The sequence below is a fragment of the Cellulomonas uda genome, from assembly GCF_006538705.1.
Lineage (GTDB): Bacteria > Actinomycetota > Actinomycetes > Actinomycetales > Cellulomonadaceae > Cellulomonas > Cellulomonas uda.
In genome coordinates, this window is sequence record NZ_BJLP01000005.1 from 1 (window position 1) to 57,000 (window position 57,000).

Consider the following 57,000-nt stretch of genomic DNA (forward strand, 5'->3'; position numbering starts at 1 on the left):
CGGAGCGGGGGCGGCGGGTGCCGCAGCGGCCGGACGTGCCGGCGCGGCGGGTCGGGACGGCGCGGGGCGCGCCGCGGGCTGCGCGGCGCCACCGCCGGCAGCGGGGTACGTGTCGCGCAGCTTGCGCACGACCGGCGGCTCGATCGTCGAGGACGCCGAGCGGACGAACTCACCCATCTCGGTGAGCTTCGTCATGATGGTCTTGCTGTCGACCCCGAGCTCCTTCGCGAGCTCGTAGACGCGAAGCTTGGCCACTTCTCTCCTGTCTCGGTCCGCCCGAGACAGGGTCGGACCGTCGTTAGTGCTGGGTGCGCGTGCGCATCTGCTGGGTGCTCATCGCGAGGCACTCATCGGTGCGTGCTCATCGGGTCGCCATCGGCTTCCAACCCGCTTCCTTCATCGACGGTCGACGTCGGTGCTCCCGACGCCGTGAGCTGGTGCTCGAGGTGCTCCCGCACCGCAGCCACGTCCGGCACGGCCTGCAGTCGCAGGGCCCTGCCGAACGCGCGTCGGCGCGTCGCGAGCTCGAGGCATCCAGGATCGAGGTGCAGCCAGGCACCCCGGCCCGGCATCCGGCGGGCGACGTCCACGACGAGCGCGGGTCGACCCGCGCCGTCCGGGACGGCGACCACCCTCAGCAGGGCGGACCTGAGGCCGGTGGCTCGGCACCCCACGCACGTGCGGACCGGCGCACCCGCGACCTTCCTCGTGAGACGGACGTCTCGGCGTGCTGAGGAGGCAACGGACTGCGTGCCGACGGTCGCGTCGGCGTGCGGGGACTGCCGGGCGTCCGGCCCAGCCACGGTGAGTCTACCCCCGCGGGTCACCCCGCGTCGTCCGGGTTGCGCGCGGCGGCGCGGTCCGCGGCCGGCGCGGCACCGGTCTCGTCACCCTCGGCGTCCGAGCGGATGTCGATGCGCCAGCCGGTGAGCTTGGCGGCCAGACGCGCGTTCTGGCCCTCCTTGCCGATCGCGAGCGACAGCTGGTAGTCCGGCACGACGACCCGTGCGGCCCGCGCGTCGGGGTCGACGACCGTGACCGAGATCACCCGCGCGGGCGACAGCGCGTGCGCGACCATCTCCGCCGGGTCGTCGCTGTGGTCGACGATGTCGATCTTCTCGCCGCGCAGCTCGGCCATCACCGCGCGCACGCGGCCGCCCATCGGACCGATGCACGCACCCTTGGCGTTGACGCCCGGCACGGTGGCCCGGACCGCCATCTTGGTGCGGTGCCCGGCCTCGCGCGCGAGCGCCGTGATCTCGACCGTGCCGTCCGCGACCTCGGGGACCTCGAGCTCGAACAGCTTGCGCACGAGGTTGGGGTGCGTGCGTGACAGCGTGACCTGCGGACCGCGCGTCCCGCGCGCGACCTCGAGCACGTAGCCGCGGATGCGCTCGCCGTGCACGTACGTCTCGGACGCGACCTGCTCGTGCGCGGGCAGGACGGCCTCGGTCCCGCCGACGTCCACGAGCACGACCCGCGGGTCGGGGCCCTGCTGGATGACACCGCCGAGGACCTCGCCCTCCTTGCCGCGGAACGTCCCGAGCACCTGGTCGTCCTCGGCGTCGCGCAGGCGCTGCACGATGACCTGGCGCGCAGTGGCGGTCGCGATGCGGCCGAACCCCGAGGGCGTGTCGTCGAACTCCGGCATCTCGGCCAGGACGTGCCCGTCGTCGTCGACCTGCGCGGCCTCGCGCGCCCACACCGTGACGTGACCCGTGCGGCGGTCCACCTCGACGCGGGCGCGCTGGTGCGCGCCCGGCGTGCGGTGGTAGGCGGAGAGCAGCGCCTGCTCGATCGCGGCGACCAGCACGTCGAGGCTGATCTCCCGCTCCCGCTCGAGGCTGCGCAGGGCCTGCATGTCGATGTCCATCAGCTCTCCCGTCCGGCGTCGTCCGCGCCGTCGTCGTCGGGGCCGAGCCCCGACAGGTCCACCTCGACGCGCGCGTCCGCGACGTCGTCGAGCGCGATCGTCAGCGGGGCGCCGATGCGCGGCGGCCGCCCCTTCAGCCCGGGGGTGACGGGGACGACGACGAGCGCGTCGTCGTCCTGGACGTCGGTGAGCCGACCCGTCAGGACCTCGCCGTCCCGGCGTCGCACCCGGACCGAGCGGCCCACCGCGTGCACGAAGTGCCGGCGGGCGGTCAGCGGGCTGTCCGCGCCGCGCGAGCCGACCTCGAGCGTGTACTCGCCGGCGACCGGGTCGGACGCGTCGAGCGCGTCGGACACGGCGCGCGTCACCTCGGCGACACGGTCCAGGTCGACGTCCCGCTCGTCGTGCTCGTCCGGGCCCACGAGGACCTCGACGACCTGCCGGCCGCCCGAGCGGCGCACGCGCACGTCCTCGAGCACGAGACCGGAGGCGGCGACCACGGGGTCGAGCACCTGCCTGACCCGCTGCGTGGATCCGGCTGCGGATGCGGCTGCGACCATGACCGCCTCCTTCGTGTGCACGGGGCCGGGGCCCTCGAGTTGTGGCACCCAGGGTAACGACTGTCGCGGGCACGCGACGGCCGGTACCCGGCCGCCGGGGGTCCGCGTGGCAGGATCGCCCGCGATGAGCACCGCGATCCCGCCCGTCCCGTCCACCTCCCGCGTGGCGAGGATCACGCGCGTCCGGGCGCGCCGGCACCCGCTCGCCACCCTCGCCGTGCTCGCTGTGCTCGCGCTGAGCGGGTGCGGGATCCGGCTCGAGACGCCCCCGCCCGTCGAGCCGTCGCCGGACGCGGTCGAGCAGGTCCGCGGCCGCACGGTCGCCGACGCGCTCGCGCTCGAGGCCGCGGCGGACGGCGCGCTCGCCGTGACGACGGACCAGGCCGTCGCGCCCCTGCTCGCGCAGGTCGCGGACGTGAGCACGCGGCACGCGGCCGCCCTGGGCGGCAAGTACGAGTCCGGGATCGTCGACGCGGACAGCGGGCCGAGCCCCACGCCGAGCCCGACGACCGCCACGACGACCGCGCAGGACGTGCTCGCGCTCCTGGGCACGACGACCGCCACCGCCCGGACCGACGCGAGCACCTCCGACGACGGTCCGCTCGCGCGCGTCGTCGGGTCCGTCGCCGTCGCGCGCGGGGACCTCGCGCTGCGGCTCGCGATCGCGCTCGGCGAGGACTCCCCCGCCCCCGGGGTACCCGACGAGCTCGTCGTGCCCGCCGAGGTCCCGCCCGTCGTCGGCGGCCCGCTCGCCCGCGCGCACGACGAGGCGGGCTTCGCGCTCGAGGTCGTCGCCGCGCGCGGCGCGAAGGACGCCCGCCCGACGGTCCTCGCGCAGGCGCGCGCGCAGCGGACGCGCGCCGAGCAGTGGGCTGGCGCCGCCGGGATATCGGGCACGCCCGACGAGACACGGCTCGCGCAGTACGCCCTGCCCGCCGACCTGGACGAGCCCGCCGCGCTGGCCGCGCTCGTGCGGGGCGTGCACGCCGGGATCGGGCAGGCCGCCGCGGCCGCGCTCGCGCAGGTCCCCGCCGGCGCGCGGGAGCCCTACCTCGACGAGCTCCGGGTCGCCGTGGAGCGCGCACGCGCGGCCGGCGCGCCCGTGCAGGCGTTCCCCGGCCTCCCCGAGCAGACGGACCCGACACCCGCAGCGACCCCGGATCCCGCAGCGACGTCCTGAGGCCGCAGCGATGTCCTGAGCCCGCAGCGACGTCCTGGGCCCCGGCGCTCGCGTCAGAGCAGAGCGGCGACCCGACCGGCGACGACCTCGACCGCGTCGGCGACCGGCACGTTCTCGCTGTCGCCCCCGGCGCGCGAGCGCACCTCGACGACACCGTCGGCCAGACCCCGGCCCACGACGACGACGAGCGGCACGCCGAACAGCTCGGCGTCGGCGAACTTCACGCCGGGCGAGACCTTCGGGCGGTCGTCGTACAGGACCTCGACGCCGCGCGCCTCGAGCTCGCGCGCGAGCTCGTCGGCGGCGTCGAACACGGCCTGGTCCTTGCCGGTCGCGACGAGGTGCACGTGCGCGGGCGCGACGTGCGCGGGCCACGCGAGGCCCTTGTCGTCGTGGTTGGCCTCGGCGAGCGCCGCGAGGACGCGCGTCACACCGATGCCGTAGGAGCCCATCGTGACGACCTGCGCCTTGCCGTTCTGGTCGAGCACGGTCAGGCCGAGCGCGGCGGCGTACTTGCGGCCGAGCTGGAAGATGTGGCCGATCTCGATGCCGCGCGCGAGCTCGAGCGGGCCCGAGCCGTCGGGCGCGGGGTCGCCCGCGCGGACCTCGGCGGCCTCGACCGTGCCGTCGGCCGTGAAGTCGCGGCCCGCGACGAGGTCGAACACGTGCCGGCCGGGCTCGTTCGCGCCGGTGATCCAGCGCGTGCCGGCGACGACGCGCGGGTCGAGCAGGTAGCGCACCGCGGTGCGCTCGGGGTCGTCGGCCGCGCGACCGTCCGCGTTGGGCCCGAGCACGGCGGGGCCGATGTACCCGCGCACGAGCTCGGGGTGAGCCGCGAAGTCCGCGTCGCCCGCCGCCTCGACCTCGGCCGGGGCGACCGCCGCCTCGAGCCGCTTGAGGTCGACCTCCCGGTCGCCGGGCAGGCCCACGACGACGAGCTCCCGCGCACCGTCCGGGTGCACGAGCGCGAGCACCACGTTCTTGAGCGTGTCCGCGGCCGTCCAGGCCCGGTCGGGGCGCGCGAAGCGCTCGTTCGCGAGCGCGACGAGCGTGTCGATCGTCGGGGTGTCCGGCGTGTCCTCGACGTGCGCCGCGGGCGCGTCGTCGAACGGCAGCGCCTCGGGCACGACGGTGGTGACCGCCTCGACGTTCGCGGCGTACCCGCCGGGCGAGCGCACGAACGTGTCCTCGCCGATCGCCGTCGGCGTGAGGAACTCCTCGGAGCGCGAGCCGCCCATCGCGCCGGACGTCGCCGCGACGATCACGTACTCGAGCCCGAGCCGGTCGAAGATCCGCTGGTACGCCAGGCGCTGCGCCTCGTAGGACGCCTCGAGGCCCGCGTCGTCGACGTCGAACGAGTACGCGTCCTTCATGACGAACTCGCGGCCGCGGATGAGGCCCGCGCGCGGGCGCGCCTCGTCGCGGTACTTCGTCTGGATCTGGTAGATCGACAGCGGCAGGTCCTTGTACGACGAGTACAGGTCCTTGACCAGGAGCGTGAACATCTCCTCGTGCGTGGGCGCGAGCAGGTAGTCGTTGCCCTTGCGGTCCTTGAGCCGGAAGATGTTCGGCCCGTACTCCGTCCAGCGACCGGTCGCCTCGTACGGCTCTCGCGGCAGCAGCGCCGGGAAGTGCACCTCCTGCGCGCCGGCGGCCGACATCTCCTCGCGCACGACCGCCTCGACCTTGGCGAGCACGCGCAGGCCGAGCGGAAGCCAGGTGTAGATGCCGGGGGCGGCGCGGCGGATGTACCCCGCGCGCACGAGGAGCTTGTGGCTCGCGACCTCGGCGTCGGCCGGGTCCTCGCGCAGCGTGCGGACGAACAGCGTGGACAGACGCAGGAGCATGAGCGGAAGCCTAGTTGCCCCGCGCGCGTTCCCCGGCACGCTCCGCCCCGACGTGGGCCACGATGGACCCGTGCCCGAGCTTCCCGAGGTCGAGGCGCTCGCCGCGTTCCTGCGCGAGCGCACCGTCGGCCGCACCGTGACGCAGATCGGCGTCGGCGACATCGCCGCGCTCAAGACGTTCCGCCCGCCGCCCGACGCGCTCGTCGGCGGGACGGTCGTCGACGCGGGCCGGCACGGCAAGTGGCTGGACCTGCTCGTCGCGACCTCGACCGGCGAGCCGCTGCACCTGGTGTGGCACCTGTCGCGCGCGGGGTGGGTGCGCTGGTCGGAGAAGCTCGCGACGACGCCCGTGCGGCCGGGGCGCTCGCCGCTCGCGCTGCGCGTGCGCCTCGACGACGGCTCGGGGTTCGACCTGACCGAGCAGGGCACGCGCAGGCGGCTCGCGGTGCACGTGGTCGAGGACCCCGCCGACGTGCCGCAGATCGCGTCGCTGGGCGTCGAGCCGCTCTCGCCGGAGTTCACGCGCGAACGGTTCGGCGCGCTGCTCGCCGCGCGCAACCAGCAGGTCAAGGGCCTCCTGCGCGACCAGGGCACGATCGCGGGCATCGGCAACGCGTACTCCGACGAGATCCTGCACGCGGCGCGCACGTCACCGTTCGCGCTCACCGGCAAGCTGTCCGACGAGCAGGCCGACGTGATCTACGCGGCCGTGCGGGAGGTGCTCGCGCAGGCCGTCGCCGAGGCCTCGGGCAAGCCCGCGGCCGAGCTCAAGGACGCCAAACGACGCGGCATGCGGGTGCACGGACGCACGGGCGAGGCGTGCCCGGGCTGGGACGGTGTGCCGTGCGGTGACACCGTGCACGAGGTGTCGTTCGCCGACTCGTCGCTGCAGTACTGCCCGACGTGCCAGACCGGCGGCAAGCCGCTGGCCGACCGGCGCCTGTCCCGGCTGCTGCGCTGAGCCACGCGCGGCGCGGGCGGGGACCGGCTAGAACAGCACCGTCGCGTACGAGCCGACCTGGCGGAAGCCCACCGCCGTGTACGCCGCGATGGCGCGGGCGTTGTAGTCGTTGACGTACAACGAGACCACCGGGGCGACGTGGTCGCGCGTCGCCTCGACGACGGCCGCCATCCCGTGCTCCGAGAGCCGCACACCGCGCCGCTCGGGCTCCCCCCACACGCCCTGGACCTGGGCGACCCCGCCGGCGACGGCCCCGAGCTCGGCCTTGAACGTGACGCGCGGCGCCCCGTCCGACCCCGGCTCCATACGCACGAACGACCGTCCCTGGTCGATGAGCGTGCGCACGCGCGTCTCGTACGGTCCGCGCGGGCCGCTCGCGGGCGAGTACCCGACCTCCTCGGTGAACATCGCGATGCACGCCGGGAGCACGAGGTCGAACTCGTCGGGGCGGGACAGGCGGACCTGCGGGTCGGCCGACACCGAGGGCGCGGTGTCGATCACCATGGACGGCTGGTCGGGCCGGACCTCGCGCACGCCGGGCCACACCGCGCGCAGGCGGTTCCACAGCCCCAGGACGGCGGGAGCGGGCCCGACGATCGACGAGCAGCGCCGACCCTGTCGGGCCGCGCTCGTCGCGAACGCGTCGAGTGCGTCGGACACGACCGCGGGGTCCTCGACGGGCACCACGGGCACCATGTTCGCGCCCGCCCAGCACACCGCGACCAGCGCGCCCCCGTGGTGGTAGCCCCACAGCGCGCCGCCGGCCCCGCCCAGCCGGGCGGACCGCGCCGCCTCGATCCGGGCCGTCGCCAGCACCGAGCCGACGGGGTCGAGCGCGCACACCTCGAGCGCCGCCCCGAGGTCGACGTCGTCCAGGACTCGTGCCCCGGGCCGGCGGTCGAGCAACATCGCACGCCGCGGGCCCATGAGCCGATTGTGCCTCACGCCCCCGGGATGCGCCGTCAGCCGACGGTGACGACCGGGCTCGTGCCCTCCTCGCTCGGCTCCATCGTCTCGGCGATGCGCATGGCCTCCTCGATGAGGGTCTCGACGATCTGCGACTCGGGGACGGTCTTGACGACCTCGCCCTTGACGAAGATCTGGCCCTTGCCGTTGCCCGACGCGACACCCAGGTCCGCCTCGCGCGCCTCGCCGGGCCCGTTGACGACGCACCCCATGACGGCGACCCGCAGCGGCACCTCGAGACCTTCCAGGCCGGCGGTCACCCGCTCGGCGAGCGAGTACACGTCGACCTGCGCGCGCCCGCAGGACGGGCACGAGACGATCTCCAGCTTGCGGGGCCGCAGGTTGAGCGACTGCAGGATCTGGATCCCGACCTTGACCTCCTCGACCGGCGGCGCGGACAGCGAGACGCGGATCGTGTCGCCGATGCCCTTGCTCAGCAGCGCGCCGAACGCGGTCGCGGACTTGATCGTCCCCTGGAACGCGGGGCCGGCCTCGGTGACGCCGAGGTGCAGCGGCCAGTCGCCCCGCTCCGAGAGCAGCTCGTAGGCGCGCACCATGACGACCGGGTCGTTGTGCTTGACCGAGATCTTGAAGTCGTGGAAGTCGTGCTCCTCGAACAGCGACGCCTCCCACACGGCGGACTCGACGAGCGCCTCGGGCGTCGCCTTGCCGTACTTCGCGAGCAGGCGCGGGTCGAGCGAGCCGGCGTTGACGCCGATGCGCAGGCTCACGCCCGCGTCCGCGGCGGCACGTGCGATCGCGCCGACCTGGTCGTCGAACTTGCGGATGTTGCCCGGGTTCACGCGGACCGCGGCGCACCCGGCCTCGATCGCGGCGAACACGTACTTCGGCTGGAAGTGGATGTCCGCGATCACCGGGATCTGCGACTTGCGCGCGATCGCGGGCAGCGCGTCGGCGTCGTCCTGGCTCGGCACGGCGACGCGCACGATGTCGCACCCCGCGGCCGTCAGCTCGGCGATCTGCTGCAGCGTCGCGTTGACGTCGGTCGTCGGCGTGGTCGTCATCGACTGCACGCTCACCGGCGCGTCACCGCCGACCTCGACCTTGCCGACCCGGATCTTGCGGGTGGGACGTCGCGGCGCCAGCACGGGCGCGGGGGCCTCGGGCATGCCCAGGGAGATCGGTACGCTCACGCGCCCATCATCCCACCTGCGCGGCGAGGTGTCGGCGTGCGGGCGCGCGTGCACCGGGTACCCGCACGCGATCACCACACGACCGGCGGGTCGGTGCGGGTCAGCGGGACCGGATCTCCGCGACGCGGGCGCGCACGAGCCGGTCGAGGACGTCGTCCGGCACGGGCCGTTGCGCCGAGAAGCGCAACGTCCCCTTGGACGACGAGAAGCCCGCGAGGTCGTCCCGGACGGTGTCGAGCGCCGCCGGGCTGAACGGGTAGAGCCCGATGTGCGCCTTCGCCACCACCACCGCCAGCAGCGGCCTGCCGTCCAGCACGAGCGCGGGCATCCCGTACCCGACGCCGTCGCGCGCGTCAGGTGATCGTCACGGGGTCGACGATGTCCGCGTACACGAGCAGCAGCCCCATCGCCCCGAGCACCACGAACACCGAGTACGCGAGCGGGACGAGCTTCGCCGAGTCGAACGGCCCCGGCCGCGGCAACCTGCGCAGCCGCGCGACCTGGCGCTTGCCGCCCTCCCACAGCGCGGCCGCGACGTGCCCGCCGTCGAGCGGCGGCAACGGGATGAGGTTGAACACGAACAGCGCGATGTTCAGCGCCGCGAGCATCTCGAGCAGCATCGCCAGCCGCAGCCCCCAGTCGATGCCCTCGCCCTGCACGGAGGCCACCTCGCCCGCGAGCCGTCCCACGCCGACGATCCCGACGATCGAGTCGGAGCCGCGCTCGCCGTCGCCGAACGTCGTCTGCACCAGGTCGACCACGCGCGCCGGCAGCGTCGCCACGACCGACACGGTCTGCCACGTGCGGTCCGCGACCTCGCCCGGGACCTCGCCGAGCGTCGCCGAGCGGTACTGCACGGTGGGTGACACGCCGACGAAGCCCACCGGCACCGTGACGAGCGTGCCGTCCTCGTCGTGCACGGGCGCACCGTCCTCGTCGTACGCCGGCCGCTGCGCGACCACGGGCGTGACGCTGAGGTCGACCTGCGCACCGTCCCGCTCGACGACGACGTCCGTGGGCTCGGCACCGGTCGCGCGGATGAGCGTCGAGAGCTCGTCCCACGACGAGACCGGGGTGCCGCCCCAGCTCAGGACCGTGTCGCCCGGGCGCAGCCCCGCGGCCGCGCCCGGCGCCGCCTGGTCCGAGTCCGCGCACGCGCGGTCCGCGTCGTCGCCCGGCGGGATCACGCACTGCGACACCGAGTCGAGCGTCGTGGACGTCACCGGGACGCCGAAGCCCATGAGCACGATCGCGAGCAGGACGAACGCGATGAGCAGGTTCATCACGGGCCCGCCGAGCATCACCACGAGCTTCTTGGGCGTCGACAGGCGGTAGAACGCGCGGTGGTCCTCCCCCGGCAGGATCTCCGCGGCGCTCGCGTCGCGGGCGTCCGCCGCGAGCCGTCCCATCCACGTGCGAGCGGGCGGGTTGCCGACGGCGTCCGCGGGCGCGTACATCCCGACGAGCCGCACGAATCCGCCCAGCGGGATCGCCTTCACCCCGTACTCGGTCTCGCCGCGCGTGCGGGACCAGAGCGTGGGCCCGAACCCGACGAAGTAGTGGCTCACGCGCACACCGAAGCGCTTCGCGGGCACCATGTGCCCCACCTCGTGCAGCGCGATCGATCCGAGCAGCACGACGAGCGCGATCAGCACGCCCAACAGGTACGCCACACCAGCCTCCTCGACGCCCGGCACCGGGACGGGTGCGGGTCGCCCCATCATCCCCCGAGACGCTGTGCGCACGTGACGCCCTGCGCTCCTGCGTGGCGAGTTGTCCGCGCGCGGCCGCCGGGCGAGCATCAGCGGATGGACCTGCGTGCCCTGCTGCGCCCGACCGACGCCGCCGACGACCCCGCGCCGTGGGTCGACGAGGCGGCCACGCCCCGGCCCGCGCTCGACGGCGACACCACGTGCGACGTGCTCGTCGTGGGCGCCGGCCTGACCGGTCTGTGGGCCGCGTACTACCTGCTCGAGGCCGACCCGGCGCTCGACGTGCTGCTCGTCGAGCGCGGGACGACCGGTCAGGACGAGCGCGGGATCGGCGCGTGCTCTGCGCGCGTCGGGCTCGACGCCGACGGCATCGCCCAGCGGTACGGCGACGCCGCCGCGCACGACGCCCGTGCCGTGCTGCGCGACGCGGTCGTCGAGGTCGGCGGGGTCGCGGCCGTCGAGGAGGTCGAGTGCGGCTTCCGGTTCGGGGGCGAGCTCGTCGTCGCCGGGGACGACGAGGCGCTCGCGCGGCTCGCGCGGCAGGCGACCGCGGCGACACGCTGGGGCGACGAGACGCACGTCCTGGACGCCGCCGCGCTCGCCGACCACGTCGGCGTCGAGGGTGCCGTGGGTGGGACGTGGTCGCCCGAGGCCGCGCGGCTCGACCCCGGCGCGCTCGCGCGGGGGCTGCGCGACGCGCTGCTGGCGCGCGGGGCGCGCGTGGTCGACGCCACGGCCGTGGCGCGCGTGAGCGCCGGCGCGGCGGTCACGACCCACGGGACCGTCCGCGCCGCGAGGATCGTCGACACCCGCCCGTCCGGTGCGAGCCGGGGCGCCGCGACGCTCGCGACCGCTCCCCTGCCGGAGGCGACGTGGGCGGCGGTCGGTCTCGCGCGCGGCGAGGTGCTCGCGCACTGCGACGGGCTGCGCGTCGTGCGCGAGCCCGCGGGGCGGCTCGTCGCCGGGTGCGCCCCCGCCGCCCGGCGCGGCACCCGTGCGGTCGGCGCCGCGGCGCGGTCGGCGGACGCGCTGCACGCCGCGCTCGTCGCGCTGCTGCCCGTGCTCGCCGACGCCCCCGTCACGCACGCGTGGCAGCGTCCGCTCGCCGCGCCGGGCGCGCTGCCGTCGGTCGGGCTGCAGGCCGAGCACGCGTGGGCGCGCAGCGGCGGCACCGGGCCGGCGGCGGCCAACGTCGCCGGCAGGACGCTCGCCGAGCTGGTCACCGGCACGCAGTCCGCGCTCACGCGCGCGCCGTGGGTGCGGCGCGGCTGAGGCCCGCACCCACGGTGCTGCCGGTGGGTCAGGCTCGTGGGTCAGGCCCGTGGGTCAGACCCGCGCGAGGATCTCGTCGGCGCGGGCGCGCGCCCAGCGCTCCGCCTCCAGCACGACGTCGAGCGTGAGGTCCGCCGCCCGCGTCCCGTCGTGCTCGTCGACCACGCGCTCCACCGTCGACACGATGTCGAGGAACCCGATGCGGCCCGCCAGGAACGCCGCCACGCACTGCTCGTTCGCCGCGTTGTAGACGGCCGGGTGCGTCGCGGACGCGGCCACGGCGTGCCGCGCGAGCCGGACCGCGCCGAACAGCTCCTCGTCGAGCGGCTCGAACGTCCACGCCGTGGGGCTCGTCCAGTCGCACGCCGCCGCCACGTCGTCGAGCCGGTCCGGCCACGACAGCCCCAGCGCGATGGGCAGGCGCATGTCCGGCGGTGACGCCTGCGCGATCGTCGAGCCGTCGACGAACTGCACCATCGAGTGCACGACGGACTGCGGGTGCACGACCACGTCGATCCGGTCGGCCGGGACGTCGAACAGCAGGTGCGCCTCGATGAGCTCGAGGCCCTTGTTCATGAGGGTCGCGGAGTTGATCGTCACGACCGGGCCCATCGCCCACGTCGGGTGCGCGAGCGCCTGCTGCGGCGTCACGACCTTGACGTCGTCAGCCGTCCAGCCGCGGAACGGCCCGCCCGACGCCGTGAGCACCAGACGGGCCACCTCGACGCGCCGGCCGGAGCGCAGCGCCTGCGCGATCGCCGAGTGCTCCGAGTCCACCGGCACGACCTGGTCGGGCCGCACGGTCGCGGCGTGCACGAGCGCGCCCCCCACCACCAGGGACTCCTTGTTGGCGAGCGCGAGCGTGCTCCCCGCGCGCAGCGCCGCGAGCGTCGGGCGCAACCCCACCGAGCCGGTGATGCCGTTGAGGACGACGTCCGCGCCGGCACCCGCGAGCTCCTCGGCCGCGGCGGAGCCCGCGAGGACCTCCACGCCGGGCACGCCCGCCCCCGCGAGCGCCTCGCGCACCGCCGGGACCCGCGCCTCGTCGGCGACCGCGACGACGCGGACGTCGAACCGTGCCGCCTGCGCTGCGAGCGCCGCGGGATCGCCGCCGCCCGCGGCGAGGCCCACGACCTCGAACCGGTCCCGGTGACGGGCCACGACGTCCAGCGCCTGCGTCCCGATCGAGCCCGTCGACCCGAGCAGGCACACGGTCGTGGTCATGCGAGCCTCCTCGCGGTCCTGGCCGGCCGGCGTCCGTCGTGCGTCACTCGACGCCGAGCAGGACCTCGACCGCACGCGCCATGAACGCGTCGACCGCCGGCTCGCCGTACGCGTCACGGCCCTTGCGGCGCCGGAACGTCGCCGAGCGCACCTCGCCCGACGTCAGCGGGACCCCGCGGTCGAAGTACGCCACCAGGCGGTGGCACAGCTCGTCGACGTCCGCGGGCTCGTACCCCTGCTCGCGGCCCTCGGGCGGCGCGAACCGATCACCGTCCGGACGGCCGAGCCGGCCGTAGAGCGTGCGCGCCTGCTCACCGAGCTGGGCCATCCACGCCTGCTGACCGTGCTGCGCGACGTGCTCGGCGCGCGCGCGCGCGACGAACGCCGACTCCAACCGGTCGAGCGCCGCGTCGACCGCCGCGGTCGCGTACCCGCCGCGCACCATCTCGAACCCGACGCGGCGCACGTCCTTCGCCGACAGCGCGGTGCCCGGACCCTGCTCGTACAGCTGCCGCGCGTGGTCGAAGAACTCGTCGACCGCGTCCGGGTCGTACCCCGAGCGCAGCCGCGACACGGTCCGGAACATCCCGTCGCTCACTCGTCCTCCTCCGCGGCGAGCTGGCCGCACGCACCGTCGATGTCGCTGCCTCGGGTGTCCCGGATGGTCGTCGGGATCCCGTGCGCACGCAAGCGTGCCACGAACTCCTGCTCCACCCGAGGATCGCTCGCCGTCCACCTCGAGTTCGGCACCGGGTTGAGCGGGATGGGGTTGCAGTGCACCCAGCCCTTGCCGCGCGCGTTGAGCTTCTCGCCGAGCAGGTCGGCACGCCACGCGTGGTCGTTCACGTCGCGGATCAGCGCGTACTCGATCGACACGCGGCGGCCCGTGACGTCGAAGTAGTGCCGCGCGGCGTCCAGCGCCTCGTCGACGTCCCAGCGCGTGTTGACCGGCACCAGCTCGCTGCGCAGCTCGTCGTCCGGAGCGTGCAGCGAGAGCGCGAGCGTCACCGGGATGCCCTCGTCCGCGAGCTTGCGCATCGCCGGGACCATGCCCACCGTCGAGACCGTCACGTTGCGCGCCGACAGGCCCAGGCCCTCGGGGGCGGGCGCGACCAACGTCCGGACGGTCGCCATGATCGCCTTGTAGTTCGCGAGGGGCTCCCCCATGCCCATGAACACCACGTTCGACAGCCGCGTCGGGCCGCCGGGGACCTCACCCGCCTGCAGCGAGCGCGCCGCCTCGCGGACCTGCTCGACGATCTCGGCGGTCGACAGGTTGCGCGTCAGGCCCATCTGGCCCGTCGCGCAGAACGCGCACGCCAGCCCGCAGCCCGCCTGGCTCGAGATGCACAGGGTGGTGCGGTTCGAGTAGCGCATCAGCACCGACTCGACCTTCGCGTGGTCGAACAGGTGCCACAGCGTCTTGACCGTGGTGCCGCCGTCGGCCGTCTGCGTGCGCGCCTTCGTCAGGAGCGGCGGGAACAGGTCCTCGACCAGCTTCTCGCGGCTCGCCGCGGGCAGGTCCGTCATCGCGTCCGCGTCGGCCGTCAGGTGCGTGAAGTAGTGGGTCGCGAGCTGCTTGGCGCGGAACGGCTTCTCGCCGAGGGCCGTGACCGCTGCGACGCGCTCGTCGGGCGTCAGGTCGACGAAGTGGCGCGGCGGCTTGCCGCGCGGACCGCGCACGGGCGACGAGAGATCCAGACGGACGGGGGTGGCAGGCACGGTGGTACTCCGGGACGAGAGGGCGGTGCTCAGAACAGCACGGGAGGCGGCTGGAGCAGCGTGAGGATGAGGTAGACGGCGGGCGCCGTCAGCAGGAGCGAGTCGAGGCGGTCGAGGACACCGCCGTGACCCGGGACGAGGCGGCCCATGTCCTTGAGCTCGAGGTCGCGCTTGAGCATCGACTCGGCGAGGTCGCCGAGCGTCGCCGACACCACGGTCGACAGCCCCAGGAACACGCCGACCAGCGGCTCGCCCTCGAAGGCGACCTGGATGCTCACGACCCCCACGACGCACGCGAGGACGAGCGAGCCCGCGAGGCCCTCCCAGGACTTCTTCGGGCTGACCGACGGTGCGAGCGGGTGCCGCCCGAGCAGCACGCCGACCGCGAACCCACCCGTGTCGCTCGCGACGACGAGCAGGATGAACACCATGACGCGCGCGGGCCCGTCGCTCTCCGCGAGCATGAGCATCACGAAGCCCGCCAGGAACGGCAGGTACGCGGCCGCGAACGCGCCGCCGATGATGTCGCGCAGCGCGCGCGACCCGCTGCCGTCGAGCACGCGCCACACCATGACGCCGCCCACGGTCAGCATGAACGACACGAACAGCGCCTCGGAACCCGCCGTGTACGCCGAGACGAGGATGCCGACCGAGCCGACGAGCAGCGGCAGCAGCGGCAGGTGGATCGCGCGCCGCGCGAACGCCTGCGCGAGCTCCCACAGCCCCGCGCAGACCACGAGCACCGCGAGGACGACGAACGCCTCCTTGCGGATGAACAAGGACGCGACGACGACGACGAGGAGGCCGACGCCCACCGTGATCGCGACCGGGAGGTCGCGACCCGGCTTCGTCGAGCGGGGGGCTGCGAGCTGCGTCATCAGACCTCGAGGAGCTCGCTCTCCTTGGCGGCGAGCAGGTGGTCGATGAGCTCGACGTGCCGCTTGGTGAGCGCCTCGAGCTCCTTCTCCGCACGCGTGACCTCGTCCTCGCCGGCCTCGCCGTCCTTGACGATGCGGTCCAGCTCCTCCTTGGCGCGGCGGCGCACCGAGCGCACCGAGATGCGCGCGTCCTCGGCCTTGTGCTTCGCGAGCTTCACGAAGTCGCGGCGACGCTCCTCCGTGAGCGCGGGCAGGACCACCCGGATCACGTTGCCGTCGTTCGTCGGGTTCACGCCCAGGTCCGAGTCCCGCAGGGCCTTCTCGACCGCCGCCGTCGACGACTTGTCGAACGGCGAGACGAGGATCGTGCGCGCCTCGGTCACGTTGAACGACGCGAGCTGCTGCAGCGGCGTGGGCGCGCCGTAGTAGTCGACGAAGATCTTCGAGAACATCGCCGCGTTCGCACGACCGGTCCGGATGGTCGCGAAGTCGTCCTTGGCGACCTCGACGGCCTTGTCCATCTTCTCCTCGGCCTCGAAGAGAGTCTCGTCGATCACCGGTGCTCCTAGGTGTCGGTCGTGCTGGGCGTGGGTGGGACTGCGCTGTGGGAGGACCGTGGCCTCAGCCGACGGTCACCGTCGTGCCGATCTTCTCACCTCGCAGGACGCGGGTGACGTTGCCCGCGCCCTCCAGGCCGAAGACCTGCATCTGCATGTCGTTGTCGCGGGCCATCGACAGGGCGGTCTGGTCCATGACCCCGAGGTCGCCCACGATCGCGTCGGTGTAGCTCAGGTGCTCGAGACGCCGGGCGTCCGGGTCCTTGCGCGGGTCCGCGGTGTAGACCGCGTCGACGCCGTTCTTGCCCATGAGCACCTCCTGGCAGTGCGTCTCGAGGGCGCGCTGCACGCAGACGGTGTCGGTCGAGAAGTACGGCATGCCGGCGCCCGCGCCGAAGATCACGACGCGGCCCTTCTCGAGGTGCCGGATCGCGCGCAGCGGGATGTAGGGCTCGGCGACCTGGCCCATCGTGATGGCGGTCTGCACGCGGGTGCTGACGCCGGCCTGCTCGAGGAGGTCCTGGAGCGCCAGGCAGTTCATCACCGTGCCGAGCATGCCCATGTAGTCCGCACGCGCACGGTCCATGCCGTTCTGCGCGAGCTCGGCGCCGCGGAAGAAGTTGCCACCGCCGACGACGATCGCGACCTGCACGCCCGCCCGGACCGCAACCGCGATCTCCTCGGCGATGCGCCGGATCACGTCGACCGCGAGGCCGACCGCCCCGCCGCCGAACGTCTCGCCCGAGAGCTTGAGGAGCACCCGCCGCGGGGCGGCGCTCGTGTCGTCGGTGGTGGGGTCCGGGGTCACTGCGCCTCCTGCGTGCGGTCGGGATGGTGCTATGACGGTGGCCCCGGCCGTGGGCCGGGGCCACCGATCAGGTGTGCAGGTCAGGCACCCACGCGGTACCGCACGAACGCCGTCACCGAGCCGCCGGCCTCCGCCAGCACCTGGCCGACCGACTTCTTCGGGTCCTTGGCGAACGGCTGGTCGACCAGCACGGTCTCCTTGAAGTACCCGGTCAGACGGCCCTCGACGATCTTCGGCAGCGCGGCCTCGGGCTTGCCCTCGTTGCGCGCGGTCTCCTCGGCGATCTTGCGCTCGTTCTCGACCGTCTCGGCCGGGACCTCGTCACGCGTGAGGAAGGCCGGCGAGTACGCCGCGATGTGCGTCGCGATGTCGCGCGCCACCGAGGCGCCCGCCGCGTCGGTCGCCACGAGGACGCCGACCTGCGGGGGCAGGTCCTTGTTGACCTTGTGCAGGTACACCTCGACGTGCTCGCCGGCCACGTGGGCCAGGCGGCGCACGACGATCCGCTCGCCGAGGGTGGCGGCCGTCTCGTCGACGATGTTCTGCACCGTGGTGCCCTCGTACTCGGACGAGGTCAGCGCGTCCGCGTCACGAGCGCCCGTGGCCACCGCGGCCGCGAGCACGCGCTCGGCCAGCGAGATGAACGACTCGCTCTTCGCGACGAAGTCCGTCTCCGAGTTGACCTCGACGAGCACGCCGGACTGGCCCTCGCCGTCGGCCGTCGGGCCGACGTGCGCCGCGACGAGACCGTCCGACGCCGAGCGGCCCTCACGCTTGCCGACGCCCTTGAGGCCCTTCACGCGGATGATCTCGAGCGCCTTGGCGGAGTCGCCCTCGGCCTCCTCGAGCGCCTTCTTGACGTCGAGCATGCCGGCGCCGGTCTTCTCGCGCAGGTCCTTGATGTCCTGGAGCGAGTAGTTCGCCATCAGTGGTGTCCGTTCTTGTCGATGGAGCGGGATGCGGACGAGCGGGTGCTCAGGCCTCGTCGGCCGGCGCGGCCGGCTCGTCGGCGGCGGGCGCCTCGGCAGCCGGGGCGTCGGCGGCGGGCGCCTCGGCGGCGGGGGCCTCGGCAGCGGGGGCCTCGGCGGCCGGAGCCTCCGCAGCGGCCTCGGCGGCCGGCGCGGCGGCGAGGTCGGCCTCGGCGCCCGCGAGCAGCTCGCGCTCCCACTCGGCGAGCGGCTCGGCCTCGGCCTCGGCGCCGCCCTCGGCGGACGCCTTGCCGGAGTGACGCTTCATGAGGCCGTCGGCGACCGCGTCCGCGATCACACGGGTGAGCAGCTGCACGGCGCGGATCGCGTCGTCGTTGCCCGGGATCGGGTAGTCGACGACGTCGGGGTCGCAGTTGGTGTCGAGGATCGCGACCACCGGGATGCCCAGCTTGCGCGCCTCGTCGACGGCGAGGTGCTCCTTGTTCGTGTCGACGATCCACACGGCCGACGGGACCTTGGCCATGTCGCGGATGCCGCCGAGCGTCTTCGCGAGCTTGTCCTTCTCGCGGCGCAGGACGAGCAGCTCCTTCTTCGTCAGGCCCGAGGCCGCGACGTCGTCGAAGTCGATCTGCTCGAGCTCCTTGAGGCGCTGCAGCCGCTTGTGGATGGTCGAGAAGTTGGTGAGCATGCCGCCCAGCCAGCGCTGGTTGACGTAGGGCATGCCGACGCGGGCGGCCTGCTCGGCGACCGGCTCCTGCGCCTGCTTCTTGGTGCCGACGAACAGGATCGACCCACCGTGCGCGACGGTCTGCGACACGAAGTCGTAGGCGCGGTCGATGTAGGTGAGCGACTGCTGCAGGTCGACGATGTAGATGCCGTTGCGCTCGGTGAAGATGAAGCGCTTCATCTTGGGGTTCCAGCGGCGGGTCTGGTGCCCGAAGTGGACACCGCTCTCGAGCAGCTGGCGCATGGTCACGACGGCCATGGCACTTCCTTCCGTGGCGGGCCGCAGCGGCGGCACGCACGTCGGGCGGGGCACACCTGGATGAGCCCCGCGTTGCGGTTTGTCGGCCCCGGCGGTCGCCGGTGCCCCTGGCGCCACGACGGCCCGCACCGCGACCACCGGCGAACCGGCGTCCACGGACCTGTGCGGGCACGCCTCGCGGTGCGGGACCGGCTCGGCGGACGTACCGCCGGACGGTCGCGACCAGGATGATGGCGCGCGAAGTCGACCGGCTCTCACCGGTCGCGCGGCAAGTCTAGCCCACCGCGGGCCCGACCCCGACCGGACGGACCCGACCACCCGTGGTCACCACGACCCGACCCCAGCCCCGCGGCGAGAGCGCCTCCTCCCCAGCGCGCACCACGGTCGGCTCTGCGGCACCGGTCCGTGCAGCACGGTGTCCGCATGAGCGACCAGTGCACGCCGACGACGACCGCCCCGAGGCGCGGGGTGCGCCGCGCGCGGGCGTCGCGAGCGGGTGCTGCCGTCCTCGTCCTCGCGGCGGTCACGCTGGCCGCGCCGTCCGCCGCGCTCGTCGTCGCGCCCGGGTCGGCGCAGGACGCGTCATCGCAGGACGAGGGCGCGGGGGGCTACGTGCTGCCCCTCCCCGGTGCCCGCGTGGTGCGCGGTCTCGAGGCGCCGCCGCAGCCGTGGGCGGCGGGGCACCGTGGCGTGGACCTCGCGACGGCGGTCGGGGCGGTCGTCGTCGCACCCCAGTCGGGCGTCGTCGCGTTCGCGGGCCGCGTCGCGGGCCGGCCCGTGGTCACGATCCGCCACGACGACGGCCTCACCACGAGCCTCGAGCCGGTCACGACGAGCACGGCCGTCGGCGCGCGCGTCGCACGCGGCTCCCCGGTCGGCACGGTCGACGCCGCGGCCGGTCACTGTGCGCCGACGACGTGCGTGCACTGGGGGGTGCGGTCGGCTCCCGACCGCTACCTCGACCCGCTCACGCTCGTGCGGGGCCTGGGCCCGGTCGTGCTGCTGCCCGGGTGACCCGCCGTCCGCCAGTGCGGGACGCGGGCACCGCCTCAGCCGCGCTCGGCGTCCGTGAGCCGCGTACGCAGCCGCGTCATCGCGGCGGTGTGCATCTGGGAGATGCGCGACTCGGTCACGCCGAGCACCCGGCCGATCTCCGCGAGCGTCATGCCCTCGTAGTAGTACAGGACGACGACGATGCGCTCACGCTCCCCGAGCTGCTCGATCGAGCGCGCCAGCAGGTGAGCCGTCTCCGCGTCGGCGAGCGTGCCCGCCGGGTCGTCGATCCGGTCGTCGCACAGCGTGTCGCCGAGCGAGACGCCACCGGTGCGGTCCTCGCCGCCGAGCAGCTCGTCGAGGGCCGCGAGGTTCGACGTCGCGAGCTGGGAGCACACCTGACGCAGCTCGCCCACCGGCACCTGCAGGTGCGCCGCGAGCTCCGCCTCGGTGGGGGCGCGGTGCAGCGTGGCCTCGAGCTCGGCCTGGGCGCGGTCGATCGAGCGCGCCTTGGTCCGCACCGAGCGCGGGACCCAGTCCATCGCCCGCAGCTCGTCGATGATCGCGCCGCGGATGCGCGAGGACGCGTACGACTCGAACTTCACCGACCGGTCGAGCTGGTACTTCTCGATCGCGTCGATCAGGCCGAACATGCCGTAGGAGACCAGGTCCGCCTGCTCGACCGTCGCGGGCAGGCGCATCCCCACGCGACCCGCGACCGCGGACACGAGCGACGCGTAGTGCAGGATCAGGGCGTCGCGGTGCGCGCGCTCCCCCGTGCTCTTGTACGCGGTCCACACGTCCGTGACGTCCGCGGGCTGCACGCCACGCTGCGTCGGGACCTCGGGCAGCGCGATGACGTCGGCGAGGTCGACGAGCTCGGCGGTGACGACCTCGTCGGCGAGGTCCGCACCGGCCTGCTCGGCGTCGACGAGCGCGGCGTCGGGCACGAGCGTGTCGAGCTCGACGGCGTCGTCGAGCTCGACCGCGAACACCCCGCGCTGCTGCGGGATCGTCCCGACGGGGGCCGCGTCGTCACGAGCGACGGCACGCACCGCTGCGGGCGCGTCCAGGTGGATCGTCATGGTGGCTGTCCGTCCTCAGGCCCGGGGGTGTGCCTGCGCGTAGGCCGAGCGGAGGCGCTCGGCGGAGACGTGGGTGTAACGCTGGGTGGTCGAGAGGCTGGAGTGGCCGAGGATCTCCTGCACGCTGCGCAGGTCCGACCCTCCTTCCAGGAGGTGGGTCGCCGCGGAGTGGCGCATGCCGTGGGGGGCGAGGTCGACGCCCGTCACGCTCGTCGCGCGGTGCACGACGGTGCGGACCTGACGCTGGTCGACGCGACCGCCGCGCGCGCCGACGAACAGCGCGTCGCCGGTGGTGGCGACCTGTCCGCGCACTCGCAGCCACGCGTCGAGCGCGCGGGCCGCGGGGACGCCGAACGGCACGACGCGCTGCTTGTCACCCTTGCCCGTGACCCGCACGGTGCGCTGCGCGAGGTCCACGTCGGCGACGTCCGCGCCGCACAGCTCAGCGACCCGCGCGCCGGTGGCGTACAGGAGCTCGAGCATCGCCCAGTCCCGCACGCTCAGGGGCTCGGTGTCGTCCGCCAGCGCCGCGAGCGCGTCGAGTGCCTCGCGGGCGCCGTCCTGCGTGAGCACCGCCGGCAGCGTGGCCGCGGTGCGCGGCGACGCGAGCCGCAGCGCCGGGTCGGCCGCGACGCGACCGGTGCGCGTGGCCCACGCGAAGAACGTGCGGGCGCTCGCGCCGCGACGGGCGAGCGTCGCACGGCTGCGCTGGTCGGCGGCCATCGAGGCGAGCCAGGCGCGCAGCGTCGCGAGGTCGACGTCGGTCAGCTCGGCCGCGCCGTGGCGGGCGGCGTAGCCGAGCAGCGCGTCGACGTCCCCGACGTAGGCGCGCACGGTGTGGGGGGACAACCCGCGCACCGTGCCCAGATAGGTCGAGAAGTCCGCGAGCAGGCGCGCACGAGCAGGCGCCTGGGCGGTGATCTCGGCCACGTTCATGCGAATACGGTGACGGCTTTACGACCCGGGAACAAGCCTCGAATTCACCCGTGCGGACTAACGCCGCGTATTTGTTTCCCGATTGTCCGAATTGGACCGGACATTCTGCGCAGACCGGTGACGCGTTTCACCCGCTGCGTAACGCAGATCACACCGGACTCGCCGTCCAGCCTCCGCCCTCGTTCCTCGCGAGGCCCGCGAGCTCGAGCAGACCGAGCGCCGCGATCGCATCGGCGGACGAGACGCCAGCCGCTCGGGCAACCGTCTCGGCGGGCCGGGGCGCGCGGGTCCCGAGCGCGTCGTGCACCCGTCGCGCGAGCGGATCGACACCGTCGAGCGCACGCGCCGGCCCCTCGCGCTCGGGGGCCGCGTCCGTGCCGATCGCGCCGGCGAGCTCGAGCACCTCGGCGGCGTCGGTGACGCAGACCGCCGCCCCGTCGCGCAGGAGCCGGTGGCACCCGGCCGACGCCATCGAGGTGACCGGACCCGGCACGGCACCGACCGGGCGGCCGATGCGCAGCGCGTGGTGCGCGGTCGACAGCGCACCGGACCGCCACGCCGCCTCGACCACGACCGTGGCCGACCCGAGCGCCGCGATCAGGCGGTTGCGCTGCAGGAACCGGCTGCGGGTCGGCAGGCTGCCCGGCGGCACCTCGCCGACGACCGCGCCGCCGCTCGCCACGGCCTCCTCCACGAGGCGCGCGTTGCCCGCGGGGTACGCGCGGTCCACGCCGCCCGCGACGACGACGACCGTGCGACCGCCGGCCGCGAGCGCGCCGCGGTGCGCGGCCGCGTCGATCCCGTACGCCCCGCCCGAGACGACCACGCGGCCGGCCCGCGCCAGCCCCACGGCGAGGTCGACCGCCACCCCCTCGCCGTACGCCGTGGCCGCGCGCGCACCGACGAGGGCGACGACTGCCGCCGCTCCCAGCTCACCGCGCACCCACAGGCAGCTCGGAGCGCCGGCCCCGAGCGCGTCGAGGCCGGACGGCCAGTCCGGGTCACCCGGCACCACGACCCGCGCGGCCGCTCGCGTCGGCGGCGGTCCACCAGGAGACCAGCCCTCCACCCCCAGCCGCCGGGCCCGTGGGCCCCACCGCGCCACCGCGCGGCTCAGGCGGGCAGCGGCCCGCGGCGAGGCCGACTGCGGCAGCGCGGTGCGTCCGCCCGCGTTCGCGACGACCCAGCGCCACGCCTCCGCCGCGCCCAGCTGCGCGAGAAGCGCACCCGCGACCTCGTCGCCCGGCTCGGCCAGCGCGCTCCACGCCGCGCGCGCCCATCGCTCCTCGTCGCCGACGCCCCGACCGTCCGTGCCCACGGGGCCCGTCGTCGTCCGGCCCGTGAGGCCGCCCTCGGCGGTCATGCGCCCCTCCCCCGGGTCCGCAGCGCGAGCGCGCGGCCCACGTCCGACCGGTCGGGCGCCGCGCGTCCCGCGAGGTCGGCGACGGTCCAGGCGACCCGCAGCACGCGGTCGGCGCCGCGCCGGCTCAGCGTCCCGCGGTCGACCGCCCGGTCGAGGTCCGCGACGAGCGAGCGGTCCGGCCCGAGCCGCTCGCGCAGCCAGGAGCCGGGTGCCTGCGCGCACGTGCGCCACGGCAGCCCGGCGAACCGCTCGGCCTGCGCCGCGCGCGCCTCGGCCACGCGACGCGCGACGACACGGGTCGGCTCGCCGGTCGCGTCCGTCGCACGTGACGGCTGCAGCTCGACCTGCAGGTCGACCCGGTCGAGGAGGGGTCCGGACAGCTTGGCGAGGTAGCGGCGGCGCTGCTCCGGGCGGCACGTGCACGCGAGACCCTTGCCGACCGCCATGCCGCACGGGCACGGGTTGGCCGCGAGGACCAGCTGGAACCGCGCGGGGTAGCGTGCCGCCCCCTGCGCACGGTGCAGCACGAGCTCACCGTGCTCGAGCGGCTGGCGCAGGGTCTGCAGCACGGCGGTCGTGAACTCCGGCGCCTCGTCCAGGAACAGCACGCCCAGGTGCGCGCGCGACGCCGCGCCGGGACGCGGGATGCCGGAGCCACCGCCGATCACGCTCGCGGGCGTCGCGGTGTGGTGCGGGTCCTCGTAGGGCGGGCGGCGCAGCAGCCCGTCGCCCGCGTCGAAGGTCCCCGCGACGGAGTGGATCGCGGTGACCTCGACAGCCTCGTCCTCGGTGAGGTCGGGCAGCAGGCCCGGCAGGCGAGCCGCGAGCATCGTCTTGCCCGTGCCCGGCGGGCCGACCATGAGCAGGTGGTGCCCGCCCGCGGCCGCGACCTCGAGGCACAGCCGTGCCTCGTCCTGCCCGACGACGTCCACGAGGTCCGGGACGACCACGCCCGGCGCGGCCACCACCGGCTCTGCCGCCGCCGGCGCGACCTCGGGCACCTCGACGGCCGCCCCGTGCGCGGCCAGCACGTGCGCGAGCGTGCGCGCCCCGCGCACCTGCGCACCGGGAACGAGCGCCGCCTCCGCGACGCTCGCCTCGGGCACGACGACGCGCGGACGCCCCGCCGCCACGGCTGCGACGACGGCGGGCAGCACGCCGCGCACGGGACGCAGCCGCCCGTCGAGGCCGAGCTCGCCCAGGTGCACGACGCCGCGCACGCGCTCCGGGTCCACGACCCCCGCCCCCGCGAGCGCCGCGACCGCGATCGCGAGGTCGAAGCCCGAGCCCGACTTCGGCAGGGTCGCGGGCGAGAGGTTCACGGTCACCCGCCGGTTGGGCCACGTGAGCCCGGTGGACGCGACTGCCGCGCGGACGCGGTCCCGCGACTCCGCGAGGGACGTGTCCGGCAGCCCGACGAGCGTGAACGCCGGCAGCGCCGCCGCGAGGTGCGCCTCGACCTCGACGACGTGCCCGACCATGCCGACGAGCGCGACGCACAGCGTGCCGCCCAGCGCCACGTCAGCACACCCCCCGCAGGTGCTCGACCTGCGCCGCGCCGGCGCGCGGCAGCAGCACGGCGATGACGTCCACCCGCACCGACGCGACCCGTCGGTCGTGCTCCGCGAGCCACTGCGCCGCGAGCCGCCGGATGCGCGCCAGCTTGCGCCAGGTCACCGCCTCGGCGGGCGTCCCGTAGGCGGTCGAGCGCCGCGTCTTGACCTCGACGACCACGAGCTCGTCGCCGTCCATCCCCACGAGGTCGAGCTCGCCGTACCGGCACCGCCAGTTGCGGTCCAGCACGCGCCAGCCGCTCGCCTCGACGTGAGCCGCAGCCACGTCCTCCCCGTACCGCCCGACGGCGTCCTTCGCGCGCACGCGCACCACCTCCGCCGCCGATCGTGGCGGCGCGGGTACCCACGCCGGGCACGTGCCTGCGTGGTCTGTGGACGCGCGGCGCGGGACGCGGGGCTGGGGTCGGGTCGCGCCGGTGCAGGGGTCAGCGCGGGAAGCCCGCGCCCCCGCCCAGGTCGAGCTCCGCCTTCGCCAGCTCCTCGACGTTGACGTCCTTGAACGTCACGACGCGCACCGACTTCACGAAGCGTGCCGAGCGGTACACGTCCCACACCCAGGCGTCGGCGAGCGTCAGCTCGAAGTACACCTCACCGGCGGCCGAGCGGACCTGCAGGTCCACGTGGTTCGCCAGGTAGAACCGGCGCTCGGTCTCCACCACGTACGAGAACAGGTTCACGACGTCCCGGTACTCGCGGTAGAGCGCGAGCTCCATGTCGGTCTCGTAGTTCTCCAGGTCCTCGGCGCTCACGTGCTCATCATCCCCCACGCGGCGGCGTCGTCGTCCAGCCGCGCCGCAGCGGTCGCGTCCGTCGGGAGGGCCGCCTCGCCCGACGAGCCCGTCAGGCGCCACGAGCGGCGGTGCAGCACGCACGGCCCGAGCTCGCGCAGCGCCGCCAGGTGGTCGGGACTCGCGTAGCCCTTGTTCTCGTCCCAGCGGAAGTGCGGGTGCTGCGCGGCGAGCTCGACCATGAGGGAGTCTCGCTCGCACTTCGCGAGCACGCTCGCGGCCGCGACGCTCGCGCACGTGCGGTCCGCCTTGACCCTCAGGTGCACGCGCGGAGCGGTGAGCACGGGCGCGTCGAGGGCGAACAGGTCCCCCTGCGCGGGAGGCGTGAGCCAGTCGTGCGAGCCGTCGAGCACGACGACGTCCACGGGGCCGGTCGTCGCGCACGCCGCCCCCAGGGCCCGGTGCCCGGCCAGCCGCAGTGCCGCGATGATCCCGAGCTCGTCGATCTCCGCGGCGCTCGCGTGGCCGACGGCCCGCGCGAGACCCCACCGCGCCAGCCGAGGCAGCAGCGCGGTGCGCGCGGCCGGCGACAGCAGCTTGGAGTCGGCGACGCCCTGCGGCGCGGACCTGGTACCCGCGTCGACCACGACGACACCGACCGACACCGGACCCGCCAGCGACCCCCGGCCCACCTCGTCCATCCCCGCGACGAGCCGTGCGCCGCCCCGCAGGAGCGTGCGCTCGAGGCGCAGGTGCGGGCCGGGACGCGGCGCGCGGACCCGCGTCGTCGTCGAACGGTCGTCCAGCGCGGTCATGACGGGTCGGGGACGTCCTTGAACGTCTCGCCGGGGTTGTGCAGCACCTCGGCGTGGTCGAGCGGCCAGACGAGCACGAACGCCTTGCCGACGACGTTCCCGAGCGGGATCGAGCCGCCCCCGGCGTCGCCGAGGTGCGCGCGCGAGTCCCGCGAGCTCTGCCGGTTGTCGCCCATCACCCACAGGCTGTCCGGAGGCACGGTGACGTCGAACGCGAGCTGGCTCGGCATCGCGCCCGCCGCGAGGTACGGCTCGTCGATCGCGACCCCGTTGACCGTCAGCGGCTCGCCCGGACCGTCGCACGCCACGCGGTCGCCGGGCAGCCCGATGACGCGCTTGACCAGGTGCTCGCCCGCGTCCTGCGGGTAGAGGCCGATGAAGGTGAGGACGTCGTTGAGGGTGTGCCGCCAGCCCGTGGTGACCTCGGGCTCCTGCCCGTCGAGCCAGCCGCCCGGGTCCTTGAACACGACGATGTCGCCGCGCTCGAGGTCGAACGGACCGGGCGTCAGCTTGCTGACCATGATGCGGTCGTTCACGAGCAGCGTGTCGTACATCGACGAGCTCGGGATGAAGAACGCCTGCACCAGGAACGTCTTGATGAGCCAGGACAGCACGAGCGCCGAGACCAGGATGATGCCCGTCTCGCGCAGCAGCGACCCACCCGCGCTCGTCCTGCGCCGCGGGCCCTGGCCGCGCTCGGCGCGCCGCCGGTCCGCCCTGCCGATGGGCTCGACCGGCGTCGTCGCCTCGTCGGGACCGTTCGCGGGCTTCCCGTCGTTGCGGTCGGCGGGCGTCGCCGCGGCGTCCGCGGTCCACGTCTCCGGTTCGTGCATGCTCGTCTGCTCCGTCTCCCCGCGCCCCGGTGGCACCGCTGCCCCGGCCTGCCCCTGCTCGCTCCCCTGCGCGCTCACCTGCCGGCTCACCGGGCCGGGCGCCGACCGGCCGAGAGCGCCGTCGGGCGTCCGTTCGTCGTCGGGTCCCAGGGTCACCGGGACACTCTCGCACGCCTGGCCGTGTGCGCGGTGCACGGATCGCGACATGAGCGACGTGAACGACATGAGCGACGTGAACGACGTGAACGACGTGGACGCCGCGGGCGTCGTGGGCCGACACGCCGTGAGGGCGGCCACCCGGAGGTGGCCGCCCTCACGGACGGGAGTCGTGCGCGTCGACTCAGGCCTGGGCGGCCGTGTTCTCGCGCTTCTCCTTGATCTTGGCCTTCTTGCCCCGCAGGCCGCGCAGGTAGTACAGCTTCGCGCGGCGGACGTCACCGCGGGTGACGACCTCGATGGACTCCAGCGAGGGCGCGTGCACGGGGAACGTGCGCTCGACGCCGACCTGGAAGCTGATCTTGCGGACGGTGAACGTCTCGCGGACGCCCGCACCCTGGCGGGCGATGACGACGCCCTGGAACGCCTGGACGCGCGAGCGGTTGCCCTCGACGACCTTGACGTTGACCTTGACGGTGTCGCCCGGGCGGAACTCCGGGATGTCGGACCGCAGCGCGGCGGCGTCGACCTGGTCCAGCGTGTGCATGCTGATCTCCTCGTCCTGCGCACGGGTCAGGAGCGTGATGTCGGGGGCGGGCACGCGTCACGCGCGGGCTCGTCCCGGTGGTCTGGTCGTGGTGCGTCCGGACCGGCTCGGCCGGGACCGGTGGGTCGTCGGTCGTCTCCCCCGTGGCAGAGACGCGACCGCGCGCGCACCAGCGGACAAGTCTGCCACAGGGCCGGTGGCGCCGGGTAATCGGGCGCCGGGTCGGCGACCTGACGTGACGCGACGTGACGTGAGGCGATGCGACGTGACCGAGGGCGCCTCACCCGTCGCCGGGTCGCGACGCCGGAGGTGCCGCCGGCTCGTCGTGCTGCGCGAGCACCTCCCGGTCGTGCCGGTCGAGCGCACCCTCGTCGAGCGCCGCCAGCATGTCGGGACGGCGCTGCGCGGTGCGGTGCAGCGCCTCGTCGCGACGCCACCGCGCGATCCGGGCGTGGTGTCCCGAGAGCAGCACGTCGGGGACGTCGAGCCCACGCCACGACGGCGGCTTGGTGTACACGGGGTACTCGAGCAGCCCCGCCTCGCCGTGCGACTCCTCCACGAGCGAGTGCGGGTTGCCGACGACTCCAGGCAGCAGCCGCGCGACCGCCTCGACGAGCACGAGCGCGGCGACCTCACCGCCGTTGAGCACGTAGTCGCCGATCGAGTACTCCGTCACGCGCACGCCCGCGGCGCGGTAGTGCTCGGCGACCCGGGCGTCGATCCCCTCGTACCTCCCGCACGCGACGACGAGGTGCGCGTCCTGCGCGACCGCGTGCGCCGTGCGCTGCGTGAGGACCTCGCCCGACGGCGTCGGCAGCAGCAGGTGCGCCCCCGGCGTGAGGACGTCGTCGAGCGCCGCGCCCCACACGTCCGGCCGCATCACCATGCCCGCGCCACCGCCGAACGGGGTGTCGTCGACCGTCCGGTGCCGGTCGGTGGTCCAGTCGCGCAGGTCGTGCACGCGCAGGTCGAGGATCCCCGCCTCGCGCGCCTTGCCGACGAGCGAGAGCCGCAGCGGCGCGAGGTAGTCCGGGAAGATCGTCAGGACGTCGACGCGCACGGGGGTCAGCCGTCCCGACCGTCGGGGCCCGCGGCGTCCGGCGCCGAGTCCTCGTCGGGACCGTCCGGGCCGCCCGACGTCTCGTCGGACACCACGAGGTTCGCCGCGTCCGACGCGAGCAGGCCGCCCGGCGGGTCGAGCACGACCCGACCGCCCGGCACGTCCACGACCGGCACGATCGCCCGCACGAACGGCACGAGCGTGCGCGCGCCGTCCGGCTCACGCAGGACGAGCACGTCCTGCGCCGGCAGGTGCTCGAGCCCGACGACCTCGCCCAGCACACGGCCGTCGACGTGCTCGACGCGCAGCCCGCGCAGCTCGTGCGGGTACCAGGCGTCCTCCTCGTCGGAGGCCTCGTCCTCCACCACCAGCGACACACCGCGCAGCGCCTCGGCCGCGCTGCGGTCGCTCACCTGCGCGAACGTCGCGTACCAGCGTCCCTGCTGGACGCGCGTGCGCACCACGGTCAGCGGCCCGACGCCCGCACGGTCGGTGCCGAGCACCGTCCCGTCGGCAAGGCGCTCGTCGGGGGTGTCGGTCCGCAGGTCGAGCGCGACCTCGCCGCGCAGCCCGTGCGCGCGTCCGACGCGTGCCACCGTCAGCAGCATGTGGGGGTCCTCCTCAGGACGGGTTCGGGACGACGAGAGGCCCGGCCCCAGGGTAGGGGCCGGGCCTCTCGTCACGCGGCTCGGTGGCCGCGCGACGGCTCGTGCTCGTCGGCTCCGCGGGTCAGCGGCGGTCGACGTCGACCACGTCGACGCGCACCGGACCCTCGGTCGACAGCGCGCCGACGACCGTCCGCAGCGCCTTCGCGGTGCGGCCGCTGCGGCCGATCACGCGCCCGAGGTCGTCCGGGTGGACCCGGACCTCGAGCAGCTCACCACGGCGCAGCGCCACCGCGCTCACCCGGACGTCGTCCGGGTGGTCGACGATGCCGCGCACCAGGTGCTCGAGCGCGTCGGCGAGCATCAGGCCTGCTCGTCCTCGGCGGCGGCCTCGGCCGGCGCCCCGTCGGCCGGCGCCTCGTCGGCGACGACCTTCTTCTCGGACGCCGTCGCCTTGACCTTCTCGGCGTCGGCGGCGGCAGCCTCGACGGCGGCCTTCGGGTCGGCCTTGCCGGCCTTGACCTTCAGCGTGCCCTCGGCACCCGGCAGGCCCTTGAACTTCTGCCAGTCGCCGGTGACCTTGAGGAGCGCGAGCACCTGCTCGGTCGGCTGCGCGCCGACGCCGAGCCAGTACTGCGCACGCTCCGAGGAGATGTCGATGAGCGACGGCTCCTCGGTCGGGTGGTACTTGCCGATCTCCTCGATGACGCGGCCGTCACGCTTGGTGCGCGAGTCCGCGACGACGACACGGTAATACGGCGCCCGGATCTTGCCGAGACGCTTCAGACGGATCTTGGTGGCCACGTTGTGGTCTTCTCCTGGGATTCAGCAGGGTGCCCCGCCAGCCTGCCCGTGGGGTTGGGCGGCCGGAGGCGGCGAAGGACGCGACGAGAGCAGGTAGAGGGGCTGCACCCGACGTGTACAGCCGACCATCATGCCAGACGTTCGGCGGCCTTCCCAAGCCGCGCGCGGTCGACCACGTACCAGCCGATCGCGACGGCCGACGCGGCCAACGCTGCCAGCAGGAGCCACGGCGCGGCGTCGCCGAGTCGGGCCACCACCCACGAGTCGCCGAGCAGGATCGACAGTGTCGAGCGGGGCGGGTCCACGTCACCCCCGTCGTACATCGCGCCGTAGCCCACGAGCACGCCGAGGCCGATGCCCCACGCGAACCTGCGGTACCGCCGCGGCGCGTGACCGACCTGCTTGCGCACGGCGCCGAGGCCGACCAGCGGCAGCGTCACGATCCACGCGGCAGCGACGGGCAGCGCGATCGTCACGGGCGCCAGGGCGAGCACGACGAGCACGAACCAGCCGGCCGCGTAGAGCTTTGCGGCCACCCCGAGCACGACCCCGAGCCAGACGACCGCTGCGGCAACGACGTCGGCGACCGTCGGGCGGTTGCGCGCTGGGGCTGTCACGACGGCCGGGGCGGGTGGCAGCGTGCCGCTCCCGGCACCGACGGTCGGCGCGGAGGAGGCAGGGTCTGCCTCGTCCGGTGCGGCACTGCTCGGCGTGGCGCTGCTCACGGAGAACTCCTGTCGACGCGCGACCGCACGGTGCGGTCGCGCGCAGCGAACCAGACGGAGTCCGGAAGATGCCAGTTCGACCTGCACATTCACCCGTCTGGGCTCGACGCATTTCCCCGTGCGGGCTGGACCGGGGACTCGACACCGGTCACGTCCGTCAGACGTGACGCGTGCCGCGCAGGACGACCGCGGCGGGCTCGTGCAGCGTGCTCACGTCCGTGCGCGGGTCGCGGTCGTACACGACGACGTCGGCGCTCGCGCCCTCGGCGATGGCGTCCACGCCGAGCCACGCGCGGGTGCGCCAGCTCGCCGCGGCGACGACGTCACGGGCCGGGATGCCCGCCGCCGCGAGCTCGGCCGCCTCGTCGGCGATCCGGCCGTGCCCGATCGTGCCGCCCGCGTCCGTCCCCACCAGGACCGGCACGCCCGCGTCGTGCAGGTCGCGCACGTGGGCGTGGCGTCGCGCCCCCATGGCGCGCATGCGTGCCGCGAACCGGGGGAACCGCGCGGCACCCTGGTCGGCGATCGCGTCGAACTGCGCGACCTGGAGCAGCGTGGCGGTCACCGGGATGCCGAGCGTCGCGATCCGGTCGACGTGCGCGGGTGTCGCGCCCGTCGCGTGCTCGAGGCAGTCCACGCCGGCGTCCAGGAGCGCGTCGAGCGACTCGGTGGCGAACGTGTGGGCCGTCACGCGCGCACCGCTGTCGTGCGCCGCACCCACGGCGTCCGCGAGCACGTCGTCGGGCCACAGCGGCGTCAGGTCGCCGCCGCCCGGCAGGTCCCGGTCGATCCAGTCGGCGACCAGCTTGACCCAGCCGTCGCCCCGCACCGCCTCGTGCCGCACCGCGCCGGGCAGGTCGCGCACGTCCTCGAGCTCGAGCCCGTAGTGCCGCAGGTACCGCTTGGGCCGCGCGAGGTGGTGGCCCGCGCGGATGAGTCGCGGCAGGTCCGGGCGCGCGTGCACCCAGGAGGTGTCCGCGGGCGAGCCCGCGTCGCGCACGAGCAGGACCCCCGAGTCGCGGTCGGCGACCGCCTGCCGCTCGGCGGTCACGGCGTCGACGGCGCCGTCCGCCGCGAGCCCGATGTGGCAGTGCACGTCGACCAGCCCGGGCAGCACCCAGCCCTCGAGCCTCGTCGTCGCGCCGCCCGCGGGGCGCTCGAACGTGAGCCGCCCGCCGACGACCCACACGTCGCCCACCTCGCGGTCGTCGTCGAGCACGACGGTGCCCGTCAGGTGCAGGACCTCGGGCGGACTCATGGGCGGGCGCGCCTCGCCGTCAGCGACCCAGGAACTTCTCGAGGCCCGCGGGCAGCTCGAGCGAGGCGGGGTCCGGCTCGGGTGCCTGGCGGCCGAGGCCGAACGCCGAGCCGGCGGGCGCGCTCGTCGCGGGGCGCCCCTCGAGCGCGGCCTTCTCCTGCGCGGCGCGCTTCGCCGGGTTGCCCGACTTGCCGCGCACCTTGCGCTGCGGCGCCGCCTTGCCACGCGCCTTCTTGCCCATGCCGGGCAGGTTCCCCATGCCGGGCATCGCGCCGGGCATGCCGCCCGACTTGGCCATCTGCCGCATCATCTTCTGCGCGCCGTCGAACCGCTCGAGGAGCTGGTTGACGTCGGTGGGCGTGGTGCCCGAGCCGCGCGCGATCCGGGCGCGCCGGGAGCCGTTGATGATCTTCGGGTTGTCCCGCTCGGCGGGCGTCATCGAGTGGATGATCGCCTCGATGCGGTCCACCTCGCGCTCGTCGAAGTTGTCGAGCGCGTCGCGCATCTGCGCCATGCCCGGCAGCATCCCGAACATCTTCTTGAGCGAGCCCATCTTGCGCAGCTGCTGCATCTGCTGCAGGAAGTCCGCGAGCGTGAACCCCTCGCCGCTCGCGAGCTTGCCGGCCATCTCCTGGGCCTGCTGCTCGTCGAACGCCTTCTCGGCCTGCTCGATGAGCGTGAGGACGTCGCCCATGTCGAGGATGCGCGACGCCATGCGGTCCGGGTGGAAGACCTCGAAGTCCGTGAGCTTCTCGCCCGTGCTCGCGTACATGATCGGTCGGCCGGTGACCGACGCGACCGACAGCGCGGCACCACCGCGCGCGTCGCCGTCGAGCTTGGACAGCACGACGCCCGTGAACCCGACGCCGTCGGCGAACGCCTGCGCCGTGGTCACGGCGTCCTGACCGATCATCGCGTCGATCACGAACAGGATCTCGTCGGGCTGCACGGCGTCGCGGATGTCCGCGGCCTGGGCCATCAGCTCGGCGTCGACGCCGAGCCGGCCGGCGGTGTCGACGATGAGCACGTCGTGCTGACGCGCCCGCGCCGTCTCGAGGCCCGCACGCGCGACCGCGACCGGGTCGGCCCCGGCGGGCAGCACGTCGTCGGCGCCCTGGTTGCCCGGGTGCGGCGCGAACACCGGCACGCCCGCGCGCTCACCCACGACCTGCAGCTGCGTCACCGCGTTCGGACGCTGCAGGTCCGCCGCGACGAGCAGCGGCGTGTGCCCCTCGCCCTTGAGCTGCAGCGCGAGCTTGCCCGCGAGCGTCGTCTTGCCCGCACCCTGCAGACCCGCGAGCAGGATGACGGTGGGCGGGTTCTTCGCGAAGCGCAGCGTGCGCGTCTCGCCGCCGAGGATCGCGACGAGCTCGTCGTTGACGATCTTGACGACCTGCTGCGCCGGGTTCAGCGCCTGCGACACCTCGGCCGACAGCGCGCGCTCGCGCACCGCGCCCGTGAACTGGCGCACCACGGGCACCGCGACGTCCGCGTCGAGCAGCGCGCGACGGATCTCGCGCACCGTGGCGTCGACGTCCGCCTCGGACAGCCGGCCCTTGGTGCGCAGGTTCTTGAACGTCGACGTCAGACGGTCGGACAGAGTGGCGAACACGTGCGTCCTCGCGGGAGAGGGATCAGGGTCGTCCCAGGGTACCCGGGGTGCCCGTCGCCCGGTCGCCCAGCCGCTCGCGCGCCCGCGCGACGAGGTCGTCGACGAGCCTCCCGCGCCACTGGCTCCACGCCGCGGTGCCCGCGGCCACCGCGTCCGCCTCGGTGAGCAGCCGCAGCGCGTGCAGCAGGTCCCCCCGGTGGTCGACCGCGTCGAGCAGCCGCGCGACGGTCGCGGGGTCGTCCGGGTCCGCGCTCGTCGCGAGCTCGACGAGCGTCAGGTGCTCCCGCACGAGCCGCGCGACGTCCGCCGCCACGTGCTCGCCGAAGCCCATGCGCTCGACGACCGGCCCCGCGAGGCGGGCGCCCTCGACCGAGTGGTCCCCCGCGCCCGCGCGCTTGCCGATGTCGTGCAGCAGCGCCGCGAGCAGCAGCGTGTCGCTCGGCGCACCCGACGCGAGCGCCGCGACGTTCGCCGCGGTCTCGACCATGTGCCGGTCCACCGTGTGCCGGTGCACGGGCGAGCGCTGCGGCCGGTTGCGCACGCCGGCCCACTCCGGGATCCAGGTGGTCACGACGCCCGCGAGGTCGAGCGCCTCCCAGATCGGCACCTGCGCGTGCCCCGCGCCGAGGACCTGCAGCAGGTAGGTGCGCGCCTGACGCGGCCACGGGGTCGACGGCGCCGGCGTCACGGTGAGGTGCTGCACCGACACCGGCGACAGCTGCAGGCCGGTGCGCGCCGCCGTCGCGGCCGCGCGCAACGCGAGCAGCGGGTCGTCCTCCGGCACCGCGTCGACGGCGAGCACGATCTCGTCGTTGTGCTGCACGAGGCCCTCGGCGATGGGCCGCAGCCGCGGGGGAAGCCGACGGCCGCGCACGAGCCGCGGCCCCCGCGCGGGCCGTTCGAGCGCTTGGCGCGCGTTGCGTGCCGTGGTGTCCAGCGCGTACGAGATGATCCGCGCGGCCTCCGCGACGCTCGCGAGCAGGTCGTCGCGGTCGTCGAACCCGACGAGCTCGGCGACCTCGTCCTGGTCGGCCAGCAGGAGGCGGTTGGTGTGGCGACGCGTCGCCACCTGGACGGCGTCACGCACGTCGAGCAGGTGCGCGTAGGCGTGGTCGACCGCGCCGTGCGGGCGGTCCGTGAGCCACGTCGCCGCGAGCGCCGAGAGCACCACGGCGTCCCGGATCCCGCCGCGCGCCTCCTTGAGCTCGGGCTCGATGAGGTACGCGAGCTCGCCGTGCCGCTCCGCGCGCTGGCGGGTCGAGGCGAGCAGCTCCGGCAGACGACGACGCGCCGCGGCGCGCCAGTCCTCGAGCAGCGCGGACGTCGCCCGTGCGATCACCACGGGGTCCCCCGCGACGTGCTGCAGGTCGAGCATCCCCACCGCCGCGGGCAGGTCCTTGGACGCGACCTGCCGGCACTGCGCCAGCGAGCGCACCGAGTGGTCGAGGTCGAGGCCCGCGTCCCAGATCGGGTACCACAGCCGCTGCGCGAGCGACTGCAGGTCCTGCGCGGACCGCGAGCGCCCCTCGTGCACCAGCAGCAGGTCGAGGTCGGAGACCGGGCTCGCGTCGCCGCGGCCGACCGAGCCGACCACGCCGAGCGCGACGCCCGCCGCGTCCTCGCCCGCGGTGGCCTCGGCCCAGAGCTCCGCGAGCCGGTGACGCACCAGGCCGGAGATCCGGCTGCGGCGTGCCACGCCGTCGCTCGTCGGGCCCGTCAGCGCGCTCGCGAGCTCGAGCCGCTCGACACGCAGGTCCCGCACCCCACGAGCGGGGTGCGGGACCTGCGTGTCGTTCGCGTCCCCGGCCGCGCCCCCCACAGGCGACCGTTCGTCGGACATCGTGGCTACAGCGCGTCGTCGCCGTGCTCACCGGTGCGGACGCGGGCCACGTCCTCCACCGGCACGACCCAGACCTTGCCGTCGCCGATCTTGCCGGTCTGCGCCGCGCGCACCACGACCTCCACGACCCCGGCGACGTCCTCGTCCGCGACCAGCACGTCGATCTTCACCTTCGGGACCAGGTCGACGGTGTACTCCGCGCCGCGGTAGACCTCGGTGTGACCGCGCTGACGGCCGTAGCCGCTCGCCTCGCTCACGGTCAGACCGCGGACACCCGCCGCCTCGAGGGCCGACTTCACGTCGTCCAGCCGGTGCGGCTGGATGACCGCCGTCACGAGCTTCGTCATCACTTCACCTCCGTCACGACCCGGGCGCCGCCCAGGGTCTCGTACGCGGACTCACCGTGCACCGCGAGGTCGATACCGCCGACCTCGACGTCCTCGCTGACCCGCCACCCCATCGTCGCCTTGAGGGCGAGCCCGATGACGAGGGTGACCACACCGGAGAACACGACCGCGACCAGGGCGATGATGACCTGGATGATCAGCTGGTCGAACCCGCCACCGAAGAGCAGGCCGGTGTCCGCGGCGAGGAAGCCGATGAGCACCGTGCCGACGAGACCACCGACGAGGTGGACGCCGACGACGTCGAGCGAGTCGTCGTAGCCGAACTTGTACTTCAGGCCCACGGCGAGGGCGCAGAGCACGCCCGCGATGACACCGAGGATGATCGAGGTGACCGGGCGCAGCGCGCCTGCTGCCGGGGTGATCGCGACGAGGCCGGCGACGATCCCGGACGCGGCACCGAGCGACGTGGCGTGGCCGTCACGGATCTTCTCGGTGACGAGCCAGCCGATGATGGCCGCGGCCGTCGCGGCCGTGGTGTTGACCCACGCGAGACCCGCGTTGCCGTCGGCCGTGAAGGCGGAGCCCGCGTTGAAGCCGAACCAGCCGAACCACAGGAGGGCGGCGCCGAGCATCACGAACGGCAGGTTGTGGGGACGCATCGGCTCCTTGCCGAAGCCCTTGCGCTTGCCGATGATCAGCGCGAGCACGAGACCTGCGACACCGGCGTTGATGTGGACGACGGTGCCACCGGCGAAGTCGATGGGCGTCGTGTTGGCGACGCCGTCCGTCACTCCGAAGATCGACGCCGCGATCGAGCCGTCCGCACCCGAGAGGAGGCCGCCGCCCCAGACCATGTGCGCCATCGGGAAGTACGCGAGCGTGACCCAGGCGGCGACGAACACCAGCCAGGTGCCGTACTTCACGCGGTCCGCGAGCGAACCGCTGATGAGCGCGACCGTGATGATGGCGAACGTCACCTGGAAGGCCACACCCACGGCCGCCGGGACGCCGAAGCCGTCGATGATGAACTCGCCCGAGTCGTCCCACAGCGTCCCGGCCAGACCGAACTGGTCGAACGGGTTGCCGAAGATCCCGGCGACGTCGCTGCCGTACGACATCGACCAGCCCCAGAGCACGTAGACGATGACCGTCACGGCGATCGCGCCGAAGGACATCATCATCATGTTCAGGACGGACTTGCCGCGGACCATGCCGCCGTAGAAGAACGCCAGCGCAGGCGTCATGAGCAGCACCAAGGACGCTGACGTCAGCATCCAGGCTGTCGCTCCGGTGTCCAGCTCCATGAGTCGCTTCTCCCCTCGCCAGCCCGGGGTGGCTGGTCGCGGACAACATTCGAGGAGCGGCGTTTCGCCAGGCGGCTGCGGGCGTTACCGGCAGGTGACAAGGGCCACCCCCGTGTAAACGTTCGGTTTCGCGCCGCCGGGCTCGTCCAGGTTGACCGAAGCGTCCGGCGGCGTGCGCTACTGCAGGAGGCCGTCGACGAACGCCTCGGCGTCGAACGGCGCGAGGTCGTCGGGACCCTCGCCGAGGCCGACGAGCTTGACGGGCACCCCCAGCTCGCGCTGCACGGCCACGACGATGCCGCCCTTGGCCGTGCCGTCGAGCTTGGTGAGCACGATGCCGGTGACGCCGGCGACCTCGCCGAACACGCGCGCCTGCTGCAGGCCGTTCTGGCCGGTGGTCGCGTCGAGGACGAGCAGCACCTCGGTCAGCGGCGCCTCCTTGGTGATGACGCGCGTGATCTTGCCGAGCTCGTCCATGAGGCCGGACTTGTTCTGCAGCCGGCCCGCGGTGTCGACGACGACGACGTCGACGTCCGCCTGCTTGCCCGTGCGCACGGCCTCGAACGCGACCGACGCGGGGTCGGCGCCCTCGCGCTCGGAGCGCACGGTCGGCACGCCGACGCGCGAGCCCCACGTCTCGAGCTGGTCCGCGGCGGCGGCGCGGAACGTGTCGGCGGCGCCGAGCACGACGGACCGGTCCTCGGCGACGAGCAGGCGCGCGAGCTTGCCGATGGTCGTCGTCTTCCCGGTGCCGTTGACACCGACGACCAGCACGACGGCGGGCGTGCGAGTCCCGTCCGGCGCGACCGTGGGAGCGGTGCGCAGCTCGCGGTCGAGCGCCGGGTCGACGAGCTCGAGGAGCTGCGCGCGCAGCAGCGCGCGCACGTGCGCGGGGTCCTTGAGGCCCTCGACGCGCACCCGGGTGCGCAGCGCCTCGATGAGCTCGCCGGAGGGCCCGGCGCCGACGTCGGCGAGCAGGAGGGTCTCCTCGAGCTCGTCCCAGTCGTCCTCGGACAGGTGGTCGCGGGACAGGACGGCGAGCAGGCGCGTGCCGAGCGGCGAGCCCGAGCGGGACAGGCGGTCGCGGAGCCTGGCGAGCCGGCCCGCGGCGGGTGCGGGCACCTCGACGACGACCGCGTCCGCGAGCGCCGCGTCCTGCGGCGCCACGACGTCGAGCGCGTCGCCGGCCGGGACCGTGGCGGTGGCCTCGTCGGTGCCGAGCCCCGCGGTGGGCGGCACGTCGAGCGCGACGCCGGACGCGTCGCCGTCGGGTGCGCCGGCCTGCGTGGGGACGTGCTCGACCGTCGAGGTCGGCGAGGTGGTCTCGTCGTCGCGCGTGCGGCGGCGCGAGACGAACAGGGTCGCGACGACCGCGACGAGCGCGATCGGCACACCGGCGGCGATGAGTGTGGTCAGGGCATCGGGGCTCACGCCCACAGTCTGACGGCGCACGGGTGCGCGGCGCGAACCCTGCGCGGGACCGCAGCGCTCGACGCGCGTGACCGCAGCAGGGCACTCGCATCACCGCCCGCGGGGCGGACGCGCCCGGGACCGGGTCCGGGCAGGCGATTCGTTTCGCACCATCGCGGTGGCGCGGACGCGGTGGGTACGTTCACAGACCGATGCGCCCGACCCTCGGTCGTGTCCAGGAGAGCGTTGTCCACCTCGGAGGTACGCCATGCACCGCACACAAGCGCACCGGATGCCGCCCACGCTCAGACGCGTGCGCCTGACCATCGCCGCGATCGTCGTCGGCGCCCTCGCCGGCACGCTCGGCCTCGCGTCCGCCCTCAGTGCCACCGCGGCCACCGTCGACCCCGGCGCCTGGTACGTGCTCGTCAACCGCAAGAGCGACAAGGTCCTCGACGTGCAGGGGCACGCCACGACCGACGGGTCACCCCTCGTCCAGGCGACGCGCACCGACTCGACCAGCCAGCAGTTCCGGCTCGTCGCGGCCGGCGACGGGTCGTACGAGCTGCTGCACCGCGCCTCGGGCAAGGTCGTCGACCTGTGGGAGTGGAGCACGGCCGACGGCGCCACCTTCCGGCTGTACCGCGACCTCGACGGCGCGAACCAGCGGTTCCGGCTCGTCGACCAGTCCGGCTACGTCCGCCTCGTCAACCAGCACTCCGGCAAGGTCGTGCAGGTCGCGGGCGCGTCCACCGCCGACGGAGCGGCCGTGGTGCAGGGCACGGACACCAAGTCCTACCACCAGCAGTGGGCCCTGGTGAAGGTCGGCAGCGGCACCGCACCCACGTCGAGCGCCCCGCCCACCACGACCCCGACGACCCCGCCCGCCACGGGCAGCTGGCCGAGCGCGACCGGGCAGCAGAAGGTGTCCTCGACCATCGCCGTGAGCGGCACGTTCGACGGCCGGCTCGTGCGCTACTACGGCATCTCGTCGGGCGGGCAGGACGAGTCCCAGCCGCCGATGTTCCAGCTCTCGGACGGCGCGGTGCTCAAGAACGTCATCCTCGGCTCGGGCGCCGGCGACGGCGTGCACTGCACGGGCACCTGCACGCTGCAGAACGTGTGGTGGGAGGACGTCGAGGAGGACGCCGCGACCCTCAAGGGCAGCTCACCGTCGCAGGTCATGACCGTCGACGGCGGCGGCGCGCGGTCGGCGTCCGACAAGGTGTTCCAGCACAACGGCCCGGGCACGTTCGTCATCAAGAACTTCCAGGCGACGGACATCGGCAAGCTCTACCGCTCGTGCGGCAACTGCTCCAAGCAGTACGCGCGCACCGTCGTCGTGCAGGGCGTCACCGTCACGGTGCCCGCCAAGTCGCTCGTCGGGATCAACCCCAACCTCGGCGACCGCGCGACGCTGTCCGGCATCACGGTCGTCGGCGACACGTCCCGCAAGGTCGCGATCTGCGAGGAGTACCGGGGCGTCACCTCGGGCGAGCCGACGAAGGTCGCCTCGGGTCCCAGCGCGGCGTGCGGGTACGACCCTGCCGCGGTCGTCTACCGCTGACGACCGACCGCGTGGCGCGCGGCCCCGCGTCGTCCGGCTCCCGGACGGCGCGGGGTCCGCACGGGGTCAGCGCCAGGTCAGCCGTGCCGACGCAGCGGGATCGCGCGCGCGGCCTTCTCGCGGGCGCGGTGCAGGCCCGCCTGCAGGTCGTCGACGTGCAGGTAGCCCTCGCCCTGCTCGGCCGTCGCGCGCAGGAAGTCCGCGAGCGACAGGTCGACCGGCTCGGCCTCGGCAGCACGGGCCGCGTCCACCTGGTCCGGGGCCGGGTTCTTGCGCGCCCGCCAGCCGCGGCGGAACGCCCTCAGGGGTGACTCGTCGTCACGCCGCTCGTCGGCGTCGGACGTGCTGGCGACGAGCAGCACGAGACCCGCCACGACGAGGGCGACGAGGACTCCGATGATGACGGGAAGCACGGGTCAAGTGTCGCCCCGGGCACCCGCGACCGCCCACCGAGGGGCGAGGTCCCACGACTTCCCACACACGATCTTCACGCCGCCCGGGCGTCAGGCGGAGTCGCGCATCCGCTGGCTCACGACGGTCGTCACGCCGTCCCCGCGCATGGTCACGCCGTAGAGCGCGTCCGCGATCTCCATCGTGCGCTTCTGGTGCGTCACGACGATGAGCTGCGAGTCCTCCTGCAGCTCACGGAAGATCTCCAGGAGCCGCCCGAGGTTGGCGTCGTCGAGCGCCGCCTCGACCTCGTCCATGACGTAGAACGGGCTGGGCCGGGCCTTGAAGATCGCGACGAGGAGCGCGACCGCGGTGAGCGAGCGCTCACCGCCGGACAGCAGCGACAACCGCTTGACCTTCTTGCCCGCGGGACGCGCCTCGACCTCGATGCCCGTGGTGAGCATGTCGCCCGGGTCGGTCAGGACGAGCCTGCCCTCGCCGCCCGGGAACAGCCGCGGGAACACGTCGTCGAACGCCGCCGCGGTGTCGCGGTACGCCTCGGCGAACACCTGCTCGACGCGCTCGTCGATCTCCTTGACGATCTCCAGCAGGTCCGCACGGGACTTCTTGAGGTCCGCGAGCTGGTCCACGAGGAACTTGTGCCGCTCCTCGAGCGCGGCGAACTCCTCGAGCGCGAGCGGGTTGACCCGGCCCAGGAGCGAGAGGGCGCGCTCCGCGGCGCGCAGCCGCTTCTCCTGCTGCTCGCGCACGTACGGCACGTGCGTGGGTGCCTCGGGGTCCGGCTCGGTGCCGGGTGCGACGACGACCGGCACGTCGCGGTGCGGCCCGAACTCGTCCAGCAGCACCGCGGGATCCAGGCCGAGCTCCTCGACGGCGCGCGTCTCGAGCTGCTCGATGCGCAGCCGCTGCTGCGTGCGCGCCACCTCGTCCCGGTGCGCGACGTCCGTCAGCCGCCCGAGCTCCGCCGCCTGCTGCTCGACGGTGACGCGCGCCGCCCCGATCGCCTCGTCGCGCCGCGCCCGCGCCGCCTCGGCGGACTCGCGCTCGTCGGACGCCCGCCGCAGGGACCCCTCCAGCAGCGAGAGCGTGCGCGTCGCACCCGCACGCACCGCCTCGGCCACGGCGGCCTGCCGGGCCCGCTCCCGCTCGCGCTCCTGCGCGCGCTCGCGCGCGACCCGCTCGGCGCGCGCCGCGCGTTCGAGCGACTCGGCGCGTCCCGCGAGGGCGCGGGCGCGCTCCTCGGCCGTGCGCAGGGTCAGGCGGGCCTCGGTCTCGCGCTGCCGCGCGGCCGTCGCCGCCTCGAGCATCGCGTCACGACGGGCCGTGCCCTGCGTGATCTGCGCCTCGCTCTCCCCGGGCTCGACCTCGGCCGCGGCGAGCCGTGCCGTGAGCTCGGCGAGCTGCGCGGTGTCCTCCTCGAGCGTGCGCGACGCCGCGTCGAGCGACGCCTGAACGCGCTCCGCCTCCGCCCGCGCGGCACGTGCCGTGGACCCCAGGTTCCCGAGCTGCTCGGCCACCGCCGCGAGCTGCGCGTCGGACTCGTTGAGCCGTTCGAGCGTCTCGTCGTACCGCGTGCGTGCCTCGCCGCGCTCCTGCGTGGCGCGGGCGAGCGCGAACCGGAGCCGCTCGGCGTCGGCGGCCGCCGCCTGCGCGGCCTGACGGGCCTGGTCGAGCGCCGCCTGCAGGTGCAGCGCGCTCGGCGCGCTCGCCGACCCGCCGGACGCGCGGGTCGCGGACAGCACGTCACCGGTCCGGGTCGCGACGACGAGCCCGGGCGCCTGCGCGAGCACCGCGCGCGCCCCCGCGAGGTCGTCCACGACGACGACGTCGGCCAGGAGCGCGTGGACCGTCCCGCGCACGTTCTCGGGCGCCCGCACGAGGTCGACCGCGGGCACCGCACCCGCGGGCAGGTCCGCCGGGAGGTCACGCGGCGCGGCCGTCCCGCCCCCCACGAGCAGGCTCGCGCGGCCCGCGTCCTGTGTGCGCAGCCAGCGGATCGCGTCGACCGCCGCACCGAGCGACTCGACGGCGACCGCGTCCGCGGTGGCGCCGAGCGCGGCGACGACCGCTTCCTCGTCGGCCGGGTCCACCGCGAGCAGCGCCGCGACCGAGCCGATCGTCCCCGGCAGCGAGTCCGCCGCGAGCAGCGCCCCCGCGCCGTCCTTGCGCGTGAGGCTCAGCTCGAGCGTCTCGGCGCGCGACTCCTGGTTGGCGCGCTCGCGCTCCGCGGCGGCCAGCGCCTCGGTCAGCTCGGCGACGCGGGCGGTGGCGGTCTCGAGCGCCTCGGCGGCCGACTCGTGCGCGGCGTCGAGGTCCTCCTCGCCCTCCTCGGCGCCCGCGACCTGCGACTCCAGCGCCGCGAACCGCGCGGTCGCCTCCGCGCCGCGACGCTCGGCGGCGACGAGGGTCTCCTGGAGCCGGCCCAGCTCGGCCTGCGTCGCCTCGACGCGGCTGCGGCGCGCCGCGACCTGACCCGCGAGGCGGGCCACGCCCTCACGCCGGTCCGCGGCACCGCGCAGCGCGGTCGCGAGCTCCTTCTCCGCGTCCGCGGCCTGCTGCTCGACCTCCTGCCGCGCGGCGACCGCCGCGTCGAGCGCCGCGCGCGCGAGGTCCACCTCCGCGGCGAGCTCCGCCTCGGCCTGCCGCACGCGTCCCGCCTGCGCGGCCAGGTCGTCGGGGTCGCGCCCGTCCGTGCGCTCGGGCACCGCGGCGCCCAGCAGCCGCACCCGGTCCGCCGCGAGCGACGCGGTGCCGCGCAGCCGCTCGCGCAGCGACGAGAGCCGGTACCAGACCTCGCTGACCTGGGAGAGCTCCGGGGCGGCCTCGGCGGCCTCGCGCTCGAGGGTCGCGAGGTGGGCCCGCGTGCGGGCGAGCGCCGACTCGACCTCCTCGCGCTGGCGCGCGACCGCGGTCTCGTCGGCGATCTCCTGCTCGAGCTGGGCGGTCAGCTGCGCGAGGTCGTCCGCGAGCAGCCGGGCCCGCGCGTCCCGCAGGTCGGCCTGCACCACGGCGGCCTTGCGCGCGACCTCGGCCTGACGGCCCAGCGGGCCGAGCTGACGGCGGATCTCGGCGGTGAGGTCGCCCAGGCGCGTGAGGTTGGCCTGCATCGCGTCGAGCTTGCGCAGCGCCTTCTCCTTGCGCTTGCGGTGCTTGAGGACGCCGGCGGCCTCCTCGATGAACCCGCGCCGCTCCTCGGGCGTCGCGCGCAGCACCGCGTCGAGCTGGCCCTGCCCGACGATCACGTGCATCTCGCGGCCCAGCCCGGAGTCCGAGAGCAGGTCCTGGATGTCGAGCAGACGGCAGCCCTGACCGTTGATCGCGTACTCCGAGCCGCCGTTGCGGAACAGCGTCCGGCTGATGGTGACCTCGGTGTACTCGATCGGCAGCGCGCCGTCGGTGTTGTCGATGGTCAGCGCGACCTCGGCGCGGCCCAGCGGCGGACGCCCCGCGGTGCCCGCGAAGATGACGTCCTCCATCTTGCCGCCGCGCAGGGACTTGGCGCCCTGCTCCCCCATGACCCACGCGAGCGCGTCGACGACGTTCGACTTGCCGGAGCCGTTCGGGCCGACCACGCACGTGACGCCCGGCTCGAAGCTCAACGTCGTCGCCGAGGCGAACGACTTGAACCCGCGCAGGGTCAACGTCTTGAGGTGCACGTCCGCGAGTGTAGGTGGACCGCGGTCCCGAGCCGGGGACGTGCGCGACGAACCGGCCGCACCGGGGCGCTCGCCCCTGCCCGACCCGTCCGGGATGTCACAGGCCGGGGAACCACAGCCCGATCTCGCGCTCGGCCGACTCCGGGGAGTCCGAGCCGTGCACGATGTTCTCGATGACCTTCCGGCCCCAGTCGCGCGCGAGGTCGCCGCGGATCGTGCCGGGGGCCGCGACCGTCGGGTCGGTCGCGCCCGCGAGCGAGCGGAAGCCCTCGACGACCCGCTGGCCCTCGACCACGGCCGCGACCACCGGGCCGGAGAGCATGAAGTCGACGAGCGGCTGCAGGAACGGCTTGCCCGCGTGCTCGGCGTAGTGCTCCGCGAGCAGCTCGGGCGTCGCCCGGCGCAGCTCGAGCGCGACGAGCGTGTAGCCCTTCGCCTCGACCCGGCGCAGGACCTCCCCCACGAGGCCGCGCGCGACGCCGTCGGGCTTGACGAGGACGAGGGTGCGCTGCGAGTCGGTCATGGCGCTCACCCTAGTGTCGGCTCCCGTGGGCGGGCCCGGCCCGCCGGACGTCGTGTTCGTCACGTCTCGTCCGGTCCGCGGGCGTCGGGCCGCCCGGTCAGGCCGCCGGGTCAGGCCGCTGCGGCACCGCCCGGTTCGAACGGGTGCGCGGCGTCGTACTCGGCGCGCTCCCGGTCGATGCGCCCGCCGATCCGCAGCGCCGCGACCCACAGGCCGACGAACACGAGCGCGACGAGCACCGCGATGTCCCGCGCGACCGCCGGCAGGACGATCGCGGCCGCGACGAGCCAGCCCTGCAGGACCCAGCCCACGAGGTACCCGCCGCGACGCGTGACCAGCCCCGACGCGAGGACCAGCAGGAGTGCGAGACCTCCGCCGACGCCCCACACGACGGGGGCGGGTGCCACGCGCAGGCCGTACGCCACGAGCGTCGCGAACAGCACGCAGCACGCCTCCAGGACGAGGATCGTCTGGGTGAACTGCGGCTTGGCGGGTCGCTTGCGGCGCACGGCCGGCGCGGGGGACGTCACCGGCCCAGGCTACCGGCGCGCTCGTCGTCGACGTGCTCCGCGAGGTCCCCCTGTTCCGCGAGGTCCACGTGCTCCGTGAGCTCGTCGACGACCACGGCGGACGGCGCCCCGGACCCGTCGGCGGCCACGGCCTCGCCGCGCGCCACCATGCCGGCCACGTCGGAGAGCGCGACCTCCTTGAGGAACAGCGCGAGCACGAGGCCGACCAGCACGAGCGGCACGAAGTACCAGAACGACGGCGCGAGCGTGCTCGCGAACGCGTCGATCACACCGGACTTGTAGGGCTCGGGAAGCGCCGCGACGGCCTCCGGCGTGACGTCCGACGCGCCGGCACCGAGCTGCGAGGCGCCGGCGAACACGTCGGAGAGCTTGGTGAACAACGCCGTGGTGAAGATCGTCGAGAAGATCGCCGTGCCGACCGCCGCGCCGATCTCGCGGAAGAAGTTGTTCGCGCTCGTGGCGGTGCCCAGCTCGTGCGGGTCGACCGCGTTCTGCACCGCGAGCACGATCGTCTGCATCACCAGGCCCATGCCGGCGCCGAGCACGAAGATCATCGCGCCGAACAGCACGAGCGACATGTCGCCGGTGATGCGCGTGAGCCACATCAGGCCGAGCGCGGTGACGAGCAGGCCGACGACCGGGTAGATCTTGTAGCGGCCGGTCTTCGTGATCGCGACACCGGAGCCGATCGCGGTGAGCATGACGCCCGCCATCATGGGCAGCAGCAGGAACCCGGACTGGGTGACGCCCACGCCCGTGGACATCTGCAGGAACGTCGGCAGGAACGCCAGGGCGGCGAACATGCCCGCGCCCAGGATGAAGCCGATGAGCGTGGCGATCGTGAACGTCGGGTTGCGGAACAGGCGCAGGGGCAGGATCGGGTCCCGGGCGAACCGGAGCTCGACGACGACGAACGCCGCGATCGCGAGGACCGTGCCGCCGACGAGCGCGAGGAGCCACGGGTCCGACCAGTCGTAGTCGCGGTTGCCGGAGAAGGACGTCCACGAGCTCGCGAGCACGAGACCCGACGTGGCGACGACGAGGAAGACGATCCCCGCCACGTCCACCGGGCGCTCGGAGCGGTGCGACGGCAGCCGCAGCGTCACCCACGCCGTCACGAACGCCGCGATGCCGATCGGGATGTTGACCCAGAAGCACCAGCGCCAGTCGGCGTGCTGGGTGAACAGGCCGCCGAGCAGCGGGCCGATCACGGCCGCGATGCCGAACAGTGCGCCCATCGGGCCCATGTACTTCCCGCGGTCCTTGGCGGGCACGATGTCCGCGATGATCGCCTGCGACAGGATCATCAGGCCGCCGCCGCCGAGGCCCTGCACACCGCGCCAGAACACGAGCTCGCCGAACGTCTGCGCGAACCCCGCCCCGGCGGACGCGAGCGTGAACAGACCGATCGCGACGAGGAACGGCCAACGCCGGCCCCACAGGTCGCCGAACTTGCCGTAGAGCGGCATGACGATCGCGATCGCCAGGATGTACGCGGTGACGACCCACCCCTGGTGGGCGACGCCGTCGAGCTCGCCGACGATCGTCGGCATCGCGGTGCCGACGATCGACTGGTCGAGCGAGGACAGGAACATGCTCGCCAGGAGCGCGCCGAAGATCAGCCAGACTCGGCGCTGGGTGAGCACGACGAGCGGCGCGCCGTCCGTCTGCTCGGGCGTGGTGGCCACGGCCATGGGTACCTCGTTCGGGGTCGTACGGCCCGGGCCGGGGGACGGTCCGGGAGATCTGGTGCCGGGCGCCTCAGGGGCGGCCGGGGTCACGGGACGGGGGTCCGACGAGCGCGCGCAGGCCGCCGACGATCGCCGCGAGGTGCTCGCGGGGGTCCGTCTCGGGCCCTGCCGCCTCCCAGCGCATCGCGGTGGAGTGGACGAGGAACAACGCGAGCGACGCGACCACGTCGGGGTCGACCCGTGCCGCGGAGCCGTCCTGAACGGCGTCCACGGTCGCGAGACGCTCGGTGACGAGCTCGGCCATCTGGGTGCGGTGCGCCTCGACCCACGCGATGTGCCGGGAGAGCAGCCGCGGGTCGCGCGACGCGAGCTCGAGGGTGCGCAGGAAGCGCTCCTGCCCCATGGGCGGGTGGCGCATCGCGTCGGCGAGCAGCTCCTGCAGGTCGGTCAGCAGGTCGCCGGTGGGCCCTCCGTCGACGAAGGTGCCGGTCGCGGGGGTCGACAGGACCCACGGCGCGTGGCCGAGCACGGCGTCGTCCTTGGACTCGAAGTAGTTGAAGAACGTGCGGGCGGAGACGCCCGCGGCCTCGCAGATCGCCTCGACGGTGACCGCGTCGATCCCGTCACGCTCGACGAGGCGGTGGGTGGCGTCGATGAGCGCCTCGCGCCGCGCGCGCTTCTTGCGCGCGCGCAGCCCCTCGTCGGAGGGCTCGGGCTGCACGGGGGCAGCGGGACGCGTCTCGATCACGCGTCAAGGTTACATCGACTGCAACTTTGCACCCGATGTATTTTCTGCGACGTGCGTCACGCGGTCAGATCTCGCCGAACCCCGCGTCGATCGCCTCGGTGAGCGCCGTGACCGCGTCCTGCGCCTGCGGCCCGGTCGCCTCGACGTGCAGCTCGGCACCCTGCGTCGCACCGAGCTTCATGAGCTCCAGGACGCTCGCCGCGTTCACCCCGTTGACCGACACGGTCGCGTCGTAGCCCGCGAGCATCCGGGCGACGACCGCGGCGGGCCGCGCGTGCAGGCCGAGCGGGTTGAGCAACGTCCGCGTCGCGCGCACGACGCCGGGATCGACCTGCGGTGAGGCGTCGACGGTCTCGGGCACGGGTCCTCCTGGGGTGTCGGGTGCGGCCCGCACGGGGCCGAAGATCGATCCGGCGTGCGCGACGGACGCGAGCACGCCGGCCAGGTCGGCGCCGCCGTGCGCCGTGACGGCCGCCGCGACGGCGCCCTCGACGAACGGGCCGTCGGCCACCTGCACGCGCGCCGCGAGGTCCGGGTCCGCGAGCTCGAGCACCGCCTCGGTGGTCAGCACCGCCGAGCCGAGGTCCGCGAGCACGACGACCGACCGACCGTCCTGCGCGGCGCGCACGAGCGCGGCCTCCACGCGCGCGAAGTCCGTGCCCAGGCCGCCGTCCTCGAGCCCACCCGCGGGCACGACGAGCACGCCCGGCGCCATCTGGCGCGCGAGTTCGGCGGCGCCCGCCGCGAGCGGCTCGGAGTGCGAGACCAGGACGAGGGCGACCGCCGCGGGCGTGCGCTCGTCGCCGGACCCGTCGGGCACCGTCGTCACGACGCACCACCCGCCGCCACGACCGCGGCCTCGAGCAGGAGCTGCGTCGAGCGTGCGCCGGGGTCGAGGTGTCCGGCCGAGCGCTCGCCCAGGTAGCTCGCGCGGCCCTTGGTCGCCACGAGCGGCACGGTGGACTGCGCGCCCGCGGCAGCGGCGCGCGCCGCGGCGGTGAGCACCGCGACCGGGTCGTCGCCCTCGGCGGCGGCCGCCGCGGCCGCCTCGGCAGCGGGCGACCACGCGTCCACCATCGTCTTCTCCCCCGTCGTGGCCTTGCCGCGCGCGACCACGCCGTCGAGGGCGGCCTCGACGAGCGCGACCACGCCCGCCGCGTCGAGCGCGGCGACGCCGGTGGCCTTGGCGGCGCGCAGGTAGGCGGTCCCGTACAGCGGGCCCGCGGCGCCACCGACGGTCGACATGAGCGTGGTCGCCACGAGCTTGAGCACGTCCCCCACGGTGGCGGGCGGCTCGCCGAGCGCGTCGAGCTTGCCCACCACGGCCGTGAACCCGCGCTTCAGGTTCTCGCCGTGGTCACCGTCGCCGATCTGCCGGTCGAGCTCGACCAGCTCGTCACGATGCTCGACGACCGTCCGAGCGCTCTCGCGCGCCCAGTCCACGGCCCACGCCACGTCCAGCGCCATGCCACCTCCTCCGGGTCGGACCCTGCCCCGTGCCATCCTCGCGCATGTCGCGCGGTCACCAACGCAGGGCGGTGGTGTGCACCGGGGCGTCCCACAGGGTGGTGAGCTCGTCGTCGAGCCGCAGCACCGTGACCGACGCGCCCTGCATCTCCAGGGACGTCACGTAGTTCCCGACGAGGGAGCGCGTGACGTTCACGCCCCGCGCCTCGAGCAGCTCGCGCGCCTTGCGGTACACGATGTACAGCTCGGACGCGGGCGTGCCGCCCATGCCGTTGACGAGCAGCAGGACGTCCTCGCCGGACGCGAGGCCGAGGTCGTCGGCGACCGGTGCGAGCAGCATCTGCGTGATCTCGTCCGCGCTCGCGAGCGGGATGCGCCGGCGGCCGGGCTCGCCGTGGATGCCGATGCCGATCTCGATCTCGTCCTCGGGCAGGTCGAACGACGGCTTGCCCGCGTGCGGGACCGTGCACGCCGTCAGGGCGACGCCCATCGAGCGCACGTTCGCGACGACCTTGCGCGCGACCGCCTCGACCGCGTCGAGGTCGTCGCCGCGCTCGGCCGCCGCGCCCGCGATCTTCTCGACGGCGACCGTGCCCGCGACCCCGCGCCGGCCGGCCGTGTAGAGCGAGTCCTGCACCGCGACGTCGTCGTCGACGACGACCGTGCGGACCGCGACGTCCTCGGCCTCGGCGAGCTCGACGGCGGTCTCGAAGTTCAGCACGTCGCCCGTGTAGTTCTTCACGATCGCGAGCACGCCCGCGCCGCCGTCGGCGGCCTGGAGGGCCGGGAGGATCTGGTCGGGCGTCGGGCTCGTGAACACCGCCCCGGGAACCGCCGCGTCGAGCATCCCGACGCCCACGAAGCCCGCGTGCAGCGGCTCGTGCCCGCTGCCGCCGCCGCTGACGAGCCCGACCTTGCCGGCCACCGCGCCGCCGGCGCGCGTGACGTGGTCCGGGTCGTGGTGGACCGCGACGACGTCCGCGTGCGCGGCGCCGAACCCGTCGAGCGTCTCGCTGACCACGTGTGCCGGGTCGTTGATGAGCTTCTTCACTCGCGCTCTCCTCCTGTCCTGGGCACCGCGTCAGGCACCGGTACCGGCCACGCCCCTGCTCGTCCCTCACCCTCGCGTCGCGCCCGCACCGCGGCAAGTGGCGGGCGTGCACGAGCCGTGCACGTTTGTGCAGCGACGTGCGGGCCGACCTCCGGCCGACCTCCCGGGTGCGGGCGGCGGGCGGCCGGTCAGTCGCGGCCGAGCAGGATGCGCGCCTCGGCCACGAGCAGGATCGACCCCGTCACGAGCACCGCGGCGCCGCGCTCGACCTCCGACTCGGCGCGCTCGACCGCGAGCGCCACCGCGTCGTCGAGGCGTTCGACCACGTGGACACGGTCCTCGCCGAACACGTCGACCGCGATCTCGGCGAGCTCGTCCGCGGGCATCGCGCGCGACGTGCCGGCCTGCGTGACCACCACCTCGGCGAGCTCCGGCTCGAGCACCGACAGGATGGCCTCGGGGTCCTTGTCGGCCATGACACCGACGACTCCGACCACCCGCTGGAACGCGAACGCCTCGTCGAGCGAGGAGACGAGCGCCAGGGCGCCCGCCGGGTTGTGCGCGCCGTCGACCAGCACCGTGGGGCTGGACCGGACCACCTCGAGGCGCCCGGGCGACGTCGCGTCCGCGAACGCGGCGCCGACGACGTCCCCGTCGAGCGCTCCCCCGCCGGTCAGCAGCGCCTCCGTCGCGACGAGCGCGAGGAGCGCGTTGTGCGCCTGGAACTCGCCGTGCAGCGGCAGGAACACGTCGGCGTACACCCCGCCCAACCCGCGCAGCGTGAGCATCTGCCCGCCCACGGCGACCTGCCGCTCGACGACCGCGATGTCGACGCCCTCGCGCACGACGCGCGCGCCCCGCTCCGCCGCCACCGCGAGCACGACGCCCTCGACCTGTTCGTCCTGCTCCGCGAGCACGAGGGTGGCGCCGTCCTTGACGATGCCCGCCTTGACCTCGGCGATCTCGACGAGCGTGTCGCCGAGCCACCGCTCGTGGTCCATCCCGACGGGAGTGATGACCGCGACCTCGCCGTCCGCGACGTTCGTCGCGTCCCACGAGCCGCCCATGCCGACCTCGACGACCGCGACGTCGACCGGGGCGTCCGCGAAGGCCGCGAACGCCATGACCACGAACACCTCGAAGAACGACAGCTGCGGCTCGCCGCGCTCGGCCGAGCGCGCGTCGACCATCTCGACGTACGGGAGCACGTCGCGGTACGTCGCGACGAACGTCTCGTCGTCGATCGGCTCGCCGTCCACGGCGATGCGCTCGTTGACGCGCGTGAGGTGCGGGCTCGTGAACCGCCCGGTGCGCAGCCCGTGCTCGCGCAGCAGCCGCTCGACCATGCGGCTCGTCGACGTCTTGCCGTTGGTCCCCGTGAGGTGCACGACGCGGTAGGCGCGCTGCGGGTCGCCCAGCAGCTCGCACACCTCCTGCACGCGGCGGAACGACGGGTCGAGCTCGTGCTCGGGCGTGCGGCGCAGGATCTCGCGGTAGACCGCGTCGGCCTCCTCGCGCGCGGCGCGCGCCCGCTCGGCGGCGCGGCCGTCGGCCTCGCGACGAGCGCGGTCGGCGGCGCTCATCGGACCGCCCCGGGGACGTGGCGGACGACGAGGGCGGCGCGAGAGGTCATGCGGCCATTGTGCCGTGCGGGCCGCCGCCGTCGTCCGTCCGGCCGTTCCGGGCGCGGCACGCAGCGGCTACGGTCGGCGGATGACCTTCGACCCCCGCGCGTCGGCCCACCGCGTGCGCCGCGCCCGCGCCGCCGCGCTCGTCGGCGCCCCCGCGCTCGTCGTCGCCACCGCGCTCGTCGGCGCCGCGGGGCTCGCCGCGCCCGCGTCCGCCGCGACCCCCGGTACGTCCGGCGTGGTGAAGGTGGTCGGCACCGGCACGCCCGCGTCGTGCACGCCCGCCGCGCTCGCGTACGCCGTGAAGTCGGGTGGGACCGTGCGGTTCGACTGTGGGCCGAAGAACGTCACGATCGCCCTGGACCGCACGCTGTTCGTGTGCAACACCACGACGTGCCGGCACCCCTGGCAGGACCCGAAGGCGAAGGTCGTCCAGCAGCTCGTGCTCGACGGGGGCGGCAAGGTCACGCTGTCCGGGCAGGGCGCGCGCGGGATCCTGTACGCCAACACGTGCGAGGAGTCGTTCGGCTGGATCGACAGCCGCTGCGACACGCAGACCACGCCGTACGTGCTGGTCAAGGACATCACGTTCACGCGCGGCGACGCGAGCCGCACGCCCGCGGGCAAGGCGTCCGTGGGAGGCGGGGGTGGCGGCGGCGCGATCGCGATGCGCGGTGGGCGGCTCACCGTGCAGCGCGCGACGTTCCGCGAGAACCGCTGCGTGCAGCAGCACCCCGACGCGGGTGGTGGCGCGATCCGCGTCGTCGGCCAGAAGGAGTCCGCGCGGGTCCTCGAGTCGACGTTCACGGACAACGCGTGCGCGAACGGCGGCGCCGTGTCGTCGCTGCAGGCCCCGCTCCTGATCCGCGACTCGACGTTCACGGGCAACACCGCGACCGGCTCGGGCGCGTCCAGCGGGCAGGGCGGCAACGGCGGCGCGGTGTACTTCGACGGCACGCGGCAGTCGGTGACGATCGAGCGCTCCACGATCCAGCGGAACGTCGCGCCCGAGGGCGGTCCCGGCGTGTTCTACGTGAGCAACGACCGCACGGGCACGCTCACGATCACCGACTCGACCGTCACCAAGAACACCGGCGCCCGGTTCTGGACGCACAAGTTCCGCAGCATCTTCTACCTGGGCAAGGCGTTCGTCCGCTCGGGCTCGACGATCGACTGAGACGCGACGACGGCGCGGGCCTCGTGGGCACCGCGCCGTCGTCGGGTGTCAGACCGGGCGCTTCGCGACCGCGACGTCGAGCGCCGCCCCGGCCGTCACCGTCAGCTCGACCGCGAGCGTCTCGTCCGCCACGAAGTCGCGGTGCGCCTCGACGTCCGCGACGTGCTCCGCCGGGACCGTGAGCGACAGCGCGATCCGGTCCGCGACGTGCAGCCCGGCCGCCTTGCGGGCGTCCTGCACGGCACGCACCACGTCGCGCGCGTAGCCCTCGGCGCGCAGCGCGTCGTCGAGCGCGATGTCGAGCACGACGAACCCGCGCTCGGGCAGCACGGCGGCCGCGACCTCGTCGCCCTCCTCGTCCCGCACCGCGGCGACGAGCTTGTACTCCGTCTCGAGCAGCGGCACGTCCCCCTCGGGCGTCCGCACGACGACACCGTCGGCCGTCTGCTCCCAGTCCCCCGCCTTCGCCGCGCGGATGACGCCCTGCACGGCCTTGCCGAGGCGCGGGCCGGCCGCGCGCGCGTTGACGTCGAGCCGCGTCCAGACACCGAACTCGGAGGCCGCCGCGTCGTCGACCGAGTGCACGGCGACGCTCTTGACGTTCACCTCGGACGCGATGAGGTCGGTGAACGGCAGCGCGAGGCGCGGGAACGGGATCGCGACGCGCAGCTCGCGCAGCGGCTGACGCACGCGCAGGCCGCTCGCCTTGCGCAGCCCGAGCGTGGTCGACACGATCTCGCGCACCCGGTCCATGGCGGCGACGAGCTCCGCGTCCGTGAACTCCGCGCCGGTCGCGGCCGAGTCGTCCGTGACGGTCGACGCGCCGGGGCCCGGGTTCGTGACGATCGCGGCGGGCGTCGGCCAGTCGGTCAGGTGCACGCTGCGCCCACCCGTCAGACCGCGCCAGATCTCCTCCGTGACCAGCGGCGCGAGCGGGGCCATGACGCGCGTGAGCGTCTCGAGCGCGGTGTACAGCGTGTCGAACGCCGCGACGTCCTCGTCCCAGAACCGCTGCCGCTGCGTGCGCACGTACCAGTTGGTCAGCACGTCGAGGTGCTGGCGCACCGCCTCGCACGCCCCCGGCGGGTCGTACGCGTCGAGCCGCTCGGTGACCGTCACGACGAGCTCGCGCGTGCGCGCCAGCAGGTCACGGTCCGCGGTGCTCAGCGACGCGGTGCTCTGCGCGTCGACGAGCCGCGCCGTCAGCCCGGCGCCGCCGTTCGCGGCGCCCGCGTACAGCGTGAAGAAGTAGTACGTGCTCCACAGCGGCAGCAGCACCTGGCGCACGCCGTCGCGGATGCCCTCCTCCGCGACGATGAGGTTCCCGCCGCGCAGGATCGTGCTCGACATGAGCGACCAGCGCACCGCGTCGGAGCCGTAGACGTCCCACATCTCGACCGGGTCCGGGAAGTTGCGCAGCGACTTCGACGCCTTGCGGCCGTCGTCGCCGAGCACGATCCCGTGGCACATGACGTTGCGGAACGACGGCCGGTCGAAGATCGCCGTGGCGAGCACGTGCAGCGTGTAGAACCAGCCGCGGGTCTGCCCGATGTACTCGACGATGAAGTCGCCCGGGTAGTGGTGCTCGAACCACTCGCGGTTCTCGAACGGGTAGTGCACCTGCGCGAACGGCATCGAGCCCGAGTCGAACCACACGTCCAGCACGTCGGGGATGCGACGCATGGTCGAGGCGCCCGTCGGGTCGTCCGGGTTCGGGCGCGTCAGCTCGTCGATGTACGGGCGGTGCAGGTCGGGCTCGCCCTGCTCGTTGGTGGGCACGCGGCCGAAGTCGCGCTCGAGCTCCGCGAGCGAGCCGTACGCGTCCACGCGCGGGTACGTCGGGTCGTCCGAGACCCACACCGGGATCGGCGTCCCCCAGTACCGGTTGCGGCTGATCGACCAGTCGCGCGCACCCGCGAGCCACTTGCCGAACTGGCCGTCCTTGATGTGCTCGGGGGTCCAGGAGATCTCCTGGTTGAGCTCGACCATCCGGTCACGGAAGTCCGTGACCCGCACGAACCACGACGAGACCGCCTTGTAGATCAGCGGGTTCCGGCAGCGCCAGCAGTGCGGGTAGGAGTGCTCGTACGTCTCGTGCCGCACGACGAGCGCGCGCTGCTGCTCCGCGACGCGCGCGAGGGGACCCGTGCCCGCCTTGAGGTCCGCGATGATCGGCTTGTTCGCGTCGAACACCTGCTGACCCGCGTAGTCGCCGACCAGCGCGGTGAACCGGCCGCCGTCGTCGACCGGCACGACCGCGGCGATGCCCGCCGCGTCGCACGCCGCCATGTCGTCCTCGCCGAACGCGGGCGCGAGGTGCACCAGGCCCGAGCCGTCCTCGGTCGTCACGAAGTCCGCGACCAGCACCTGGTGCGCGTTCTCGTGGCCGACGAAGTAGTCGAACGGCGGCGTGTAGCGCCGGCCCGCGAGGTCGCGGCCCAGGGTCGTGGCGACCACGGTGGCCTCGCCGAGCTCGCGCGCGTACGCGGCGAGGCGGGGGGCCGCGAGCAGCACGCGCTCGCCGGGGTGCGCCTGGCCGAACGGCGAGTCCGGCGCGGGCTCGACCGTCACGTACTCCACGTCCGGACCGACCGCGACCGCCAGGTTGCTCGGCAGCGTCCACGGCGTCGTCGTCCAGATCAGCGCGAGCTCACCGGTCTCGAGCCGCACGCCCACGGTGAGCGCCGGGTCCTGCCGGCTCGCGTACACGTCGTCGTCCATGCGCAGCTCGTGGTTCGACAGCGGCGTCTCGTCGACCCAGCAGTACGGCAGGACGCGGTAGCCCTCGTACGCCAGCCCCTTGTCGAACAGCTGCTTGAAGCCCCAGATCACGGACTCCATGAACGACACGTCGAGCGTCTTGTAGTCGTTGTCGAAGTCCACCCACCGGGCCTGCCGCGTCACGTACTCGCGCCACTCCTGGGTGTACTTCAGCACCGACTCACGGCACGCCGCGTTGAACGCCGCGATGCCCATCTCCTCGATCTGGGCCTTGTCCTTGATGCCCAGGAGGCGCTGCGCCTCGAGCTCCGCAGGCAGCCCGTGCGTGTCCCAGCCGAACCGGCGCTCCACGCGGCGGCCCCGCATGGTCTGGTAGCGCGGCACGACGTCCTTCGCGTACCCCGTCAGCAGGTGCCCGTAGTGCGGCAGGCCGTTGGCGAACGGCGGACCGTCGTAGAAGACGAACTCGTTGCTGCCGTCCTCGCCCGCGTCCCGCTGGTCGATCGAGGCCTGGAACGTGCCGTCGGCCGCCCAGTGCGCGAGCACCTCGCGCTCGAGCGCGGGCAGGTCGGGCGAGGGCGCGACGGGCTCGTCGCGGTGCAACGGGTAGTGACGATCGGTCACCGGGGCGTCTCCTGTGGTCGGCACGTGCTGGTTCGGCAGGTGCGTGCGTCGCGTCGGCTGCGAGGACGATCGCCCGGACCGGCCGGACCACCGCGGTACCACCTCACTTGCCGGCTCGTCGTCCTCGCCGGCCTGAGCCCGGCGGCGACGGCGCGTCGACCACTCGTGACGGCTGTGACGGGCCTACCCGTCCGGTTCTAGTGAGGCCGCCGCGCGAGCGTGGCGACCCGTTCTTCCGGAGGCTCCCCGGTGATGGCCGGATCGGTGCCTGTCCGCCCAGGGTAGCCCAGGGCCGCACACGGCCGTACGGCATAGTCCTGCGCGTGACCATGCACGTGACCACGCACGCGACCCTGCCGACCACCCTGCCGACCACCCTGCCGACCACGACGCCGACCGCGACGCCGACCACGACCGACCCGTCGGCCGCGCCCGTGGTGCTGCTCGACCTCGACGGGACGCTCAGCGAGTCGGCGCCCGGCATCACCGGGAGCGTCGCCGCCGCGTACGGCTCGCTCGGGCTGCCGGTGCCCTCGGCGGCGGCGCTGCGCTCGTTCGTCGGACCGCCCCTGCAGGACAGCCT

Annotated in this window: 55 protein-coding genes (1 of these 55 only partly in view); 7 read left to right on the plus strand and 48 right to left on the minus strand. The window is 74.3% G+C overall.

Annotation, left to right across the window (positions count from 1 at the left end; all coding sequences use genetic code 11):
• From CUD01_RS02340 to rimP, 4 genes are all read right to left on the minus strand, one after another.
• On the minus strand, positions 1 to 255 hold a 255-nt coding region (locus CUD01_RS02340; protein ID WP_141318409.1), incomplete at its 3' end, for a translation initiation factor IF-2 N-terminal domain-containing protein.
• Positions 256 to 347: 92 nt separating this feature from the next.
• A complete protein-coding gene (locus CUD01_RS02350; protein ID WP_141318411.1) occupies positions 348 to 827 on the minus strand; it encodes a YlxR family protein in 480 nt (159 codons plus the stop codon).
• Positions 824 to 1,873 (minus strand): transcription termination factor NusA, encoded by a 1,050-nt coding sequence (nusA, locus tag CUD01_RS02355; protein ID WP_141318413.1) that lies wholly within the window; start codon positions 1,871 to 1,873, stop codon positions 824 to 826. Before nusA ends, CUD01_RS02350 begins: the two co-directional genes overlap by 4 nt.
• A complete protein-coding gene (rimP, locus tag CUD01_RS02360) occupies positions 1,873 to 2,433 on the minus strand; it encodes a ribosome maturation factor RimP (protein WP_141318415.1) in 561 nt (186 codons plus the stop codon). Before rimP ends, nusA begins: the two co-directional genes overlap by 1 nt.
• A gap of 124 nt (positions 2,434 to 2,557) precedes the next feature.
• Between rimP and CUD01_RS02365 the strand changes: the two genes are divergently transcribed.
• The gene (locus CUD01_RS02365) at positions 2,558 to 3,613 is read left to right on the plus strand and encodes a DUF4439 domain-containing protein (protein WP_166772110.1); all 1,056 of its coding nucleotides are present in this window, start codon (positions 2,558 to 2,560) and stop codon (positions 3,611 to 3,613) included.
• 53 nt (positions 3,614 to 3,666) lie between these two features.
• On the opposite strand, the gene CUD01_RS02370 is transcribed toward CUD01_RS02365, so the two are convergent.
• On the minus strand, positions 3,667 to 5,460 hold the full coding sequence (locus CUD01_RS02370; protein ID WP_141318419.1) for a proline--tRNA ligase: 1,794 nt from the start codon (positions 5,458 to 5,460) through the stop codon (positions 3,667 to 3,669).
• 70 nt (positions 5,461 to 5,530) lie between these two features.
• Between CUD01_RS02370 and CUD01_RS02375 the strand changes: the two genes are divergently transcribed.
• Positions 5,531 to 6,421 (plus strand): Fpg/Nei family DNA glycosylase, encoded by an 891-nt coding sequence (locus CUD01_RS02375; RefSeq protein ID WP_141318421.1) that lies wholly within the window; start codon positions 5,531 to 5,533, stop codon positions 6,419 to 6,421.
• Positions 6,422 to 6,448: 27 nt separating this feature from the next.
• On the opposite strand, the gene CUD01_RS02380 is transcribed toward CUD01_RS02375, so the two are convergent.
• The 4 genes from CUD01_RS02380 to CUD01_RS02395 form a co-directional block, all read right to left on the minus strand.
• The gene (locus CUD01_RS02380) at positions 6,449 to 7,348 is read right to left on the minus strand and encodes a GNAT family N-acetyltransferase (RefSeq protein ID WP_141318423.1); all 900 of its coding nucleotides are present in this window, start codon (positions 7,346 to 7,348) and stop codon (positions 6,449 to 6,451) included.
• Positions 7,349 to 7,383: 35 nt separating this feature from the next.
• On the minus strand, positions 7,384 to 8,541 hold the full coding sequence (ispG, locus tag CUD01_RS02385; RefSeq protein WP_141318425.1) for a flavodoxin-dependent (E)-4-hydroxy-3-methylbut-2-enyl-diphosphate synthase: 1,158 nt from the start codon (positions 8,539 to 8,541) through the stop codon (positions 7,384 to 7,386).
• A 100-nt stretch (positions 8,542 to 8,641) separates the two neighbouring features.
• Positions 8,642 to 8,869, minus strand: a complete 228-nt coding sequence (locus CUD01_RS02390) for an iron chaperone (protein WP_141318427.1) — start codon at positions 8,867 to 8,869, stop codon at positions 8,642 to 8,644.
• Positions 8,870 to 8,894: 25 nt separating this feature from the next.
• The gene (locus CUD01_RS02395) at positions 8,895 to 10,214 is read right to left on the minus strand and encodes a M50 family metallopeptidase (protein WP_141318429.1); all 1,320 of its coding nucleotides are present in this window, start codon (positions 10,212 to 10,214) and stop codon (positions 8,895 to 8,897) included.
• A 135-nt stretch (positions 10,215 to 10,349) separates the two neighbouring features.
• On the opposite strand from CUD01_RS02395, the gene CUD01_RS02400 reads away from it, so the two are divergent.
• A complete protein-coding gene (locus tag CUD01_RS02400) occupies positions 10,350 to 11,525 on the plus strand; it encodes an NAD(P)/FAD-dependent oxidoreductase (RefSeq protein WP_141318431.1) in 1,176 nt (391 codons plus the stop codon).
• 54 nt (positions 11,526 to 11,579) lie between these two features.
• Here the strand turns inward: CUD01_RS02400 and dxr are convergent, their stop codons facing one another.
• From dxr to rpsB, 8 genes are all read right to left on the minus strand, one after another.
• Complete coding sequence (dxr, locus tag CUD01_RS02405; RefSeq protein ID WP_141318433.1) at positions 11,580 to 12,749, minus strand: 1-deoxy-D-xylulose-5-phosphate reductoisomerase; 1,170 nt, start codon at positions 12,747 to 12,749, stop codon at positions 11,580 to 11,582.
• Between the two features lie 43 nt (positions 12,750 to 12,792).
• The gene (locus CUD01_RS02410) at positions 12,793 to 13,347 is read right to left on the minus strand and encodes a DivIVA domain-containing protein (RefSeq protein ID WP_141318435.1); all 555 of its coding nucleotides are present in this window, start codon (positions 13,345 to 13,347) and stop codon (positions 12,793 to 12,795) included.
• Positions 13,344 to 14,471 (minus strand): dual-specificity RNA methyltransferase RlmN, encoded by a 1,128-nt coding sequence (gene rlmN / locus CUD01_RS02415; protein WP_141318437.1) that lies wholly within the window; start codon positions 14,469 to 14,471, stop codon positions 13,344 to 13,346. The genes CUD01_RS02410 and rlmN overlap by 4 nt, the downstream gene beginning before the upstream one ends.
• Before the next feature lie 29 nt (positions 14,472 to 14,500).
• The gene (locus tag CUD01_RS16720) at positions 14,501 to 15,349 is read right to left on the minus strand and encodes a phosphatidate cytidylyltransferase (RefSeq protein ID WP_141318439.1); all 849 of its coding nucleotides are present in this window, start codon (positions 15,347 to 15,349) and stop codon (positions 14,501 to 14,503) included.
• Positions 15,349 to 15,906, minus strand: coding sequence for a ribosome recycling factor (gene frr, locus CUD01_RS02425; RefSeq protein WP_141318441.1), 558 nt, complete (start codon positions 15,904 to 15,906; stop codon positions 15,349 to 15,351). The genes CUD01_RS16720 and frr overlap by 1 nt, the downstream gene beginning before the upstream one ends.
• A 64-nt stretch (positions 15,907 to 15,970) precedes the next feature.
• The gene (gene pyrH / locus CUD01_RS02430; protein WP_094179740.1) at positions 15,971 to 16,714 is read right to left on the minus strand and encodes a UMP kinase; all 744 of its coding nucleotides are present in this window, start codon (positions 16,712 to 16,714) and stop codon (positions 15,971 to 15,973) included.
• 80 nt (positions 16,715 to 16,794) lie between these two features.
• Positions 16,795 to 17,640 carry a translation elongation factor Ts gene (tsf, locus tag CUD01_RS02435; protein WP_094179739.1) on the minus strand — a complete coding sequence of 282 codons (846 nt, stop codon included), beginning with the start codon at positions 17,638 to 17,640 and terminating at the stop codon, positions 16,795 to 16,797.
• A gap of 49 nt (positions 17,641 to 17,689) precedes the next feature.
• Positions 17,690 to 18,628, minus strand: a complete 939-nt coding sequence (gene rpsB, locus CUD01_RS02440) for a 30S ribosomal protein S2 (RefSeq protein WP_141318443.1) — start codon at positions 18,626 to 18,628, stop codon at positions 17,690 to 17,692.
• Positions 18,629 to 19,051: 423 nt separating this feature from the next.
• Between rpsB and CUD01_RS02445 the strand changes: the two genes are divergently transcribed.
• On the plus strand, positions 19,052 to 19,642 hold the full coding sequence (locus tag CUD01_RS02445; RefSeq protein ID WP_141318445.1) for a M23 family metallopeptidase: 591 nt from the start codon (positions 19,052 to 19,054) through the stop codon (positions 19,640 to 19,642).
• 35 nt (positions 19,643 to 19,677) lie between these two features.
• Here the strand turns inward: CUD01_RS02445 and CUD01_RS02450 are convergent, their stop codons facing one another.
• From CUD01_RS02450 to ftsY, 20 genes are all read right to left on the minus strand, one after another.
• Complete coding sequence (locus tag CUD01_RS02450) at positions 19,678 to 20,706, minus strand: FliA/WhiG family RNA polymerase sigma factor (RefSeq protein WP_208405417.1); 1,029 nt, start codon at positions 20,704 to 20,706, stop codon at positions 19,678 to 19,680.
• Between the two features lie 15 nt (positions 20,707 to 20,721).
• Positions 20,722 to 21,642: a tyrosine recombinase XerC gene (locus CUD01_RS02455; protein ID WP_141318447.1), complete on the minus strand. Its 921-nt coding sequence runs from the start codon at positions 21,640 to 21,642 to the stop codon at positions 20,722 to 20,724.
• 148 nt (positions 21,643 to 21,790) lie between these two features.
• Positions 21,791 to 23,005, minus strand: coding sequence for a DNA-processing protein DprA (dprA, locus tag CUD01_RS02460; protein WP_141318449.1), 1,215 nt, complete (start codon positions 23,003 to 23,005; stop codon positions 21,791 to 21,793).
• Positions 23,002 to 24,525: a YifB family Mg chelatase-like AAA ATPase gene (locus CUD01_RS02465; protein WP_141318451.1), complete on the minus strand. Its 1,524-nt coding sequence runs from the start codon at positions 24,523 to 24,525 to the stop codon at positions 23,002 to 23,004. Before CUD01_RS02465 ends, dprA begins: the two co-directional genes overlap by 4 nt.
• A 1-nt stretch (position 24,526) precedes the next feature.
• Complete coding sequence (locus tag CUD01_RS02470; RefSeq protein WP_141318453.1) at positions 24,527 to 24,883, minus strand: YraN family protein; 357 nt, start codon at positions 24,881 to 24,883, stop codon at positions 24,527 to 24,529.
• Positions 24,884 to 25,004: 121 nt separating this feature from the next.
• Positions 25,005 to 25,328 carry a DUF2469 domain-containing protein gene (locus CUD01_RS02475; protein WP_094179733.1) on the minus strand — a complete coding sequence of 108 codons (324 nt, stop codon included), beginning with the start codon at positions 25,326 to 25,328 and terminating at the stop codon, positions 25,005 to 25,007.
• Entirely contained in the window at positions 25,325 to 26,122 is a 798-nt protein-coding gene (rnhB, locus tag CUD01_RS02480) for a ribonuclease HII (RefSeq protein ID WP_141318455.1), read from the minus strand. The genes CUD01_RS02475 and rnhB overlap by 4 nt, the downstream gene beginning before the upstream one ends.
• A complete protein-coding gene (lepB, locus tag CUD01_RS02485) occupies positions 26,119 to 27,111 on the minus strand; it encodes a signal peptidase I (protein WP_244937616.1) in 993 nt (330 codons plus the stop codon). Before lepB ends, rnhB begins: the two co-directional genes overlap by 4 nt.
• A gap of 184 nt (positions 27,112 to 27,295) precedes the next feature.
• Complete coding sequence (gene rplS, locus CUD01_RS02495) at positions 27,296 to 27,658, minus strand: 50S ribosomal protein L19 (protein ID WP_094182086.1); 363 nt, start codon at positions 27,656 to 27,658, stop codon at positions 27,296 to 27,298.
• A gap of 280 nt (positions 27,659 to 27,938) precedes the next feature.
• Positions 27,939 to 28,718 (minus strand): tRNA (guanosine(37)-N1)-methyltransferase TrmD, encoded by a 780-nt coding sequence (trmD, locus tag CUD01_RS02500; protein WP_141318459.1) that lies wholly within the window; start codon positions 28,716 to 28,718, stop codon positions 27,939 to 27,941.
• 5 nt (positions 28,719 to 28,723) lie between these two features.
• Positions 28,724 to 29,326, minus strand: coding sequence for a ribosome maturation factor RimM (gene rimM, locus CUD01_RS02505; RefSeq protein ID WP_094179730.1), 603 nt, complete (start codon positions 29,324 to 29,326; stop codon positions 28,724 to 28,726).
• A gap of 121 nt (positions 29,327 to 29,447) precedes the next feature.
• Positions 29,448 to 29,687: an RNA-binding protein gene (locus CUD01_RS02510; RefSeq protein WP_094179729.1), complete on the minus strand. Its 240-nt coding sequence runs from the start codon at positions 29,685 to 29,687 to the stop codon at positions 29,448 to 29,450.
• On the minus strand, positions 29,687 to 30,127 hold the full coding sequence (gene rpsP, locus CUD01_RS02515) for a 30S ribosomal protein S16 (protein WP_141318460.1): 441 nt from the start codon (positions 30,125 to 30,127) through the stop codon (positions 29,687 to 29,689). The genes CUD01_RS02510 and rpsP overlap by 1 nt, the downstream gene beginning before the upstream one ends.
• Before the next feature lie 128 nt (positions 30,128 to 30,255).
• A complete protein-coding gene (locus CUD01_RS02520) occupies positions 30,256 to 30,852 on the minus strand; it encodes a hypothetical protein (RefSeq protein WP_141318462.1) in 597 nt (198 codons plus the stop codon).
• Positions 30,853 to 31,009: 157 nt separating this feature from the next.
• A complete protein-coding gene (locus CUD01_RS02525; protein WP_141318464.1) occupies positions 31,010 to 32,110 on the minus strand; it encodes an amidohydrolase family protein in 1,101 nt (366 codons plus the stop codon).
• Between the two features lie 19 nt (positions 32,111 to 32,129).
• Complete coding sequence (gene ffh, locus CUD01_RS02530) at positions 32,130 to 33,722, minus strand: signal recognition particle protein (RefSeq protein WP_094179725.1); 1,593 nt, start codon at positions 33,720 to 33,722, stop codon at positions 32,130 to 32,132.
• A gap of 22 nt (positions 33,723 to 33,744) precedes the next feature.
• Positions 33,745 to 35,562 (minus strand): [protein-PII] uridylyltransferase family protein, encoded by a 1,818-nt coding sequence (locus CUD01_RS02535; protein WP_141318466.1) that lies wholly within the window; start codon positions 35,560 to 35,562, stop codon positions 33,745 to 33,747.
• Positions 35,563 to 35,567: 5 nt separating this feature from the next.
• Complete coding sequence (locus tag CUD01_RS02540) at positions 35,568 to 35,909, minus strand: P-II family nitrogen regulator (protein WP_013884134.1); 342 nt, start codon at positions 35,907 to 35,909, stop codon at positions 35,568 to 35,570.
• Positions 35,909 to 37,213: an ammonium transporter gene (locus CUD01_RS02545; RefSeq protein WP_141318468.1), complete on the minus strand. Its 1,305-nt coding sequence runs from the start codon at positions 37,211 to 37,213 to the stop codon at positions 35,909 to 35,911. The genes CUD01_RS02540 and CUD01_RS02545 overlap by 1 nt, the downstream gene beginning before the upstream one ends.
• 177 nt (positions 37,214 to 37,390) lie before the next feature.
• Positions 37,391 to 38,644: a signal recognition particle-docking protein FtsY gene (ftsY, locus tag CUD01_RS02550; RefSeq protein WP_141318470.1), complete on the minus strand. Its 1,254-nt coding sequence runs from the start codon at positions 38,642 to 38,644 to the stop codon at positions 37,391 to 37,393.
• Positions 38,645 to 38,936: 292 nt separating this feature from the next.
• On the opposite strand from ftsY, the gene CUD01_RS02555 reads away from it, so the two are divergent.
• The gene (locus CUD01_RS02555) at positions 38,937 to 40,190 is read left to right on the plus strand and encodes a pectate lyase (RefSeq protein ID WP_244937617.1); all 1,254 of its coding nucleotides are present in this window, start codon (positions 38,937 to 38,939) and stop codon (positions 40,188 to 40,190) included.
• 77 nt (positions 40,191 to 40,267) lie between these two features.
• Here the strand turns inward: CUD01_RS02555 and CUD01_RS02560 are convergent, their stop codons facing one another.
• The 10 genes from CUD01_RS02560 to CUD01_RS02605 all read right to left on the minus strand — a co-directional run bounded on the left by CUD01_RS02560 (position 40,268) and on the right by CUD01_RS02605 (position 51,850).
• Positions 40,268 to 40,603, minus strand: a complete 336-nt coding sequence (locus CUD01_RS02560; protein WP_141318474.1) for a hypothetical protein — start codon at positions 40,601 to 40,603, stop codon at positions 40,268 to 40,270.
• Positions 40,604 to 40,693: 90 nt separating this feature from the next.
• Positions 40,694 to 44,257 carry a chromosome segregation protein SMC gene (smc, locus tag CUD01_RS02565; protein ID WP_141318476.1) on the minus strand — a complete coding sequence of 1,188 codons (3,564 nt, stop codon included), beginning with the start codon at positions 44,255 to 44,257 and terminating at the stop codon, positions 40,694 to 40,696.
• A 97-nt stretch (positions 44,258 to 44,354) separates the two neighbouring features.
• Positions 44,355 to 44,780, minus strand: coding sequence for a nucleoside-diphosphate kinase (gene ndk / locus CUD01_RS02570; RefSeq protein ID WP_094179718.1), 426 nt, complete (start codon positions 44,778 to 44,780; stop codon positions 44,355 to 44,357).
• 110 nt (positions 44,781 to 44,890) lie between these two features.
• Complete coding sequence (locus CUD01_RS02575) at positions 44,891 to 45,310, minus strand: DUF4233 domain-containing protein (protein ID WP_141318478.1); 420 nt, start codon at positions 45,308 to 45,310, stop codon at positions 44,891 to 44,893.
• Positions 45,307 to 47,004 carry an MDR family MFS transporter gene (locus CUD01_RS02580; RefSeq protein WP_141318480.1) on the minus strand — a complete coding sequence of 566 codons (1,698 nt, stop codon included), beginning with the start codon at positions 47,002 to 47,004 and terminating at the stop codon, positions 45,307 to 45,309. Before CUD01_RS02580 ends, CUD01_RS02575 begins: the two co-directional genes overlap by 4 nt.
• Positions 47,005 to 47,071: 67 nt before the next feature.
• The gene (locus CUD01_RS02585; protein ID WP_244937618.1) at positions 47,072 to 47,749 is read right to left on the minus strand and encodes a TetR/AcrR family transcriptional regulator; all 678 of its coding nucleotides are present in this window, start codon (positions 47,747 to 47,749) and stop codon (positions 47,072 to 47,074) included.
• A 64-nt stretch (positions 47,750 to 47,813) separates the two neighbouring features.
• Complete coding sequence (gene dhaM / locus CUD01_RS02590) at positions 47,814 to 48,578, minus strand: dihydroxyacetone kinase phosphoryl donor subunit DhaM (protein WP_371860744.1); 765 nt, start codon at positions 48,576 to 48,578, stop codon at positions 47,814 to 47,816.
• On the minus strand, positions 48,575 to 49,216 hold the full coding sequence (gene dhaL / locus CUD01_RS02595) for a dihydroxyacetone kinase subunit DhaL (protein ID WP_141318482.1): 642 nt from the start codon (positions 49,214 to 49,216) through the stop codon (positions 48,575 to 48,577). Before dhaL ends, dhaM begins: the two co-directional genes overlap by 4 nt.
• Positions 49,217 to 49,271: 55 nt before the next feature.
• Positions 49,272 to 50,267 carry a dihydroxyacetone kinase subunit DhaK gene (gene dhaK / locus CUD01_RS02600; RefSeq protein WP_141318484.1) on the minus strand — a complete coding sequence of 332 codons (996 nt, stop codon included), beginning with the start codon at positions 50,265 to 50,267 and terminating at the stop codon, positions 49,272 to 49,274.
• A gap of 188 nt (positions 50,268 to 50,455) precedes the next feature.
• Positions 50,456 to 51,850 carry a bifunctional folylpolyglutamate synthase/dihydrofolate synthase gene (locus tag CUD01_RS02605; RefSeq protein WP_141318486.1) on the minus strand — a complete coding sequence of 465 codons (1,395 nt, stop codon included), beginning with the start codon at positions 51,848 to 51,850 and terminating at the stop codon, positions 50,456 to 50,458.
• Positions 51,851 to 51,980: 130 nt separating this feature from the next.
• Here CUD01_RS02605 and CUD01_RS02610 point away from each other — a divergent pair, with 130 nt between their 5' ends.
• Positions 51,981 to 53,072, plus strand: a complete 1,092-nt coding sequence (locus CUD01_RS02610; RefSeq protein ID WP_141318488.1) for a hypothetical protein — start codon at positions 51,981 to 51,983, stop codon at positions 53,070 to 53,072.
• 48 nt (positions 53,073 to 53,120) lie between these two features.
• Here CUD01_RS02610 and ileS read toward each other — a convergent pair whose 3' ends face one another.
• Positions 53,121 to 56,417, minus strand: coding sequence for an isoleucine--tRNA ligase (ileS, locus tag CUD01_RS02615; RefSeq protein ID WP_141318490.1), 3,297 nt, complete (start codon positions 56,415 to 56,417; stop codon positions 53,121 to 53,123).
• Between the two features lie 329 nt (positions 56,418 to 56,746).
• Between ileS and CUD01_RS02620 the strand changes: the two genes are divergently transcribed.
• Positions 56,747 to 57,000 carry the 5' end (the start) of an HAD hydrolase-like protein gene (locus CUD01_RS02620; protein WP_141318537.1) on the plus strand. 496 nt of this gene lie beyond the right edge of the window, so 254 of the gene's 750 nt are visible here — the first part of the coding sequence; the start codon lies at positions 56,747 to 56,749; its stop codon lies off the right edge, out of view.

Coding starts and splice junctions, on each gene's coding strand:
- nusA (WP_141318413.1), bottom strand. CDS start 1,873: ATGGACATCGACATGCAGGCCCTGCGCAGCCTCGAGCGGGAGCGGGAG.
- rimP (WP_141318415.1), bottom strand. CDS start 2,433: ATGGTCGCAGCCGCATCCGCAGCCGGATCCACGCAGCGGGTCAGGCAG.
- CUD01_RS02365 (WP_166772110.1), top strand. CDS start 2,558: ATGAGCACCGCGATCCCGCCCGTCCCGTCCACCTCCCGCGTGGCGAGG.
- CUD01_RS02370 (WP_141318419.1), bottom strand. CDS start 5,460: ATGCTCCTGCGTCTGTCCACGCTGTTCGTCCGCACGCTGCGCGAGGAC.
- CUD01_RS02380 (WP_141318423.1), bottom strand. CDS start 7,348: ATGGGCCCGCGGCGTGCGATGTTGCTCGACCGCCGGCCCGGGGCACGA.
- CUD01_RS02390 (WP_141318427.1), bottom strand. CDS start 8,869: ATGCCCGCGCTCGTGCTGGACGGCAGGCCGCTGCTGGCGGTGGTGGTG.
- CUD01_RS02400 (WP_141318431.1), top strand. CDS start 10,350: ATGGACCTGCGTGCCCTGCTGCGCCCGACCGACGCCGCCGACGACCCC.
- dxr (WP_141318433.1), bottom strand. CDS start 12,749: ATGACCACGACCGTGTGCCTGCTCGGGTCGACGGGCTCGATCGGGACG.
- CUD01_RS16720 (WP_141318439.1), bottom strand. CDS start 15,349: ATGACGCAGCTCGCAGCCCCCCGCTCGACGAAGCCGGGTCGCGACCTC.
- tsf (WP_094179739.1), bottom strand. CDS start 17,640: ATGGCGAACTACTCGCTCCAGGACATCAAGGACCTGCGCGAGAAGACC.
- rpsB (WP_141318443.1), bottom strand. CDS start 18,628: ATGGCCGTCGTGACCATGCGCCAGCTGCTCGAGAGCGGTGTCCACTTC.
- CUD01_RS02445 (WP_141318445.1), top strand. CDS start 19,052: ATGAGCGACCAGTGCACGCCGACGACGACCGCCCCGAGGCGCGGGGTG.
- CUD01_RS02450 (WP_208405417.1), bottom strand. CDS start 20,706: ATGACGATCCACCTGGACGCGCCCGCAGCGGTGCGTGCCGTCGCTCGT.
- CUD01_RS02455 (WP_141318447.1), bottom strand. CDS start 21,642: ATGAACGTGGCCGAGATCACCGCCCAGGCGCCTGCTCGTGCGCGCCTG.
- dprA (WP_141318449.1), bottom strand. CDS start 23,005: ATGACCGCCGAGGGCGGCCTCACGGGCCGGACGACGACGGGCCCCGTG.
- rnhB (WP_141318455.1), bottom strand. CDS start 26,122: ATGACCGCGCTGGACGACCGTTCGACGACGACGCGGGTCCGCGCGCCG.
- rplS (WP_094182086.1), bottom strand. CDS start 27,658: ATGCACACGCTGGACCAGGTCGACGCCGCCGCGCTGCGGTCCGACATC.
- rimM (WP_094179730.1), bottom strand. CDS start 29,326: ATGCTGCTGACGGTGGCACGCGTCGGACGCGCGCACGGGCTGCGCGGC.
- CUD01_RS02510 (WP_094179729.1), bottom strand. CDS start 29,687: ATGCTCGCCGACGCGCTCGAGCACCTGGTGCGCGGCATCGTCGACCAC.
- CUD01_RS02525 (WP_141318464.1), bottom strand. CDS start 32,110: ATGAGTCCGCCCGAGGTCCTGCACCTGACGGGCACCGTCGTGCTCGAC.
- CUD01_RS02535 (WP_141318466.1), bottom strand. CDS start 35,562: ATGTCCGACGAACGGTCGCCTGTGGGGGGCGCGGCCGGGGACGCGAAC.
- CUD01_RS02540 (WP_013884134.1), bottom strand. CDS start 35,909: ATGACGAAGCTCGTGACGGCGGTCATCCAGCCGCACCGGCTGGACGAC.
- CUD01_RS02545 (WP_141318468.1), bottom strand. CDS start 37,213: ATGGAGCTGGACACCGGAGCGACAGCCTGGATGCTGACGTCAGCGTCC.
- ndk (WP_094179718.1), bottom strand. CDS start 44,780: ATGACCGACTCGCAGCGCACCCTCGTCCTCGTCAAGCCCGACGGCGTC.
- CUD01_RS02580 (WP_141318480.1), bottom strand. CDS start 47,004: ATGGCCGTGGCCACCACGCCCGAGCAGACGGACGGCGCGCCGCTCGTC.
- dhaL (WP_141318482.1), bottom strand. CDS start 49,216: ATGGCGCTGGACGTGGCGTGGGCCGTGGACTGGGCGCGCGAGAGCGCT.
- CUD01_RS02605 (WP_141318486.1), bottom strand. CDS start 51,850: ATGAGCGCCGCCGACCGCGCTCGTCGCGAGGCCGACGGCCGCGCCGCC.
- CUD01_RS02610 (WP_141318488.1), top strand. CDS start 51,981: ATGACCTTCGACCCCCGCGCGTCGGCCCACCGCGTGCGCCGCGCCCGC.